This is a genomic window from Streptomyces sp. NPDC044033 (genome assembly GCF_056434425.1).
On record NZ_JBWKFF010000004.1, the window covers coordinates 58350 to 113961 of the forward strand.

The window sequence follows — 55612 nt, forward strand, 5'->3', positions numbered from 1 at the left end:
TCACCCCCCCAAATAACCCCCCCCCCTGACTACAAAGACCCCTCATATGTCAGCCGGCGACCCTCCCCCCCCCCCCCACCCCCCCCCCCCGACTACCCCCCCCCCCCCCCCCCCCCCCCCGCGGCAGCCTCCGCGCCGCGGACGCCTGACTGCGGGGACGCGCCTCTCTGAACGCGCCGGTCCCACCCGGGACTTCGTGAGATACGGCCAGGGGCTGCGGAAAGTCGCTGGATTTCCGTCCCCTCCGGCGATGAGACTCCCGGCGTGACGCTTCACGAGAATGAGATCCTGGCCGACGAGGCGCTGGTCCGGTCACTGCTGAAGGCGCAGCGCCCGGAGTGGGCCGAGCTGCCGCTGTCGCCCGCCGGGGCGGGTACGGACAACACCATGTACCGGCTGGGCGCCGACCTGCTCGTACGACTTCCACGGACCGCCGGCAACGCGCTGTCCATCCGGAAGGAGCAGGAATGGCTTCCTCGCCTGGCGCCCCTCCTTTCGTCTCCGATTCCCGAGCCGGTGCACGCCGGGACGCCCACCGGCGCCTTTCCGCTGGTCTGGTCGGTCTATCGCTGGATCGACGGCGACGAGGCAGGTCCGGACACCGTTGGGGACTGGGGTGCCTTCGGGGCCGATCTGGCGGCGGTCGTGCGGGAGCTCCACGGCGTCGGCCTCATGGGGGCGACGCGCGCGGACGGCCTCAGTTGGTACCGCGGGGGCTGCCTGGGGCCGTGCGACGAGTGGGTCGGCAGGTGTCTCGACGAGTGCCGGACCCTGATGGGCGCCGAGCTCGACGTCGACACTCTGGAACGGTTGTGGCGAGCCGCGCTCGCGCTGCCCGAGCCCTCCGGGCCCCACGTGTGGCTCCACGGCGACCTCAAGCCGACCAACCTCCTGGTCAGGGCGGGCAAGTTGCACGCCGTCATCGACTTCGGAGGGCTCTCCGTCGGCTTCCCCGACGCCGAGCACGCCACGCTCTGGGACCTGCCGCCGCAAGCGCGCCGGGCCTATTGGGACGCCCTGGACCTCGACGGCGCGACCTGGGCCCGCGCCCGCGCCTGGGCGATCGCGGTGGGCGTCAGCGGAGTCTCCTACTACTGGCACACCTTCCCCGCCTTCGTCGCCGAATGCCGGGCACGGCTTCAGTCGATCCTCGCTGACGCCGCCGCGCGTTGATCGGTCTCGTGGCTCGTACTTCGTGGCTCGTACGGTGAAGGCGGTGGACTGGCCGTGCGTCCTTGTTACGCGTCGGAACGAGGGCGCGCGGCAGCGGCCTCGGTCGTCATCGGGTGGGTGGCCAGGGCGGTGATGTCGATCTCGGCGTACGGGCGGACCGGCAGGCTCTCCAGCGCCTCTTCCAGGGCGTCCGCGTCGGCGGCGGTCCAGATGCCGATGTTGGCGCGGCGGCCGGGCAGGCGCCAGAAGTGGCGCAGTACGCCCTGGTCCATGAGCTCGCGCCCTCGGGCGCGCTCCCGCTGGATGAGGTCCTCGCGTTCGTCGGCGGGGAGTTCGTAGGCGCGGGTCGCGTCGATGCGTACGAGGAAGTCCATCGGCTGTCCGTTTCCATCGGTGCTGCGGGGGTCCTTCGGGCGCTGGGCCTGCTCGGCACCGGGCGCACCGCCGACCATACATCGATATTCGACGAATATCGATGAACTGTAGACTGGCCCCATGCCTCGACAGCTTCACCACCCCGACCCGCAGGAGATCCACCTCGCCCAGGCCCTCTCCGCCCTGGGCGATTCGGTACGGCTGCGGATCGTGGAAGTGCTCGCGGACCGCCAGGAGCACCCTCGGGAGGACTTCGAGCTCGGGGTGGGCCCTTCGACGGTGAGCCACCACATGAAGATCCTCCGGGAGGCGGGGTTCACCTGGCACCGCCTGGAGGGCACGCGGTGTTTCGTGTCCTTGCGCGAAGAGGCGTTCCAGCGGTTTCCGGGTGTCCTGGAGAACGTGCTGCGCGTGTCGGCGGCGCACGGCACGGAAGCCGAGGCAGCGGGGGAGTAGGCGGCGCCGGGGCGAGTGCCGGGCGCGCGGCCGCTGTCCCACCGCTCCCCGCTGTCCCGCCGCTCGGGGTGGACGGCAGTCGGAACGCGGCACGCGGACCGTGAACGCCGTGGCGTCGAAGGGCCGCAGGGCCAGGGCCAGGGCCCGTCCGCGGACGTACGCGACTGCCTGCGCCTCCTGCGCGACGAAACGTGGCGCCCACCGGGCAGCCGCCGGGATTCCGCCGCCGGGTTGCTCCTCGACGATCGGACCATCGTCGAGGAGGTCTCGGCGCTGATGATCGGGCGGTGCACCGACCGGGCGGGCCGGGGGTGGATCGAGAACGGCGTCGGGTGCCTCTGCTCCGAATACGCCGCCTGAGAAGCCCTATTCGGGCGGCGGCCCCGGCTGAGCCGGGCGGGAAGCGGCCCGCTCCAGAAGGAGCGCCTTCTCTCGGGCGTTGCGGGTCAGGGACGCCGCTCGCTCGAATTCCGTACGCGCCTCGTCGCCGCGGCCCAGGCGCTCCAGCAGGTCTCCGCGGACGCTCGGCAGGAGGTGGTACCCCTCCAGGGCCGGTTCGCCGGTCAGGGCGTCCACCAAGCGCAGCGCAGCCGCCGGGCCTTGGGACATCGATACGGCGACGGCCCGGTTCAGCTCCACCACCGGGGACGGGGTCAGGGCTATCAGCCGGCCGTAGAGCGCGGCGATCGTCGCCCAGTCGGTGTCCTCGTAGCGGACGGCCTGCGCGTGGCACGCGGCGATCGCGGCCTGGACGGCGTACGGGCCGTGGCCCGCGCGGTGCAGGGCCTCGATGCCGCGCCGGATGAGCATCCGGTTCCACTTGGCCCGGTCCTGGTCGGCGAGGAGCACCGGGGAGCCGTCCGGTCCGGTACGGGCCGTGACGCGTGACGTCTGGAACTCCAGGAGCGCGGCCAGGCCGTGGACCTCCGGCTCCCCGGGCATCAGCCCCGCGAGGACGCGGGCGAGGCGGAGCGCGTCCTCGCACAGCGCCGGGCGTACCAGGTCCTCACCGGCGGTCGCGGAGTAACCCTCGTTGAAAATGAGGTAGATGACCTCAAGCACCGAGGAGACGCGGGTGGTTCGCTCCGTGGCGCCCGGGACTTCGAAGGGGACCCCGGCCTTGGCGAGGGCGCGTTTCGCGCGGACGATGCGCTGGGCCACGGTCGGCTCCGGGGCCAGGAAGGCGCGGGCGATCTCCTGCGTCGTCAGCCCGCCCAGCAGCCGCAGGGTGAGGGCGATCCGGGCCTCGGTCGACAGCACGGGGTGGCACGCGGTGAAGATCAGCCGCAGCAGATCGTCGCCGATGTCCTCGGCGTCCGCGACGCCTCCGAGATCTTGCAAGTCGGGCGGCGGTACGTCCGTCAGCGCCCGCCCGACCTCGGCCAGCTTGCGCGCGTACGTCTCCTTGCGGCGTACGAGGTCGATTGCGCGGCGTTTGGCGGTGGTCATGAGCCAGGCGCCCGGATTCTCCGGTACGCCCGACTCCGGCCACTGCTCCAACGCGGTGACCAGGGCGTCCTGCGCGAGCTCCTCGGCGATGCCCACGTCCCGTACGATCCGGGCGACGCCCGCGATGATCCGCGCGGACTCGATCCTGAACACCGTCTCGACCGTTCCGGCGGTCTCGACTGCCCCGGCGGCCTGGACCGTCCCGGCGGCCTCGATCGCTCCGGTGGCCTCGGCTGGTTCGACTGGTTCGACTGGTTCGGCCGGCGCGGTCGCCTCGGTCGCCCCGGCCGTCCCCGTCGTTCCGCCGGCCCTGTTCCCGCTCTTGCCCTCGCTCGCCGCTGCCGTCACGGCCACTTATCAGAGCAGCCGAGCGGGGGCCGGGCAAGCGCGGCCGGGTCGGAGCCTGTGTCGTACCCCTGGTCGGATCGGCGCGCGTGCCAGGCTGCGCGCGCCCGGTCAGGGAGATGACACCGGCTCTCAGGTCTCGACGATCTCGCGGACCTCGGCGGTGATGGTCCAGTAGTCCTCGTGGGTCAGCAGGAACCGCTTGGCCCACTCCACAGCTTCGGCCTTGTTCTTGGCCTGGATGATGGAGTATCCGCCGATGACCTCCTTGCTCTCGGTGAAGGGGCCGTCCGTGCAACTCATCTTGCCGCCGGACCAGGTGACCCGGGAGCCCTCGGCGGTCGGGGTGAGCCCGGCCGTGTCCAGCATGACCCCGGCCTTGGTGATCTCCTCCAGCAGTGTGCCCATCCGCTCCATCATCTCGGGGCTGGGACCCTCGGCGGGGGCGTTCCGCTCGTCGACGCGGATCATGGTCAGGTAGCGCGGCATGGTGGCTCCTCGGTCGGGAGGGCGGGGTTTCTCCCCGCCTCTCATCCTTGCGTCGAACGGGAGACGGCCGGATCGACAGCTCCGCCGAATTTCTTCGGAATTCTCCGGAGAAATTCTCCGGGGCGCCCCAGGGCCGCGCCGGAGCCGCCGCCGAACCACCCCAAGGCCGGACCCTCGCGCCGGAACAGGTGGGGCGCGTCACGCCGTTCGGGCTGGGAACGGCCCCAGGCGGTCTCGCGCCGTGGCCGCGGCCTGCGCGGACCTCAGGTCGGCGTTCCCTCCGGCTCCCATGGTGCGTGCGGGTCGGAAACATTTGCTGGACCGATGGGTTCCCCGGATCGCAAGCTGGCCCCATGCCAAAGATCGCCGCCACCTCTCGTACGGCCGCCCACGCGCCCACCGCCCGTACGCCCTCCTGGTACGCGCGCCCCGCCGCCCGCGCCTGGACCTGCGAACCCGCGCCCACCGACGTACGGGCCTTCCACGCCTCGCTCTCCGGGTACGGCCCCACTCCGCTGACCGAACTCCCGGAGATCGCCGCCGAACTGGGCGTCGGGCGGTTCTTCGTCAAGGACGAGTCGTCCCGGCTGGGGCTGCCCGCGTTCAAGGCGCTGGGCGCGTCCTGGGCCGTGCACAGGGTCCTGTCCCGGCGGGCGGAGGGCGGCCTTCCGGACGGGGCTCAGGGCCAGGGCGGGGTTCGGGGCGCGGCTTGGGACGGCGCTCAGGGCAGCGCTCAGGGCGGGGTTCGGGACGCGGCTCCGATACGGCTGGTCACCGCCACCGACGGGAACCACGGCCGCGCGGTGGCCCGTACCGCCCGGCTGCTCGGGCACCGCGCCCACGTCTTCGTGGCGCACGGGGTGCACCCGGGCGCCGTCGCCGCCATCGCGGACGAGGGGGCGCGGGTCACCGAGGTGCCGGGCGTCTACGACGACGCCGTGCGCGCGGCGGAGGCCGCGGCCTCCGTGCCGGACTCGGTCCTCGTCCAGGACACCGCCTGGCCCGGCTACGAGGAGATCCCCGGCTGGATCGCCGAGGGGTACTCCACCCTGTTCGCCGAGGTCGACGCCCAGCTGACCGCCGCGGGCGCCGGTGCGCCCGGGGCCGTCGCCGTGCCCGTCGGCGTCGGCTCGCTCGCCCAGGCCGCCGTCACCCACTATCGCAGCCGGCGCGCCGCGGGGGGCGCGGCGCTGCTGTCGGTGGAGCCCGACACCGCGGCCGGGGTCCTGCGCAGCCTCCTGGCTCAGCGGCCGGTCACCGTGGTGACGGGCGAGACGACCATGGCCGGCCTGAACTGCGGCACCCCCTCCAGCCTCGCCTGGCCCTATCTGCGTGACGGCCTGGACGCGGCCATCACCGTGACCGACGCCGACAGCGCCGAAGCGGCCGGTGCGCTGGCCGCGCGGGGCGTCTCCTCCGGTCCCTGCGGCGCCGCCTCCCTGGCGGGCCTGCGCGCTGCCCTCACCGGTGTCGGCGCCACCGACCGCCGCACCGCCATGGGCCTCGGCCCCGCCTCCGTCGTCGTCGCCTTGAACACGGAGGGCGCCGCCGCCAATCCGCACGGCGGGTGAGCGGGCCCGCCCGCCGCGAACGGCCCGCCCGCCGCGAACGGCCCGCCCATCGCGAACGGGCCGCCTGCCCCGAACGGGCCGCCCATCGCGAACGGGCGTCGTCAGCCGCTCGCCGCCGGAACCGGCAGGGCCGTGATGATCGCCGACACCAGGATCACCGCGGCCAGGGTCACCACCTCCGCGCGGGCGGGGCGGGCCGGTCCGGAAGGGGCGTCCGGGTCGGGGGAGCGGCGCAGCCGGAGCCGGGCGGTCAGGGCCAGGGCGCCCACGAGCGCCACCAGGGCCAGCTTGACGAGCAGCGCACGGCCGTACGCCGTCGTCAGGGCCGCTTCGAGCGGCAGTCGGCGCAGGGTGCTGAGGACGCCCGTGACCGCGAGGGCGGCGAAGAGGGCGGCGGCCGGCCGGGCGTAGCGCCGCAGCAGCTCCGTGGCGGCGCCGGGCCGGCCCCGCCACAGGCGCAGCGTGCGCAGTACGTGCACCAGCCCGCCCGCCCACAGCGCGGCGGCGCTCAGGTGAATCAGCGTCAGCAGGGAGCCCAGGAGCGGGCTGTTGGCCTCGGGGTGGGCGCGCAGCGCCTCCCCGACGGCGACCAGCGCCAGCGGGGCGGGTGCGAGGCCGGGGCGGCGCAGCGCGACGCAGACGGCCGCGAAGAGGAAGCCGTTGGCTTCCAGCAGCGCCAGCCCGCCGGGGCGCGTCCCGTACGTGCTGACGAGGCCGCCGCCGGTCACCCCCGCGACCAGGGAACCGTCCCCGGCGAGCACGGCGATCTGGCCGGCCGCCGCCGCGACCCCGGCGACGGATGCCGCCAACCCCCAGCTGCGCGGGGTCAGTTGAGGCGCGTTCGGGACCGTACGGGCGAGCCGGTTCGCGGCCGCTTCGCCCAGTTGGAGGGAGAAGGCGGCCAGCAGCACGGTCCGCAGCATGGTGGTGGTTCCCGCGCCCGGCACCGTGATCTCGTTGGTGCCGGACAGGGCGGCCGTGGCGCCGAGCAGCGAGACGATCAGGAACACCGCCGAGGGGGCCGCCACCGCGGCGATGAGTCTCGCGCGCCGTCGGCGTGTGTCGGTGACCGAAGAGCCCGGAAGCATCATCGGGCGATCGTCTCCGGACCGTACAAATACGGCAAGACCGGCGCGCGCCGCACTGGTCCACCCGGGTTCGAAGCGTCCCCCGCCCGCAGCCACGGCCGAGCCGCGCCCGCAGCCACGGCCGTCCGTACTCGCAGCCACGGCCGTCCGTACTCGCAGCAAGGGCTGTCCGTGCCCGCACCCACCGACCGAGCGCGCCCCCCGCACCCACCGGCCGATCCCGCATCCCCCGCCCCGCCTCTCCCTCCCCGCATACCGTGGAGGCGGACCGACCGCGCCCGCGAAGAGAGACGTGAACGACGTGACCGTTGAGAACACCGATACCGCCGCCTGGCTCGCCGCCGCCGCGATAGACCCCGCCGTACGGGCGCTGCGCCCCGACTACCGGGCCCTGCTGATCACGGCCGAGGGGCTGGTCCCCGGCCCCGGCGACGCCGTCGGCGAACGGCTGCTCACGGCGGCCGAGGAGTCCGCGCGCAAGTGGCTCGCCGACGCGCCCGCCGAGGAGCACCCGCACCTCGCGGCCTGGCGCGAGGCGTTCCGCGCCTTCGGCGCGAAGCCGCAGCGGACCCGGCCCAGCGCGGAAGCGCTGCTGCGCCGGGCCGCCGACGGGCTGCCGCGCGTGGACCGGCTCACCGACATCTACAACGCGGTCTCGGTCGCGCACTTCGTGCCGCTGGGCGGCGAGGACCTGGACCACTACCAGGGTCCTGCGCGGCTCGTACGGGCCGACGGCGCCGAGGAGTTCGAGACGGCCGCCGGGGGCGAGAGCGCCGTCGAGCACCCCGCGCCCGGCGAGGTCGTCTGGCGCGATGACGCGGGCGTCACCTGCCGCCGCTGGAACTGGCGGCAGTGCGTCCGTACCCGCCTCACCCACGACACCACCCGCGCCTTCTTCCTCCTCGACGCGCTCGGCCCCATGGACGACGCGGCCCTGACCGCCGCGGGCGACGCGCTCAGCGAGGCGCTGACCGAGTCGAGCCCCGGTGTGCGCCTCGCGTCGCGGCTCGTCGCGGCCACGGACGCCGTAGCGCCGCAGCCGTAGTCGCCGTCGTAGCCGTAGACGCAGCCGCCGTCGTAGCCGCAGCCGCGTTGAGCGCCCGTAAAGCGGTCGCAACCCGGCGTGACGCGCCCCGCCACCGCGCCGAGTGGTCGGACGGAAACCCTCTCCGCCCGGCCGCCCTGCCTCACCCGGCCGCCCCCGCCTCACCCAGCCGCCCCTGCCCCCGCTCCCTCCCGGGCGAACTGGGCCGCGTAGAGCTCCGCGTACGCCCCGCCCGCCGCCAGCAGCGTGTCGTGCGAGCCCTGTTCCACGATCCGGCCCGACTCCATCACCAGGATCACGTCGGCGTCCCGGATCGTGGAGAGGCGGTGCGCGATCACGAAGCTCGTACGGCCGGTGCGCAGCCGCGTCATGGCGCGCTGGATGAGGAGTTCGGTGCGGGTGTCGACGGAGCTGGTGGCCTCGTCGAGGACGAGGATCGGGGCCTCGGCGAGCCACGCGCGGGCTATCGTCAGCAGCTGCTTCTCGCCCGCGCTGAGCCCCTCGCCGTCCTCGGCGAGCACGGTGTCGTAGCCGTCGGGGAGGGTGCGGATGAAGCGGTCCGCGTGAGTGGCCCGCGCCGCCGCCACGACCGTCTCCCGGGTCGCGTCCGCCGCGCCGTAGGCGATGTTCTCCGCGATCGTGCCGCCGAACAGCCAGGTGTCCTGGAGGACCATGCCCACCCGTCCGCGCAGTTCCTCGCGGGACATCCGGGCGATGTCGACGCCGTCCAGGGTGATGCGCCCGCCGGTCACCTCGTAGAACCGCATGAGCAGGTTGACGAGGGTGGACTTCCCGGCGCCCGTCGGGCCGACGACGGCGACGGTCTGCCCGGGTTCGACGGTGAGCGTCAGATCGTCGATGAGGGGCTTCTTCGGCTCGTACCGGAACGCGACGCGCTCGAAGGCGACCCGCCCGCGGACGTGCTCCGGGCGCAGCGGTTCGGCGGCGTCCGGGGACTGCTCCTCGGCGTCGAGGAGCGCGAAGACCCGTTCGGCGGAGGCGACGCCGGACTGGAGAAGGTTGGCCATGGCGGCGACCTGGGTGATGGGCTGCGCGAACTGCCGGGTGTACTGCACGAACGCCTGGATGTCGCCGATCGTCATCGCACCGGACGTCACCCGCAGCCCGCCGACGACCGCGACCAGCACGTAGTTGAGGTTGCCGATGAACATCATCGCGGGCTGGATCAGGCCGGAGACGAACTGGGCGCGGAAACTCGACGCGTACAGCGCCCCGTTGTGCTCGTCGAAGGTCCGTACCGCCTCCTCCTGCCGGCCGAAGACCTTCACCAGCGCGTGCCCGGTGTACATCTCCTCGATGTGCGCGTTGAGCCGCCCGGTCGTCGCCCACTGCCGTACGAACTGGGGCTGCGCCCGCTTCCCGATCACCGTGGCCACGACGGCCGACGCGGGCACGGTGACCAGCGCGACGAGGGCGAGCAGCGGCGAGATCCAGACCATGATCAGCAGTACGCCGACGATGGTCAGCAGCGAGGTCACGATCTGGCTCAGCGCCTGCTGCATGGCCTGGGAGATGTTGTCGATGTCATTGGTGGTGCGGGAGAGGATCTCGCCGCGCTGCTGCTTGTCGAAGTAGCTCAGCGGCAGCCGGGCCAGCTTGGCCTCGGACTCCGCGCGCAGCCGGTACGTCACCCGCTGCACGATCACCGTCGTCAGCCGCCCCTGGAGCAGCCCGAAGAGCGCGGCCGCCGCGAAGAGCCCGAGCGCGCCCAGCAGCACCCGTCCCACCGCGCCGAAGTCCGCGCCCCGGCCGCCGGAGGCCCCGGACAGGACGAGGTCGGTGGCGTGGCCGAGCAGTTTGGGGCCCAGTACGGACATGGTGACGCCGCCGAGGCCGAGCAGCAGCACTCCCAGCGCGGGCCCGCGCTCGGGGCGCAGCATGCCCAGCAGCCGTCGGCCGGAGCCGAGGAAGTCCATGGAGCGCTGGTCCGGGGGCGTGCGGTCCGTACTCATGCTGCCTCCTGCTCGGTGAGCTGGGAGAGCACGATCTCCCGGTATGTGTCGTTGCCGGCCATGAGTTCCGTGTGGGTGCCGGTGCCCACGACGCGGCCTTCGTCGAGGACGACGATGCGGTCGGCGTCGCGGATGGTGGAGACGCGCTGGGCGACGATGACGACCGTCGCCCGTTCCGTGTCCCGTGCCAGGGCGGCCCGTAGCCGGGCGTCCGTGGCGTAGTCCAGCGCGGAGAACGAGTCGTCGAAGAGATAGATCTCCGGCCGCCGGACCAGCGCACGGGCGATCGCCAGGCGCTGACGCTGACCGCCGGACACGTTGGAACCGCCCTGGGAGATGGGCGCGTTCAGCCCGTCCTCCATCCGCTCCACGAAGTCACGGGCCTGCGCCGTCTCCAGCGCCCGCCACAGTTCCTCATCGCTCGCGTCCGGCTTCCCGTACCGCAGATTCGAAGCCACCGTCCCCGAGAAGAGATACGGCTTCTGCGGCACCAGCCCCACCGCCTTCGCCATCTGCACGGGATCGAGGTCGCGTACGTCCACGCCGTCGATGAGCACCGTGCCGCCGGTCGCGTCGTACAGGCGGGGCACCAGGTTGAGCAGCGTCGATTTGCCGCTGCCGGTCGACCCGATGACCGCCGTGGTCTCGCCGGGGCGCGCCACGATGTCGACGTCCCGCAGTACCGGCTCCTCCGCGCCGGGGTACTCGAACTCCACGCCGCGCAGTTCGAGTTCGCCGACCGGCCGCAGCCGGGTGACGGGCGCGAGGGGCGGTGCGACGCTCGGTTCGGTGGTGAGGACCTCGTCGACGCGCTCGGCGCACACCTCCGCGCGCGGCACCTGGAAGAAGACGAAGGTGCTCATCATCACGGACATGAAGATCTGCATCGCGTAGTTGAGGAACGCGGTCAGCGCGCCCACCCGCATGTCCCCGCCATCGATGCGGTGCCCGCCGAACCACAGGATGGCCACGCTGGAGACGTTCATGACCAGGGTGACGAGCGGGAACATCCAGGCGATGATCCGCCCGACCCGCATCGACGCGTCCTTGAGGTCCGTGTTGGCCTCGTCGAACCGCTCCTGCTCATGCCGGTCCCGGACGAACGCGCGGATCACGCGAATGCCGGTGATCTGCTCGCGCAGCACCCGGTTGACCCGGTCGATGCGCCCCTGCATGGAGCGGAAGACCGGGCCCAGCGCGCGCGAGACGAGCACCAGGACCACGGCCAGCACCGGCACCATGACCAGCAGCAGCGCGGACAGCGGCACGTCCTCGCCGAGCGCCAGCACGATCGAGCCGACGCACATGAACGGCGCCGAGACCAGCAGCGTGAACACCATCAGGACCAGCATCTGGATCTGCTGGACGTCATTGGTCGAGCGGGTGATCAGGGACGGCGCGCCGAACCGCCCGACCTCCCGCACCGAGAAGGACTGCACCCGCCGGAAGACGGCGCCGCGCACGTCCCGCCCGAGAGCCATCGCGGTCCGCGCGCCGACGAACACCGCTCCGGCCGCGCACACGATCTGCGCCAGGGTGATGGCGAGCATCCGCCCGCCGGCGGAGAGGATGTAGCCGGTGTCGCCGGCCAGTACGCCGTCGTCGATGATGTCGGCGTTCAGGGCCGGCAGATAGAGGTTGGCGAGTGTCTGCACCAGTTGCAGCACGACGATGATCGCGATGGGGCCGCGGTACGGGCGCAGGTGCGCCCGCAGCAGCCCGGTGAGGTGGGGCGGGGTCATCTCGGGTCTTCTCCGCTCGTACGGATCGGGGGCGTGCAGGGGGTCTCCGGGGCGGCCACCGGCCGTACGGACGTCGGGCCGTACGGGCTGTCAGGCCGTACGGGCGTGAGCCGCTGTACGGGCATCGGGCCGTACGGGCGCGAGTCGCTGTACGGGCATGAGCAGCCGCTGTACGGGCGCCAGTTGACGTACGGCCGGTGGCCGCCGTACGGGCCTCAGCCGCCGTACGGGCGGATGGCCCGCGCCGCCAGCAGGGCCCGCGCCCACCAGCCGATCTGGTCGAGCATGGCCTTGGCGGCGGCGGACGCCGCCGCGCCGTCCTTGTGGCTGCCGTCCTCCTCGAACTGGCCCCAGGGCATGTGGAAGCTGACCGTGTCGCGCACGGTGACCGCGTGCACCTCGGCGAAGACCGGGCGCAGGTGTTCGACGGCGCGCAGGCCGCCGGAGAGGCCGCCGTAGGAGACGAAGCCGACGGGCTTGGCCTGCCACTCGGCGTTGTGCCAGTCGATGAGGTTCTTGAGGGGCGCCGGGTAGCTGTGGTTGTACTCGGGCGTCACGACGACGAAGGCGTCGGCGGCGGCCAGGCGCGGGGTGACGGCGGCCAGCGCGGCGGCGGCCTCGGGGCCGGGTTCGCCGCTGAGGTTCGCCGGCAGCGGGGTCTCGGCCAGGTCGATGACGTGCGTCTCGACGTCGTCGCGGCGCGCGGCCTGGGCGATGAACCAGTTGGCGACGGTGGGGCCGAAGCGGCCCTCACGGGTGGAGCCGATGATCACGGCGAGGCGGTAGGGGCGCTCGGGCGTGGTGGTCATGGCAGGTCCTTCCCTCGGTGTGCAAGGCGGCGGGGTCGCCGTAGGAAGGAGCCTCCAACTTAAACAATGGTTGAAGTCAAGCTACGCTGGCCACCATGACCCAAGTCCCCTGGCAGGCACGAGAACTGACCGTCGGCGAACTGTCCGAGCGCAGCGGCGTCCCCGCCTCCGCGCTCCGCTTCTACGAGCGCCAGGAGCTCATCAACAGCCGCCGCACCAGCGGGAATCAGCGCCGCTACACCCGCGACACGCTGCGCCGCGTCGCCTTCGTCCGGGTCTCCCAGCGGCTGGGCATCCCGCTCGCCACCATCCGCGGCGCCCTCGCCATGCTCCCCGAGAACCGCACGCCCACCCGCGAGGACTGGGCGCGGGTCTCCGAGTGCTGGCGGCAGGACCTGACCGAACGCATCGAGCAGATGACGAAGCTCCGCGACCACCTGACCGACTGCATCGGCTGCGGCTGCCTGACGATCGACCGGTGCATCCTCACCAACCCCGGCGACCGTCTCCAGGCGGAGGGCCCGGGGCCGCGCAGGCTCATCGGCTAAGACTCCAGCGGAGTTCACCATTCCTGCTGGTGAGAGGCTTCATTTCCAGCCTGGCGAGCTGACGGGGCTTGAGGAGCGTGTTCGGGGTGGTCGGCTGGATTGCGGCTGCGCCGCCGATAGTGACAGCGTCGGGCGATGCCCTGGTGGTGCCTGCGCCACGGGGACCACATCGACGCACGAGGGCCATCGACCAGCGGGCCGGAACGCCCCGCTGCCGGCAGGTGCCGGATCTGCCACGGTGAGGGGCACCGGACCGGCCGAGTCGATTCGGTGCCCCCTTTCGATCTCGGCCGCGACCATGACCGCCAGGAAGGCGTGGGCGAGCCTCGCCCAGGTGAGTGCCGACAGCCGCGGGCCTTTTCACACCATCGCCGCACGATCGACGCTCCCACGCCACGTCGGGGGCCTGGCCGAAGAGGTAGCCGATGCTCGGGACGCTCACTGTGTGCTGCGGTTTGGGCACGGTGAGCGCGTAATCGACGCCGACTTGCTCCAGCAGGCCACGAAAGCGCCACTCCTGCCCGTAGGCTGCATCGGCAGTCGCCCAGGCGATGGGCAGCGCAGAGGCCGGCCCCCGCAGCACCACCTGCTCGGCAAGCTCGCCCTTGGTGGCGAAGCCGCGCTCCTCAGGGATCTTCGCCGCCCGGCACCGCTGCCGGCCGTCCAGGTCTTGGGCAGGTACAGCTCCCGGTCCACCAGCGCCTGGCCTCGGGTGGTGGCGTAGGCGGCAGAAGTGCCGACCTGGCAGTTCGAACCGACCACTGATACGCAAGAAGGTCTCAGCAGGGACCACTGGCAATGCCGGTCCGAGCGGAGCCACCAGGCGCATGGCTTCCCACCGCACCCCGCCCGATGGTGTGCCGGACGGGCCCGCGCGCCATAATCGAGACATGGCCATGATGTCCTCCCCTGCCCCGGCGCCGACCGCCTCTGACGTACTACGCGCGCGCTACACCAACCGGCTCCCTATCCGGCTGGAGGACCTCGACGGCCCCGCCCACGGCCCCGTCGACCTGCCACTGCACGTGGTCTGGTCGGGGCGGCGCTCCTTCGATCTCGACCGTCCCAGAGCGCGGATGGGGTTGTACCGCACGGTCCTGGCCGAGGGACAACGCGACGACCTGGTCGCCTACCTCAATCCACACCTGCTGATCTGCCAGTGGCCCGTACTGCGGACCCTGATCAGCCGCCCGATTCGTGACGTGTGGGAAGCGGCCTTCCCCGAACTCACCGCCACGGCCGCGACCGCTGCATGAACCTGACCGACCTGCACCGTCGGCTGCTGGCCGACGTGCTTGCCATCGGCACGCCCTATCCTCTGGTCATCACCGGCGGCTACGCCGTCCAGGCCCACGGCCGGTAGACCGACTCAGCCAGGACCTCGACGTGGCCACCGAGACGCCCGTGCCTATGGACGAGATCATCCGCACTGTCAGCACCGGTCTGGCCGAGCGCGGCTGGGGCGTACAGCAGATCGAGACCGACCCGCTCTCCGGCCGGCTCATCATCACCGAGCCGTGCACCGGCGAGGAATGCGAGATCGATGTCCTCAAAGAGGCCTTCTGGGCCCCGCCCGCTGTCACCGAGTACGGATTGGTCCTCTCCCTCGACGACGTGATCGGCACCAAGGTCCGCGCCCTGGCCGATCGCGGCACCGTCCGCGACCTCATCGACGTCCACGCCGCCTCCCGCCACCGCACCACCACGGACCTCGAAGCCCTCGGCCGCCGCCACGCACGCCTGCCCTTCAGCCTCCAGGACCTGCGCGACCGGCTCATCGGCGCCGAATGGTGGGACGACGAGGACTTTGCCGCCTACGGCCTGACTCCCGGCCAGCTCACCGACCTGCGAACGTGGGCACTCGCCTGGGCCAGCGTCCTGGACACCCGCCTGCACGCCGCCGACGAACCCGACGACCGATAGTCAATACCCCGGCTTGCCGCCACCAAGCAGGCGGGCGGAGCAACGGGCGCGGTGACCTCTCCGACCTGGACATACAGTGTCGGCCGGGCAGCGGGCCGCCCAGAAGGCAGGCCAGTCGTCTGCGGTCACGCTCCAGGCCCTCCAGGCCCTCCAGGCCCTCCAGGCCCTCCAGGCCCTCCAGGCCCTCCAGGCCCTCCAGGCCCTCCAGGCCCTCGGCCTGTCCGCGGCGCTGCCCTCCGCGATAAGCCCCAGCCGGGCCATCGCGTCCGGGGAGCCGGCCTTGGCTGCCTGGCGGTACAAGCTCTCGATCTTGGGCAACTGCGTCACACCGCCTTGCGACGAGGCACTGCGCTCCAGCCGGTAACCGTCACGGTATGTCTCGCCGGCATCCGTTGACCCACTGTGCTGGGCGTGGTGGCGCGGTGTCCAGAGGGGGACGGTGCGGACGTTATCGGGCGGCGCTCCGGAGCCTGGGGAACCGCCGGCCGAGGCGATCGTGTGCGAGCCCGAGCCGTACGTCTGACGCCAACGGTGCGGCTGCGCCTGCGTCTTTGGCCTGAGTTTTCCCGACGCGGCAAGACTCGGCCCGGACCGTCATGTCCCGGCACCCCAGCGGTCCCGACTGGCTTCTCCGAACGCGCCGATTCTCACAGAGCGTCATTGGCCAGGGGGATTTACACGGCTTCTCACCGGCCGGCCCGCCGCCAAACGGCCGGCCAAGAGCCGGCGGAAGCGCCCCGGCGGGGCCGCGTGCCCCGCGGCCCCGCCGGGATCAGAAGACGTCCGGGCACCAAGGGCGGCGCGACGTGCGCAGCAGGGCGTCCGCCGTCGCCGCGGCGCCGGGGCGCTCCTCCGTCACGCGGCCCAGCGCGGCGAGCCGGGCCGCCGACTCGTCGCCCAGGTACAGGGCGCCCAACTCCCCGGCGTCCAGGGTCAGATCGGGCGAGCGCGTCGTCGGGGCGCAGGTCGCGCCGTCGGGGGAGGCGTCCAGGAGGAAGCGGCCGGAGGCGAGGCCCGCGGGGTCGGCGACGTCGAGGACCATGGCGGCCGACGCCCCGTACGTACGGGCCTGGAGCAGCCGCGGCACGTCCAGCGGCCGGAGCCACAGGTAGTCGGCGTGGGTGGTGACGCGGGCCGCGCGCGGGTCGCCGAGCAGCAGCGGGAGCAGGTCGTCGGGGGCGCGGTGGCCGCTGCGCACCGTGGTGATCCAGTCGACGGACAGCACGAAGTGCCACAGGGCGCGCTCGGCCGCCGGGGAGGCGGCGAGCAGACTGCGCACGACCGCCGTGTTGTCCGGCAGCTTGCCGTTCCAGCGCTCCTCGACCTTGTACGAGAGCAGGCCGTCGACCGTGCCGTCCGGGCCCCGGTAGAGGACGTAGAACGGTTCCTGCCACGGCTCGTCCGAGGAGGTGGAGGCCATGGCGCCGGTCTCCGTCCGCCACCAGCGCTCGGTGCGGTTGATCCATCCGGGCCGTACCGCGCGGAGCCGCTCGTGCAGCGCGGGGCCGTGTTCCCGTACGGCCTCGGGGTCCGCGAAGTCCACCCGGCCGCCGTCCGCGGGGCCCGCGTACCGCCGGTCGAGACCGGCGCGCGCGACGTCGACCTCCCACTCGGTGATCCAGGTGGCCGGGCCGAAGCCGTACCGCCCGTAGATCGGGTACTCGGCGGCTATCAGCGTCGCGATCGCGTCGCCGCGCTCCTTGGCGGCCCGCAGGTCGGTGTCCATCATGCGGCTGAGCAGCCCGCGGCGGCGGTGCGTCGGCGACACCGTCACATTGCTGACGGCGTTGGCCGGCACCGCCGCGCCGCCGACCGCCGTGAGCTGCTGCGCGAAGCTGCGGAACGTGCCCACGCAGCGGCCCGCGCCGCCCGCGGCGCCCGTTTCGAACGCCCCCTGGGTGCGGTCGGGATCGATGCCCGCCAGCCGGACCTCGGCCTCCTCCTTGGAGACCGTCGGGCGGCGCAGGAAGCCGACGTGCATGGCTTGGCACCAGTCCGGGACGTCGGACGCGCTGATCGTGCGGACCTCAAGACTCATGGGCCCAAGCTAGGCGGCGGCCGTCCGGGCCCGCACGCGATTTATCCGCGGTCCGGTGCGGCCGCGGTCCGGCGTGATCACGGTCCGGTGCGGCCACGCTCCGGCGTGATCACGGTCCGGTGCGGCCGCAGTCCGGTGTGATCACGCTCCGGCGCGGCCACGCTCCGGCGCGGCCGCGGTCCAGCGGTGTCAGAACGTGGCGCGGATCTCGCCCACCCGCTCGCCGCCGCCGTGCAGCGGGGCGTCGCCGATGCGGGCGACGACGGGGGAGTCGACGCCGAGGAGGGTGAGCGCGCGCGCCAGTACGGGGCCGAGCGCCCGTACCGACCCGTCGTCGATCTTGAAGGCGAGCGCCCGGCCGTCCGGCAGCGCCACGGCCTGTACGGCCTCCGCGCCCATCTTCGACAGGGCGCCCGGCACCTCGCGCATCAGCCAGGTGTCGGGGCGGCGGGTGCCGGCCACGTACTCGGGGTGGGTGCGCATCGCGTCCGCGACCCGCCGCTCCGCGCTGTCCGGCGCGGCCAGGACGAAGGAGCGGAAGGCGCGGGCCAGGCCGGTCAGCGTCAGGGACATCAGCGGCGCCCCGCAGCCGTCCGTGCCCACGTGCGCCACGCGCTCGCCGCTGGCCTCCTCGACGACCTGGAGGACCAACTGCTGCAAGGGGTGGCCGGGGGCCAGGTAGGAGTCCAGCGGCCAGCCGTTCGCGGCGCACGCGGCGAGCATGGCCGTGTGCTTGCCGGAGCAGTTCATGGCGACGCGGTCGCGGGCGTGGCCCGCCGCCAGGAACGCCTGCGCCTCGACCGGGTCCAGGGGCAGGTCCGGCGGGGTCTGGAGGTCCTGCTCGGTGAGGTCGAACTCGGCGAGCATCTTGCGCACCAGATCGAGGTGAAACGATTCGCCGGAATGGCTCGCGGCGGCCAGGGCCAGCCGCTCGCCGGACAGCTCCAGCCCGGCCCGCAGCACCGCCGCGGCCTGCATCGGCTTGTTGCTGGAGCGCGGGAAGACCGGTGCGGACACCGCGCCCAGCGCCAGCTCCACACTCCCGTCGGCGGCCAGCACGACCAGCGATCCGCGATGGCGGCCCTCGACGAAACCGGAGCGTACGACCTCGGCGAGGACCGGGGGTATGGCGGCGTCCGCCGCGGGGCTGGAAGAGGTCATCGGGGGCCTTCCGGGGTGTGCGCTGCCCCCGGTGGTCCCGTGGACTTCAGGAGAGCAGATCGTCTACTTGGGCTTCTCCCTCACGGTACCTGCGGGCGATCTCCCCGCCGCAATCGTCCGCCGTGTGCTGCAACTGCTGCCGGCGCCGCGAAACCTGCTGCTCATAGCGGACCAGGCGGCCCATCGCGGCGTGCAGCTCCTGGTCCGTACGGGCCTCCAGGTCGGACAGCTCGACCTCCGAGAGCATGTCCTCGGCCAGCCGCCGGAACTCCTCGCTGTGCGGCATGCCGAGCGTCACATGCCGGGCCGAGGAGCGGTGGGCGGACGGCACGTCCGCGAGGATCTCCGACAGCCGGTCGACCACCGGCGAACGGGGCGCCGCGCGCCGGGCCAGCTCGGCCCGCAGGATGTCGATGCGGCCCTGGAGCAGCCGCCGTACGTAGCTGAGGTCGGCCTCGTCCTGCTGGGCGTCGCGGCGCAGCGTGCGCAGCTCGGCGAGGCGCAGCTCGGCCAGCTCCCGCACCGGCCTGTCGGCCAGTCTCCCGGAGCGCTGGATCGGGGGTCTGGGCTGCAATGCTTCGCTCTGGAGCATGAGGCCGTCCTCGGTACGAGCCGCGATGGCGCGGCCGGTGGTGGAGCGGGCAGTGGATGCGGGGCCGGGTGTCTGCCCGGCGCCGGGTGTGATCATGCGTTTCCGTCCCCTCGGGCGGTGCGCGACCAGGTCACGTTGCCCACATAACGCACCGCCTGCACGCATCGTGCCACTCTGGGCGCCCCCGTCGCAGGGCCTCTGCACCCGAACGGCCCCGGACGGCCCTACGGACCGACCGAGGCATCATGGTCGGCATGCGTGCTGTGGTGCAGAGGGTGGACGGGGCGAGCGTCGTCGTGGACGGCGAGACGGTCGGCGAGATCGTGGGCCAGGGACTGTGCGTACTGGTCGGCGTCGGCCACGAGGACACGCCGGAGAAGGCCGAGCGGCTGGCCCGCAAGCTCTGGTCCGTACGCGTCCTGGAAGACGAGAAGTCCTGCTCGGACGTCGGGGCGCCGCTGCTGGTGATCTCCCAGTTCACCCTCCTCGGTGACGCCCGGAAGGGACGCCGGCCCACGTGGAACGCCGCCGCGCCCGGCGAGGTCGCCGAACCGCTGGTGGACGAGGTCGTGGCGCGGCTGCGCGCGCTGGGCGCGCGGGTGGAGACGGGCCGCTTCGGAGCGGACATGAAGGTCTCGCTCACGAACAACGGGCCGTTCACTGTGCTGATCGAGGTCTGAAGAACGGAAACGCGCAATTTCGCACCTCATCGCGAGGTGCGAAATGACGCGGCCCCGGTCGACCTACGGCTCTACGACCACTTCCTGCGCCGCCGCCGTCTCGTCCGCGATCAGCGCGGCATCGACGGGCACGTTCCGCTTCACCAGGGCGAGCGCGATCGGCCCCAGCTCGTGGTGGCGCGCGGACGAGGTGACGAACCCCAGCGGACGCCCTTCCGGACCGTCCGAGGCCAGCCGCACCGGCGCGCCGTGCGCGGGCAGCGTCACCTCGCTGCCGTCGAGGTGCAGGAAGACCAGCCGCCGCGGCGGCTTGCCCAGGTTGTGCACCCGCGCCACCGTCTCCTGGCCGCGGTAGCAGCCCTTCTGGAGGTGCACGGCGCCGCCGATCCAGCCCAGCTCGTGCGGGATGGTGCGGTGGTCGGTCTCCAGGCCGAGGCGGGGCCGGTGGCCCTCGACGCGCAGCGCCTCGTACGCGAGCGACCCGGCGGCCGGGCCGTGTTCGGCGGCGAACTCCTCCAGGCCGGGCCGGGGCAGGAACAGATCGCGGCCGTGCGGGGTCTCACGCACCGGCACGCCGTCCGGCACCGCGGTGATCGAGCCCGCCGGGAGGTACACCAGCGCGAAGTCGGCGGTGCGGTCGGCGACCTCGACCCGGTAGAAGAACTTCATGCTTTCCAGATAGGCGATCAGCGCCTCCTGGGTGCCGGGCTCCAGATGCATCCACGTCGTCTCGCCGTCGTCCACGAGGTAGAGGGCGTGTTCGATGTGGCCGTTGGCGGAGAGGATCAGCGCCTCCGTGGCCTGTCCGGCCGGGAGATCGCTGACGTGCTGGGTGAGGAGCAGGTGCAGCCAGGCCAGGCGTTCGGCTCCGGTGACGGTGACCACCGCGCGGTGCGAGAGGTCCACGAAACCGGAGCCGTCGGCGAGCGCGCGCTGCTCGCGGAACAGGTCGCCGTAGTGGGCGGCGACTTCTTCGTCGGGGCCCTCGCCAGGGACGGCTCCGGGCAGCGACAGCAAAGGGCTCTTCATACCGCCAAGCCTACGACTCGGCGGCGGCGGCCTTCCCGGCGCACCACTCGGCGCACTACTCGGCGGCGGCGGCTTTCCCGGCGCACTTCGCGCACTGCCCGAAGATCGCGAAGTGCTTCATGTCCGTATCGAACCCGAAGGTCGCGCGCAGCGTCTCGGTGAACGGCTCCGCGACCGAGAGATCGGCCTCGATCACGTCCGTGCAGTCCCGGCAGACCAGGTGGATGTGGTGGTGCCGGTCCGCGAGGTGGTACGTGGGCGCGCCGTGCCCGAGGTGGGCGTGGCTGACCAGGTTCAGCTCCTCCAGCAGCTCCAGCGTCCGGTAGACGGTGGAGATGTTGACGCCCCCGGCGGTGCGCCGCACCTCGGTGAGGATGCCGTCGGGTGTCGCGTGCTCCAGTCTGTCCACGGCCTCCAGCACGAGCTGGCGCTGGGGGGTCAGCCGGTACCCGCGCTTGCGGAGATCGCTCTGCCAGTCGGTGTCCACCACGCCGTCCAGTGTAGGCAGCCTCAGCCCGCGCGGACCCCCTTCAAGTAGTCGGCCAGCGCGGCGATGGCGGACGGGTTGCGGGGGCTCTCCACCAGGTCGACGTAGTCGAGGACGAAGACGCGGTGGTTCTTGACGGCCTTGACGTTCGCCAGCGGCGGGTAGGACATCAGGAACTTCTTCTTCTGCTCGGCGCTGGGCGTGCCGTAGTTGTTGACCAGGATGACCTCGGGGTCGCGGTCGACGACCGTCTCCCAGCTCACGGTCGCCCAGGTGTCCTTGAGGTCCGCCATCACGTTCTCGCCGCCGGCCTTGGTGATGATGTCCTGCGGCCCCGCGTACGCGCCCGCCGTGAACGGCTTGTCCTGGCCGGAGTCGTAGAGGAAGACGGACGGGCGGTGGCCGTCCTTCGGCAGCTTGGCCTGGGCGTCGGCGACCTGCTTCTTGAAGTCCGCGACGAGCTTGTCCGCCCGGTCCTCGACGTCGAAGACCTTCCCCAGCGTCGTCAGGTCCGCGTAGAGGGCCTCCAGCGGCGGCATCACGCCGCGCGACGTGCCCGAGGAGCCGTTGCGGCAGGACTCGGTCAGCACGTACGAGCCGATGCCGAGCTTCTTGAGGCCGGCGGGCGTGAAGCCGTCGCCCTCGCCGAAGCCGTAGTTCCAGCCCGCGAAGACCAGATCGGCCTTCGCGTCGAGGACCAGCTCCTTGTTGATCTCCTTCTTGGACAGCCACTTGACCTTCTTGTAGCCGTCCTTCCACGGGACGTCCTCGCGGCTGGTCTTGTAGTCGGGCGCCACGTACCCGGCCATGTGGTCCTCCAGGCCGAGCGCGAACATGATCTCGGCTATGCCCACGTCGTTGGTCACCACCCGCTGCGGCGCCTTGTCGTACGTCGTCTTCTGGCCGCAGTTCTCCACGGTCACCGGGTAGTGGCCCGAGCCCTTGGCCGCCTTGTCCCCCGGTTTTCCGGCCGACGTGCCGGAGTCGGAGGAGCCGACCTCGGCGCCGCAGCCGGTCAGGGCGAGGGCGAGGACCGCGACGGCGGCGGTTGCTGCGCGAGCGTGCATGGCGGGGGACGTCCTTCTGGTCATGGGGTGGGGAGGCGGTCGAAGAGCAGCTGCGGGGCGCCGGACTCCGGGTGCGGGACGCGGTGCGCCCGTACCCCGAAGACCTCGGCGAGCAGCTGGGGCGTCAGCACCTCGTGCGGCGGCCCCGAGGCCACGATCCGCCCGCGCGCGATGACGTACAGCACGTCGCAGTGGCCGGCGGCCAGGTTCAGGTCGTGCAGCGCGGCCAGCACCGTCAGCCCGCTGTCGCGCACCAGCGACAGGACCTCCAGCTGCTGGGCGATGTCGAGGTGGTTCGTCGGCTCGTCCAGGACCAGCACCTGCGGCTCCTGGGCCAGCGCGCGGGCGATCAGCACCCGCTGCTTCTCACCGCCCGACAGGGTCAGGAAGCCGCGGTCGGCCAGATGGCCCGCGCCGACCCGGGCGAGCGCCGCCACGCAGGCGGCGGCGTCGGCGGCGGTGGCGCGCGCGACGGCCTTCTGGTGCGGCAGCCGCCCCATGGCCACCACCTCGCCGGCCGTGAAGTCGAACTCGTTCACCGACTCCTGCGGCAGCGCCGCCAGGGCCCGCGCCCCTTCCCGTACGTCCATGGCGTGCAGCTCCGCGCCGTCGAGCCGAACGGCGCCGGCGGCCGGGCGCAGCGCCCGGTAGACGCAGCGCAGCAGGGTCGACTTGCCGCTGCCGTTGGGGCCGACGAGGCCGACGAGCTGTCCGCTGTCGGCCCGTAGCGTGATGTCCTCGACGATGCGGGCGCCCGCTATCGCGACCGAGAGGTCCTCGACGTCCACGCGCATCAGGCGCCTCCGAAGGTGTAGCCGCGGCGGCGCATCAGCAGCACGAAGCAGGGCACGCCCACGACGGCCGTGATGACGCCGATGGGAAGTTCCACGGGCGCGAGCAGTACCCGGGAGAGGATGTCCACCCACACCAGCAGCACGGCCCCGAGGAGCGGGGCCACCGCCAGCACCCGGCGGTGGTCGGCCCCCACCAGCATCCGGGTGATGTGCGGGACCATCAGCCCGACGAAGCCGATCGCGCCGCTGACGGCGACCACGGCCCCGGTGACGCCCGCCGCGGTCACGAACAGCTGCTTGCGCAGCCGCCCGGCGTCCACGCCGAGGGCGGCGGCCGTCTCGTCGCCCATGGCCAGGGCGTTCAGCCGGCGCGCGGACCAGGCGAGGTGCGCGAGCCCGGCCAGTACGGCGCCGGCCGCGATCGGCAAGGAGTCCCAGCTGGCCCCGCCCAGGCTGCCCAGCAGCCACATCATCGCGGACCGGGCGGCCTCGGCCCGGTCGGAGCTGAAGACCATCAGGGTGCTGATCGCCGAGAAGCCGTAGTACATGGCGGTGCCGGTCAGCACGAGGCGCAGCGGGGTGAGGCCCTGCGGGGTGCGGGCCGCCGCGTAGACGAGCGCCATCGCGGCGAGCGCCGAGACGAACGCCGCCACCGACAGCGCCCAGATGCCCAGCGCCCCCAGCGCACCGAAGATCAGCACGGCGTTGGCGCCGACCGCGGCCCCCGAGGAGATGCCCAGCACGAAGGGGTCGGCGAGGGCGTTGCGGACCATGGCCTGGACGGCGACCCCGATGGCGGAGAGCCCGGCGCCGACGACGGCGGCCAGCAGCGCGCGCGGGAAGCGCAGCTCCCACACGATCGTGTAGGCGGAGAGTTCGTCGGGCGTGATCGTCCCGCCGGTCAGCCCGGCCCGCAGATAGCGCAGCACCTCGCCCCAGGTGAGGTCGGAGTTGCCCAGCTCCACGCCGCAGACCAGCGACAGGAGCAGTCCCACCGCGAGCATGGTGATCAGCGGCGGCAGGGGCAGGCGGCGCGGTGGGGGCGGGCCGGGCGCGGTACGCGCCATGTCGGCCGGGGAGGTGGTCGCCACGGGGGAGTCGGTCGCCTTCGCCTCGGGCCGCTTCCGTGCGTACGGAGAGGCTGCCCCGAGCGGCGCTCGTCCGGGCGGCGTCCCCTCGCAGTCCGCGGCGAGTTGTCAGGAGCTGTGGCCACCGCGGGTGATCGGGCTCGCGCTGCCGTGTCGTCGTACGCGGCAGCGCCCACCGTTGCGGGTCAGCGCCGGATTCTCACCGGACTTTCCCCGCGGGGCCGTGATCTTGGGCTGGTACGGAGCCCTGACTTGTGCGAAGCCCGGGCCGGTACGGAGCCCTGGTCTACTTGAAGAAGGCGATGCCGTCGTCGGGCAGGTCCTTCAGGTCCTTCGCCCACTCACTCGGGTCGACGACCTTCTTCAGGTGCGCCGACATGTACGGGCGCAGCGGCACGTCCGGCGTGGACTTCTCGCCCACCCACATGAGGTCGCTGTTGACGTAGCCGTAGAGCCGCTTGCCGCCGCTGTACGGGCCGGCCGCGGCGGTCCGCGCGATGGCGTCGGTGACCAGGTCGATCTGCGGCTTCTGGTCGGCCAGCTCGCCGTACCAGATCTCCACCACGCCCTGGTCGCGGACCATGACGACCTCGACCTTGCGGTCCTTGTCGATGCGCCAGTAGCCGGACTCGGTCTCCAGCGGCGCGACCTTCTTGCCCTCGCTGTCGAGCGTCCAGCTGTGCGAGACGTACTCCAGGAAGTCGCGGCCGTCGTGGGTGAAGGTCACTTCCTGGCCGAAGTTGCACTTCTCGGTGCCGGGGAATTCGGCGACGCCGGCTCCCTCCCAGTTGCCGAGGAGGAAGGCGAGGGGCACGAGGTCCGGGTTCAGGTCGGACGGGATCTCGATCATTGGCTCAGACGATCTGTAGGCGGGGGGAAGGGGATCAGCGCTGGCCCTGGTACAGCTTCTTCACGGACAGGCCGGCGAAAGCGATGACGCCGACGGCGACCAGGACCAACAGGGTGGTGAAGAATGCCTCAAGCACGAGCGCGCTCCTAGGGCGGAGAGTGAGGGTGTACGGACCGTGCCCGAGTCTAGTCGCCGACGATCGCGGCGGCGCTGTGAGGTCCGCCGCGTCCCCGGGCCGGCTGTGGTAGGCCGGGCGTCCGCGGGGCCCGCGCCCTTCTAGAGTGGGGCCATGGCGAAGAAGCTCGTGATCAAGGTGACGGCGGGCGCGGACGCGCCCGAGCGGTGCTCGCAGGCGTTCACGGTGGCGGCGGTCGCCGTCGCGAGCGGCGTCGAGGTGTCGCTGTGGCTGACGGGCGAGTCGTCGTGGTTCGGCCTGCCGGGGCGGGCGGCCGAGTTCGAGCTGCCGCACGCCGCGCCGCTGCCCGACCTCATCGAGGGCATCACGGCGGGCGGCGGGACGATCACGGTGTGCACGCAGTGCGCGGCGCGCCGGGACATCGAGGAGAAGGACCTGATCGGGGGCGCCAGGATCGCGGGCGCGCAGGTCTTCGTCAGCGAGATCATGGGCGACGGCGTGCAGGCGCTCGTGTACTGACGGCTTATGACGCCGTAATAAACGCGGACCGGCGTCAGCGGTGGCCCTTGCCGTCCAGCTCGTCCCACCAGTGGTCGGACTGCTTGTCCCCGGTGGGCGCGGACGGGCCGGGCGGCTCGTCCCACCAGCGGTCGTCGGGGCCCTTGCGGTTCGCGACGATCGCGGCGACGGGCGGGATCACCATCGCGACCAGGCACATGCCGACCGCGGCGGGGACCGACCAGATGCGTACGACGCCCCACGCCAGGACGAACAGCGCGATGCACGTGCCCATCATGGCGAAGTACCGGTGCCGCCTTCGCGCGTACATGCCTCCACCGTACGACCGGGGGCCGGGCGGCGCGAAGGGCCGCACCCCGCCAAGGCGTCCAACCCCGGGGTGCGGCCCTCCGGCCGTGCGTGCGCCGTCTCGTAGGGCGGCTGCGCCTCAGGCCGCTGTCAGACCGCGATGGCGACCTCGGCGAGACCGCCGTGCTGGGCGACGACGGTGCGGTCGGCGGTGGCGCCCGGCACCAGCGCGCGCAGCGTCCAGGTGCCCTCGGCCGCGTAGAAGCGGAACTGTCCGGTCGCCGAGGTGGGCACCTCGGCGGTGAACTCGCCGGTGCTGTCCAGCAGTCGGACGTATCCGCTGACGGGCTCGCCGTCGCGGGTCACCGAGCCCTGGATGGTGGTCTCACCGGGCTTGATGGTGGCCGCGTCCGGGCCGCCGGCCTTTGCTCCACACATATGGGGTCCTTGAGAGTAGAGGGGGCTGGGGGAAAAGCGGGGAGAGCGCTGCTCAGTTGGCGCCGAGCTCGATCGGGACGCCGACGAGGGAGCCGTACTCGGTCCACGAGCCGTCGTAGTTCTTGACGTTCTGCTGGCCGAGCAGCTCGTGCAGCACGAACCAGCTGTGGGCGGAGCGCTCGCCGATGCGGCAGTACGCGATGGTGTCCTTGGCCAGGTCGACGCCGGCCGCCTCGTAGATCTCCTTCAGCTCGGCGTCGGAGCGGAAGGTGCCGTCGTCGTTGGCCGCCTTCGACCACGGGATGTTGCGGGCGCTCGGGATGTGGCCGGGGCGCTGGGACTGCTCCTGCGGGAGGTGGGCCGGGGCGAGCAGCTTGCCGCTGAACTCGTCGGGGGAGCGCACGTCGACCAGGTTGAGCTCGCCGATCGCGGCGACGGCGTCGTCGCGGAAGGCGCGGATGGAGGAGTCCTGCTCCTTGGCCTGGTACGCGGTCCGCGCGCGGGTCGGCACCTCGGCGACCAGGTCCCGGGAGTCGAGCTCCCACTTCTTGCGGCCGCCGTCGAGGAGCTTGACGTCCTGGTGGCCGTAGAGCTTGAAGTACCAGTAGGCGTAGGACGCGAACCAGTTGTTGTTGCCGCCGTAGAGGACGACCGTGTCGTCGTTGGCGATGCCCTTCGCGGACAGCAGCTCCTCGAAGCCGGCCCGGTCCACGAAGTCGCGGCGCACCGGGTCCTGGAGGTCCTTCTTCCAGTCGATCCGTACGGCGTTCTTGATGTGGTTCTTGTCGTACGCCGAGGTGTCCTCGTCGACCTCGACGATGACCGTCTTCGGGTCGTCGATGCGGGCCTGGACCCAGTCGGCGTCGACCAGGACGTCGCTGCGGCTCATATTTTCTCCTCCGGGGCAGTTGCGGCGGTGCGGGCGGTGCGGGTGCGCGAGGGAGCGCGCGGCGGCACGGATACGCGGCGGCACGGGTACGGCGCGGCGCTGAGCGTCGGGCCGTCAGAGCCGAGGAAAAACGGGAGGTCGGCGTCCCGTCAGGCGCTGCGACAGAGCATGGCGGCGACGCGGCACAGGTCGACTGCCCGCCGCTTCGTGAGATCCGCCTGTCGCTTCATGGGACCGATCGTAGGGACGGACGGGCGCGCATGTCACCGGGGTGTCGGATGCTGAGACACAATGGTCCGAAATATGGGACGCGTGGGCGATACATGTGGCGGGGAAGATGCCGTACGGCCCGTACGGACGTCTGTACGGGCCTCCCGCGCGCGGCTCTTCTGCCGTACGGACGCGGGCGTCTCGCTGCGTGGACGCGGCCCCGCGGGTCCGGCGGGGCCGCTGCCGGTGACCGGCCGGGCGGCGCCGAGCGGCGCCGGGCCGGCTCCGCTCAGCCCGCCAGCTCCACGTGGGAGCCGGTGACCGAGATGTCCATGCCGTCCTCGGTGGTGGTGATCTTGTCGAGCTTGAGCCCCCGGGGCAGCCCGTCGATCTGCCGGTCGAAGTCGATCTTCTTGCGGATCAGGCCCTCCAGGCCCGGGATCTCCTGGCCCGGCACGCTGTCCGCGTGCAGCCGGATGGTGTTCCCGCCGACCACCGTGACGGTCGACAGCACGCTGCGCTCCACGGTGTGCCCGAGCACCGGGACGCCCGCGCTGACCTTCACCTGGCTCTTGCCGTCCTTGTCGCGACCGCCGTAGGAGACGTGTACGCCGGTGTCGGCGGCCTTGGTGAGGTCCGCGTAGGAGATGTGGGCGGAGCCCGTGGCGGTGTCGGCGGTGGCGGACGAGAAGCTGCTGTTGATCTTCACGTCGTGCAGCGACGCGTCGAGCTTCGTGACCCGGATCGAGTGGCCGCCCGCGCTGGCCGAGACGCCGTCGAGGTTGATGTCGACCTCGTCCAGCTTGGAGTCCGCGACCTGGGTCAGGAACGGGAAGCCCTTGATCGACACATCCGGCGTGGCGCTCAGGTTCTGGCTGCTCTTGATCTTCTTGGCCGCCTCGTTCTCGGCGAAGTAGACCGCGGCGCGGTCGGCCGCCACGAACAAGATGCCCAGCACCACCACGACGATCAGCAGTATTCGCAGTCCGCGCATTGCTCTCCGTGCCCCCACGCTCTAGGTCAGGCCCCCCGCCTGTGCAGTGAGCCTAACCGGAGTGGATCGCGGGTGTGTCCGACGACAGGGCCTACGTCAGTGCGCGGCCGATCACATAGACCACCGGGGCCGCCGCCGCGAGCGGCAGCGCGACGCCCGCGGTCATGTGCACGAACCGCGACGGGTAGTCGTAGCTCGCCACCCGCAGGCCGACCAGCGCGCAGACCCCCGCCGCCGCGCCCAGCAGGGCGCCGGACGGGCCGATGCCGGTCAGCTGCCCGGCCGCGACGCCCGCGCCCGCCGCGGCGACCAGGGCGACGACGGGCGACACCGCCGACGGCAGCGGCAGCGCGCGGGCCAGCACGGCGACCGCGACGGCGACCGCGCCGACCACGACGGCGTCGGAGTCCGCCGCCAGGTGCCCGCCCGCGAGCACCGCCAGGCCCGAGGCCGCCGCGGCGGCCGTGAGCCCGTACAGCCGCTCGTCCGGTGTGCTGCGGCTGCGCAGTTGCAGGACCAGGACCAGGAGGATCCAGACGCCGACCGTGCCGATCAGCACGGTCGGCGCCTGGTCCGCGTCGGTGGCCAGCAGCCCGATGTCGGCGACCAGACCGCCCGCGAACGCGAGCGCGATGCCCTGCCGCGCGGGCCACATGCCGTTGAGCCGGAACCAGCCCGCCGCGGTGACGGCCTGGAGCAGCACCACGGGGACCGCGAGCACCGGCCGCGGCAGCGGCGCCGCCACGGCGAGCAGCAGGGCCAGCACCGCGGTGATCGCGGCGGGCTGCATCCCCGGCGCGGTGATCTGCGACCGGCCCTCGGCGCGGGCCCGCTGCGCGGCGGTCAGCGGAGGCTGCGCCGCCTGCGACGCCTCGGGCGTCTGAGGTACTGGAGGCGTCTGCTGCGGCCGCTGTACGTCCGGGCCTGCGTCCATCGGGGCGTGGCCCGCCGGAGCGGCGGCGTACGGGCCGCCCGGGGCCGCGTACGCACCGGCGGCGGCGTACGTCGCCGAGGGCTGTTCACCGTGCCACGCGGCCTGGCCGGCCGGCGCTTCTTGGTACTGGCCGAGCCCGAGCCCGGTCCCGTACGTGCCGTGCGTCTCGTACTGGCCCTGCCCCCGGCCCTGGCCCTGCCCCTGCTCTGGCGGCAAGGGGCCCGGTCCGCCGTTCTGCGGCGGCGGGCCGCCCGTCTCCGCGGCGGGAGCCTGCGGGGCGGACAGGGTCTGATAGGTCCGGGTGTCCCAGGTCGGGCCCGCCCAGGTCTGGGTGTGCTGCTCCTGTTCCTGGTAACCGTCCTGGTGCGCGGGGTAGTACGGCTGCCGCTGGGCGTGCTGAGGCTGCTGGAACTGCTGGGCTTCCCCAGGCGCGGGCCACGCCTCCGGCTGTTGCTGCCCGTACGGCTGCTCCTGCTGTCCGTAAGGCTCCTGCGGTGCGTACGGCTGCTGCCCGTACGGTTCCTGCTGCCCGTACGGTTCCTGCGGTGCATACGGCTCCTGCTGCCCGTACGACTGCTGCCCGTACGGCTGCTCCTGCTGCCCGTACGGTTCCTGCCGCGCATACGGGTCGTGCTGCCCGTGCGGCTGCTGCTCGTACCGCGGGGGCGGGTGCTGGGGCGGATACGGCTCGTGGGGCCGGTCCGGGTCGTACGGATCGTGCGGCTGGTTGCTCATGGTGCGGGGATCACCCTCCTGCGAAGGGCGGGAGCACCTCGACCGTGCCGCCCTCGGCCAATTGGACCGTTGTGTGGTCGCGCGTGCCGACGGGGTCCCCGTCCACCAGGAACGAGCAGCGCAGCAGCACCCGTGCGAACTCCGGCCGCCCGGTGTGCCGCCGCCGGGCCGCGTCCAGGGCCTCCGCGAGCGTCACAGCCGCGTACGGCTCCTCCGCGGCGCCGGCGGCGGCCTTCGCCGCGGCCCAGTACCGGATGGTTCCGGCCGGTGCCGTCTGTGTCGTCGCCACGGCGACCCCTTTCCGTCAAGTGCCGCTCCCCATGATGACGGGTAGCGGCGGCGGCTCGGTCAGGGCATGGAAAATGACGGGTCGGAACGGCTTCGCCTCGCATATGGTTCCGATGTGTTGGTACGACTACTGAGGGCGTATCTGAGGCCCTACTCCAAACCGATCGCGTTGATCGTGCTGCTGCAACTCGTGCAGACGCTCGCCACGCTGTATCTCCCGACCCTCAATGCCGACATCATCGACGACGGTGTCGTGAAGGGTGACACGGGCTACATCCTGTCCACCGGCGGCTGGATGATCGCCGTCACCGTGCTCCAGATCATCTGCGCTATCGGGGCCGTCTACTTCGGCGCCCGTACGGCCATGGCGGTCGGCCGCGATCTGCGCGGTGCCATCTTCGACCGGGTGCAGTCCTTCTCGGCGCGCGAGGTCGGCGACTTCGGCGCTCCGTCCCTGATCACCCGTACCACCAATGACGTCCAGCAGGTTCAGATGCTGACCCTGATGACATTCACGCTGATGGTCTCCGCGCCGATCATGTGCGTCGGCGGCATCGCCATGGCGCTCAACCAGGACGTGCCGCTGTCCGCGCTGCTGCTGGTCATCGTGCCCGTACTCGGCATCGTCGTGACCCTCATCGTGCGCCGGATGCGGCCGATCTTCCGGGGTGTGCAGGAGCGCATCGACACCGTCAACCGGGTGCTGCGCGAGCAGATCACCGGCATCCGTGTCATCCGCGCCTTCGTCCGGGACGGCCACGAGCGCAAGCGGTTCACGGGCGCCAACGCCGAGCTGATGGACGTGTCCGTACGGGCCGGGCGGCTGATGTCGCTGATGTTCCCGACCGTGATGCTGGTGGTGAACCTGTCCTCCATCGCCGTCCTGTGGTTCGGCGGGCACCGCATCGACAGCGGCGGCATGCAGGTGGGCGCGCTGACCGCGTTCCTCACCTATCTGATGCAGATCCTGATGTCCGTGATGATGGCCACCTTCATGTTCATGATGGTGCCGCGCGCGGAGGTGTGTGCCGAGCGCATCCAGGAGGTCCTCTCCACCGACTCCAGCGTCGTGCCGCCCGTCGAGCCGGTCACGGAACTGCGCCGTGACGGCCATCTGGAGCTGCGGGGCGTGGAGTTCCGCTTCCCCGGCGCGGAGGAGCCGGTGCTGCGGGACGTCGACATCGTGGCGCGGCCCGGCGAGACCACGGCGGTCATCGGGTCGACGGGCAGCGGCAAATCGACGCTGCTCAACCTGGTGCCGCGGCTCATCGACGCCACGGACGGCGCGGTGCTGGTCGACGGCGTGGACGTACGGGATCTGGATCCCGTGACGATGGCCGAGGTGATCGGGCTGGTGCCGCAGAAGCCGTATCTCTTCTCGGGGACGGTGGCTTCGAATCTGCGGTACGGGAAGCCGGACGCGAGTGATGAGGAGTTGTGGCGGGCGTTGGAGACGGCGCAGGCCCGTGACTTCGTGGAGCGGATGGAGGACGGGCTGAACGCGCCCATCTCCCAGGGCGGTTCCAATGTCTCCGGCGGTCAGCGTCAGCGTCTGGCGATCGCCCGTGCGCTGGTCCGGCGGCCGGAGATCTATCTCTTCGACGACTCGTTCTCCGCGCTGGACTACGCCACGGACGCCCGGCTGCGGGCCGCCCTGGCGAGGGACACGGAACGGGCGACGGTCGTCATCGTCGCCCAGCGCGTCTCCACGATCCGCGACGCCGACCGCATCGTCGTCCTCGACGAAGGCCGCGTCGTGGGCACCGGCACCCACACGGAACTCATGGCCGGCAACGACACATACCGGGAGATCGTGCTCTCCCAGCTCACCGAGCAGGAGGCAGCGTGAGTACCCCGGAAAGGCCGGAGAAACCGGAAGGGCCGGTAGAACCGGAAGAACCGAAGGAGACAGAGCAGGAGGGCGAGCCCCGGCGGGGCCCGGCGCCCGCGGCGGGCCCGGCGCGCTTCATGGGCGGGCAGCCCACGGAGCGCTCCATGGACTTCCGCGGCTCCAGCCGCCGGCTGCTGAGCTCCCTGCGGCCCGAGCGCGCGATCATCTCGGTCGCCCTGCTGCTCGGCCTGGTGAGCGTGGCGCTGTCCGTACTGGGCCCGAAGATCCTCGGGCACGCCACCGACCTGATCTTCGCGGGCGTGATCGGCCGGCAGATGCCGGACGGCACGACCAAGGCGGAGGCGGTCGAGCGGGTCCGGCAGCAGGGCAACGGCACCGTCGCCTCCATGCTGAACTCGATGGACTTCACGCCCGGCCACGGCATCGACTTCGGCGCCGTCGGGACGGTGCTGATGTGGGTGCTGCTGATCTACCTCGGCGCGGCCGTCTTCGGTTTCGTCCAGGCCCGGATCGCCACCACCGTCGTCCAGCGGGCCGTCTTCCGGCTGCGCGAGGAGGTCGAGGCGAAGCTCTCCAGGCTGCCGCTGAGCTACTTCGACAAGCAGGCGCGCGGCGAGGTCCTCTCCCGCGCCACGAACGACATCGACAACATCCAGACGACCCTCCAGCAGACGCTCAGCCAGATCGCCGCCTCGCTGCTGACCATCGTCGGCGTACTCGCGATGATGTTCTGGATCTCGCCGCTGCTGGCGCTGGTCGCGCTGGTCACCGTGCCGGTCTCGATCTTCGTCGCGACCCGGATCGGCAAGCGCGCGCAGCCGCAGTTCGTCGCGCAGTGGAAGTCGACGGGCAAGCTCAACGCCCATATCGAGGAGATGTACACCGGCCACTCGCTGGTGAAGGTCTTCGGCCGGCACAAGGAGTCCGCCCAGACGTTCCGCGAGGAGAACGAGGCGCTGTACGCGGCCAGCTTCAAGGCGCAGTTCATCTCGGGGATCATCCAGCCCGCGATGATGTTCATCGGCAACCTCAACTATGTGCTGGTGGCCGTGGTCGGCGGGCTGCGCGTCGCCAGCGGCGCGCTGTCGATCGGCGACGTCCAGGCGTTCGTGCAGTACTCGCGCCAGTTCAGCCAGCCGCTGACGCAGGTCGCCTCGATGGCCAACCTGGTGCAGTCCGGCGTCGCCTCCGCCGAGCGGGTCTTCGAACTGCTCGACGCCGAGGAGCAGTCCCCGGACGCCGCCGAACCGCTGCGCCCGGAGCACGTCCGCGGGCAGGTCGCCTTCGAGGACGTCTCCTTCCGGTACGAGAAGGACCGGCCGCTCATCGACGGCCTGTCGCTGACGGTCCGGCCCGGCCAGACCGTGGCCATCGTCGGTCCGACGGGCGCCGGCAAGACGACCATGGTCAACCTGCTGATGCGGTTCTACGAGGTGAACGGCGGGCGCATCACGCTGGACGGCGTCGACATCGCGAAGATGTCCCGCGAGGAGCTGCGCTCCAACATCGGCATGGTGCTCCAGGACACCTGGCTGTTCGGCGGCACCATCGCGGAGAACATCGCGTACGGGGCCGAGTCCGCCTCGATGGACAAGATCGTGGAGGCGGCGAAGGCCACGCACGTCGACCGGTTCGTACGGACGCTGCCGGACGGCTACGACACGGTGATCGACGAGGAGGGCTCGAACGTCAGCGTCGGTGAGAAGCAGCTCATCACCATCGCGCGGGCGTTCCTGGCCGAGCCCGCGATCCTCGTGCTCGACGAGGCGACCAGCTCCGTCGACACCCGCACCGAGGTGCTGATCCAGCACGCCATGGCGCAGCTGCGGTCGGGCCGTACGAGCTTCGTGATCGCCCACCGGCTGTCCACCATCCGCGACGCCGACCTCATCCTCGTCATGGAGTCCGGCAACATCGTGGAGCAGGGCACCCACGAATCGCTCCTGGAGGCGGACGGCGCGTACGCCCGCCTGTATACGGCCCAGTTCGCGGAACCGGCCGTCGAGGCGAGCTGAGCGCTCGCAGGGTCCGTACGAGCGGGGGAGGCCGGGCAGTCCGGCCTCCCCCGCTTCCGTACGCCTGAAGAGGCGGCGGCGGGGGGTTTGTGCCCGAGAGGCGGACGCATCACGACGGTTTGCATTCGTGTATTGCGGAACTGGTCTGAACCTATTGACGCAAGCTCGCCATGATCGGTAGATTCGCAGCGTCATGAACGCTACGGCGGACGGGAATCCGCTTGGAGCGGCTCGATCGCATCTGATGAATTCAGCACACTCGGATCACGGGGGTTTCAGTGTCGCAGATTCCAAGCACGATCTTGAAAAGAACTACTTTCGCCGTTCGCCTCTGTAGCGACTGACGCCGCGCTGCCGGACGGCGTTCGCGCCTGCCGGACGGGCGCCCGCACTTGCCGGACGGCGTCCGCGCCTGCCAGTCGGGCGCCCGCACCTGCCAGTCGGGCACCGCGTCTGCTGCGCCGGCCTGCGCCGGGCCTCCTGTCGAACCGCCGGATACCGGCTTCCGGCAGGCAACTCCGCCATCCCCGGGCGATTCGCCCGTAGGGCCTGAATTGGCGTTCCCGCACTTTCCCATCAGCGTCGATGCCCGGAGAGTGCTCAACCCGCGGACGGCCGCCGAGAGAAATCTTCGCGCCACCGCCATCCATGTGCCGGCCGATAATTCCCGGGCATAGCCATGTGTTGAATTCGGCCTGCCCTTTCGGTGTCCGCCGCGCCATTTTTGCGCGCCATTCCCGCATGTCATCGGTAAATCCCTGAACGTTACATCGGCCCCATCGAGTTCACGTTAAACGAAAGGGTCCTCATGACAGTGAACACTGACCTCACGCTGGCCCAGAAGTTCGAAATGGATGGATTTGTCAGTACCGGTCGTCTGCTCTCCGAGTCAGAGGTCGACATCTACCGGGAGATCTACGACCGCTTCCTGACCGGAGAGATCGAGAGCGGCGACAAGCGCTCCGACCTCGGCTCGCACGTACCGCGCCGGGACGGGGTGCGGGAGAACATCACCCAGATCATGTGGCCGTGCGCCCTCCACAAGCCGCTGCTGGACATGCCCCTGCACGCCCGGGCCCTGGCCGTCGCCAAGGCGCTGATCGGCGACGACGCCGTCCTCGACTTCGACATGCTGATCCACAAGGCCCCGCGCGCCCACGTGCCGACACCGTGGCACCAGGACGCGGCCTACTGGATCGACCTGCCCGACAAGCGGGCCGTGTCGATCTGGGTGGCGCTGGACGACGCCGAGCTCGACAACGGCTGCATGTGGTACGTCCAGGGGTCCCACCGGCAGCCGCTGCGCACGCACTACCCGACCAGCGACGGCAAGAACATCCAGTGCGACTGCTCCGAGGACGAGCCCGGCGCGACCGCCGTGCCGGTCACGGCGGGCGAGTCGATCGCCCACTCGGGCACCACGCTGCACTACTCCCGCGGCAACGCCACGGACTCCGTCCGCCGCGCCTACATCCTCAACTTCCGGCCCGCCGAGATGCTCCGGCTCGAACGGGAGCGGGGCTACGACGTGGGCCTGACGGACAATGTGCGGCTGGTGCGCAACTCCGACGCCGGTGAGCAAGACGGCGGTGGCCGGCGGTGACCCACCCCGATCCGCACCTGGCCGGAATCATCGTGGTGAACGAGAGATACTTCCCCGACGACGAGCAGGTCCCCGCGCATGTCGGCGCGACGTCCTTCGCCCGCTCCGTACTGCGCTGCCTGCAACGGGCCGGCCTCTCCGCCGGGGCGATCCTCTACCAGCGGGACGAGAAGCTGGCCGAACCCCAGGTGCGCCTGGAACGCCGGTCCGGCGTCCTGTGCGCGATCCTCCGGTTCCATTTCGACATGCGCGAGAGCGCGGTGGGCAACGCCATCGCCGAGGCCGCGCACCGCTTGCTGGCCGAGCAGAACATCGACGGCCCGTCGATGCTCTACTACCAGACGGACGCGCTGCTGGGGTTCCACCCCGAGGAACTCCCGTGCTGTGTGACCCACCACGGCCCGTTCGTCTACGACTTCATCGGGACCTTCCCCGCGGTGGCGACCGGATGGGCCTTCGGCGACGCCGACAAGGCGCTGCATCTGCTGAAGTACCAGGAGCTGGGCCTGGACAAGATGCGGTCCAGCGACCGGATGTTCGTGCTTCAGCACTCGCATCTGCAACGCAGACACCTGGTCAGCCGGGGCGTCGACGAGCGGCGCATCCTCGCGGTCCGCCCGCCCATCCCGCTGCTGGACGCGACCGAGTTCCTTGAGGACGAGGCGCTGCGCGACTTCGTCGACGACGCCGAGCTCCTCGTGTTCACCGCGGTGGCGCGACTGGACTACTTCAAGAACATCGAACTCCTCGTCGACGCCGGTGTGCGGGCGCGCAGCCGCGGCGTTCCGGTGCGGATCCTGGTCGTCGGCGACGACCGCGACGACGACGCCGTGCGGGAGCGGCTGCGGGCTCGCGTACCGGCGGAGCACCTCGCGGACTTCATGGCCGTCGGCAGGATCTCCAAGCCCCAACTCCACGCGCTGTTCCACCGGGTGAAGGCGAACGGTGTGTTCGTCTGCCCCTCGCGCTACGAAACGCTGGGCATCACCCCGCTGGAGGCCGCGCTCTCCGGCGTCTGCACCCTGATGACCGATTCGGACACGGTCGAGGCGCGCAGGTTCTTTCCGGCCGCCCAGCGGTTCGCACCCAGCAGAGACGGCCTGGCCGATGCGATCGAGCGGATGTACACCAGCCACCTGGGGATCGAGCAGCTGGGCAAGGAACTCCAGGGCAGCATCTCGGCCGAGATATCCGAGGAGAACTTCGAGCGGGACGCGCTCAGCGCCTGGGGCCACTTCTCCCGCGCGGCGCTGCGGCTCACCGCCCGGCCCGTGGCGGACCCGGTGTCCTGAGGGCCGCCGCGGACGCGGAGGGTCCGGCCCGGCGCGGCGGCCCCCGGCGGTCGGCGGCCGGTCAGCTCGGCTCGTACCAGTCGGTCATGGCCCGGTACTCCGCGGCCGGCCCGTCGTCCCGCGAGGTCCAGATGCCGGTGGCGTTCTCCTGCTCCCAGTCCCGGTGCCGGGCGTTCACCGCGTCGACGAAGTCCGCGGCCAGCCGGGCCGCTTCGTGGAGGTCCTGATCGGTGTGCTGCCCGCTCGCGCCGACGATCTGACCGCGTACCTCCGCCGAGTGGCCGTAACGGAAGGCGCCGGCGCCGAGCAGATGAGGATCGATATGGACGGCCTCGCCGTTGTTGCGGCCCAGCCTGCGGTGGGCGCCGGCCTTGGCCGCCGCGTTCGGCAGGAAGGAGTGGCCGCCGTCGCCGACGCAGACCACCCCGAGGACCGCTTCCTCATTGGGCGTCCAGGGGCCCGCGGTGGCGTCCATCAGGACGAAGCCCATCGCGGCCCGGGGGTAGACGCCGCGCGGCGCGCGCGCGTCGTCGGCGGTGTGCTGGGCCCCGATGCCCGCGGCCCGGAGCAGCCCCACTTCCAGCAGTACGGCGTCGAGCCCGGCGTCGTCGAGCGCGTAGCTGTAGGGGTTCCGGCGGTGTGCCACCTGGACCTTCAGACCTTCGGGCGAGACGGCTGCGGCACCGGTCATACCAACCTCCATGGGCGGATTCGGAGTTGAGGACGCACCGATGCGATCACGGGCGGACGAAGACCGCCTATGACCGAGATCACGTCTCCCGCTGAACCCGCCGCCCATGCGCTTACGGGGCGCGGCACCGCCGTGCCCCGAACTCCACCGAACACCAAGGGAATCCGACATGACACGTATGACTCAGGGCGTTCCGGCGAAGGTCGCGGAGCGGCTCGCCGACCACGCGGCCCTCTCCGTCGACCAGGGCGCCCGAGAGATCAGCGCCACGTCCTGGGAGCTGAGCGAGCCGCACGTGGCCGAGGCGGTGAAGCGCCTGGAGCGGCTCGCGGCGGACGACGCGAAGGTGGCGGCGGCGCACGCGCGGCTGCGGAACGAGCCGACGAGCCCGGCCGCGCACGCCGAGCTGACCGGCGCGCTCACCGCGCTGCTCGACCCCCGCCCCCAGGACAGCGCCGAGCTCGGCGCCTGGCTGGACGAGACCGAGCAGCGGACCGATATGGGGTACCACGTCGGCGCCGCGTACACCTCCGACGCGGCACCCGCCGATCTTCCCGCGGTCCGCGCGTGGGCGGCTGCCCGCACGGGCGGCCGCCCGGCCCCCGGCGGGCACGAACTGCTGGTGGTGGTGCCGTTCAGGGACGGCGACGAGGGCCGCCGCATGCGCAATCTGCTCTCGTGCCTGCTGGCCCTGGGCGACCAGTCGCTGAGCGCCGACCGGTACGCGGTGACCGTGGTCGAGGCCGACGACCGGCCGCGCTGGCGGGAGACGATCGCCCCGCACGCCAACCACTATGTGCACGCCCCCACCAGCGGGCTGTTCAACAAGTCTTGGACGATGAACGTGGGCGTGACCAACACCCCGGGCGAGCCGGGCTATGTGTGCATGCTCGACGCGGACGTACTGCTCGACCGCGACTTCCTGGAGCGCAACCTGGAGCGCATCGCGGCCGGCGATCACGCCGCCCACCTGCCGTACCACCGGGGCGGTCTGCTCGCCCTCGACGACCCCTCCAGCGACCGGGCGCTCCTGCGCCGTCTCGGCCAGGGCCACGCGACCCCCGACCGGCGGGAGCTGCGCGGCCAGCTGCTGCTGGCCGCCCCGGGAGCCAGCGTCTGGGCGGACGCCGGGCTCTACCACCGCATCGGGGGCTTCGACGAGCGGTTCGCCGGCTGGGGAGGCGAGGACGACGACTTCGTGGAGCGGCTGAGCCGGCACGGCGACTTCGTCCGCTTCGACGACACGGTGATGCACCTGAACCACCCCCGGCCCGCGATGCGCGTCGAGGGGCGCGCCTTCAACGCCCATGTGGAGATGGGGACCTGGGACGGCTCGGAGGGCTACGGGCTGATCGACGCCTACGCCGCCGTCTGACGCCCCGGCCGTCCTGCACACCCCAGGGGCCCCTTCGGGGGCCCTCCCTAGCTGATCTGTTTTGGAGTGCGAACAATGCGCATCATGTCGACCGGCCATGCGGGACTGATGGTGGAGACGGAAGCGGGCAGCGTCCTGTGCGACCCCTGGTTCAACGCCGCCTACTACGGGTCGTGGTTCCCCTTCCCCGACAACTCGGGGCTGGACCCGTCCGTCCTCGGCCAGGCCGATTACCTCTACGTATCCCATCTGCACCGGGACCACTTCGACCCGGAGTGGCTGCGTCGGCACATGTCGAAGCGGGCGACGGTGCTGCTGCCCGACTACCCCGTGCCCGATCTGCGCGACGCGCTGGAGGACCTCGGCTTCCGGTCCTTCGTCCAGACCCGGGACAACGAGGTGACGGAGCTGGACAGCGGCCTGCGCGTCCTGATCAGTACGGTCACGAGCCCGGCCGACGGGGAGATCGGGGACTCCTCCATCGCGCTGGACGACGGCACGGTGCGGATCTTCAACCAGAACGACGCCCGGCCCGTGGAGAACGGACCGATCGAGGCGTTCGGCCCGCTCTCCGGGCACTTCCTCCAGTACTCCGGCGCGATCTGGTTCCCGATGGTCTACGAGTTCCCGGAACGGATGAAGTCCACGCTGGGCCGGCGCAAACGCAGAAACGGGATGGAGCGGGCGCTCCGCTACATCAACCAGTACGACGCCGCGCATGTCTTCCCGTTCGCCGGTCCGCCGTGCTTCCTGGACGACGACCTGTTCCACATGAACGACTTCGAGAACACCGATGACAACACCTTTCCCGACCAGATGGCCTTCCTGGAGTTCCTGTCGGAGCAGGGCTACCGCAAGGGGCACCTCTTCCTGCCGGGCACCGTGGTCGAGCTCGGGGGCGACGGGCACTGCGCCATCGAGCAGCTGCCGCAGGACGTCATCGACGACATCTACCTGGACCGGAAGGGGTATCTGGAGCGCTACCAGGCGCGTTCGCGTCCCAAGCTGACCGCCGAGCGCGCCTCCTGGCCCAAGGACTCCAGCGATCTGTTCGGCCAACTCACCGAATGGGTCGACCCGTTGCTCTCCCGCGCCGACCACATCTGCGCGGGCGTCAACGGCCGGGTGCTCTTCGAGATCCTCCCGGACGGCGGGGGCGAGGAAGGGGAGTCGGAGCACATCGTCTTCGACTTCCTGGAACGGCGGGTGAAGCGCTGGGCGGGGGAGGAGTGCCGCTACACCTTCCGCGTCGCGCGCCCCCTCGTCGAGGACCTGGTGCGCGGCCGGGAGCAGGACTGGGTGAACCACCTGTTCCTCTCCTGCCGGTTCGCCGCGAACCGCAGGGGCACGTACAACGAATACGTCTTCAGCTTCCTCCAGGCGATGTCCCCCCAGCGGCTGGAGTACATGGAGCGGTACTACGCGGAGCGGGACGGGGTGGGCAGCCTCGCCCGCGCCGGGGACTACGTGGTGCAGCGGCAGTGCCCGCACCTCGGCGCCGACCTGGAGCGCTTCGGCGTCGTGGAGGACGGCGTCCTCACCTGCCAACTGCACGGCTGGGAATTCGACTTGGCCACCGGAACCTGCCTGACCAGCGATGACCGCAAGCTCTTCAGTGAGTACGATCCTGCTCGGGCCGAGAGCGATCTGCCCTCGATACCCGTACTCGACCAGCCCACAGCCGATGACAGGAGCAATGTGTGATCTCCAGGGAACGGCTGGCGATATCGGGGCTGTTCGCCGTCCACGGCGCGGTGACGGGCAGTCTGGCGTCCCGCATACCGGCGCTCGCCGGAGAGCTGGACGTCTCGCCGGGCCCGCTGGGCCTGGCCCTGCTGATGCAGGCGGTGGGCGGACTGCTGACGATGCCCTTCGCGGGCCGTCTCGTGTACCGGCTCGGCGGCCGTCTCGGCGCCCGGCTGCTGGTCACGCTCTGGTGCGCCGCGCTGGCGCTGCCCGCGCTCGCGCCCGGACTCCTCACGCTGGGCGCGGCCTTCCTGCTCTTCGGCATGGCCGCGGGCGTCTCGGACGTGGCGATCAACGCGCAGGGGGCGCGGGTCGAGGAGCGGCTGGGCAAGTCGATCATGTCCAGTCTGCACGGGCTGTGGAGCCTGGGGAGCTTCCTCGGCGCGGGCATCGGCGCGCTGATGGCGGGCCTCCAGGTGGACTACCGGACGCACCTGCTGGTCGTCGCCGCCGTCCTGGCGCTGCTCGCACCGCTGCTGGGCAGCGGACTGCCGGCCGACAGCGCGGCGCGGGGAGCCGCCAAGGCGCCCGCGCCGCCGAAGTTCTCGCTGCCCACGGGCGTGGTGCTGCTGCTGGGGCTGCTGGCCTTCTGCGCCGCCTTCGCCGAGGGCTCGGCCGTCAACTGGTCGGCCATCTACCTGGACAAGGTCACCGGCGCCGACGAGGCGGTCGCCGCCGCCGCGTACACGATGTTCGCCTGCACCATGTCGGTGATGCGGTTGAGCGGGGACCTGGTCGTGGGCAGGTTCGGTCCCGTCCGCACGGTCCGGGTCGGCGGGGCCGTCTCCGCCTGCGGCGGGGCGCTGATCGTCTTCGCCGACAGCCCCGTCATGGCCTATCCGGGCTTCGCGATGCTGGGCCTGGGGATCGCCGTGGTCGTGCCGCTCGCGTTCTCGGCCGCCAGCCGGACCGGGCAGAACCCCGGGCAGGCGATCGCGGGCGTGGCCACGGTGTCGTACGGATCGAGCCTGGCGGCCCCCGCGATCGTCGGCGGCATCGCGGACGCCGTGAACCTCCAGGCCGCGTTCGTGCTCATCACCCTCCTCGTCGCGTGCATCTCCGCGGGCGCGGGGCTGATGCGCACCGCCGCGGTGGGCCGGCCCCCGCAGCGGGACCGGGACCTTGACCGGGACCTCGGCCTGGACCTGGACGTACAAGCCGGGGAGAAGACGTGAACGGCGCCTCGGCCCCACCGGGCGGGCCGGGGCGGTTCGCGGTCCGGGGCCTCGCGTCGGCCGTGGTCCGGGCGGGCGCCCCGCCGCTCCTCACGCGTGCTCCGTGACCCACCCCGCGATGCGGCCCAGCAGCTCCGTGCTCGCCGCGTTCTCCGCGTGGCCGAAGCCCGGTTCGATCCACAGCTCCGTGCTGGCCGGATCGGCCGCCGCCGCCAGCATGCGGGGATGGTCCAGCGGGAAGTACGGGTCCAGGTCCCCGTGCACGATCAGCAGCGGCGTCGGTGCGATCATCGGGGCCGCCGCCACGGGAGAGAGCGGCACCGGGTTCCAGTCCTCGGAGTGGACGCGGGTGCGCAGCCCGTACCGTGACACGAGCCGGCCCGCGGGCCGCGTCACCACCCAGTGCAGCCGCCGCATCGGCGCGGTGCCGCGGTAGAACCAGCGGGCGGGGGCGCTCACCGCCACCGCTATGTCCGTACGCGCATCCGTGCGCCCCTCGCGCTCCGGTTCGTAGAGGGCGGCGTGGCGCAGCACCACCGAGCCGCCCATCGAGAAGCCCACGGTCGCCACGCGCCGGTACCCCAGCCCCCGCGCCCAGCGGACCGCGGCGGCCAGGTCCAGTACCTCCCGGTCGCCGACCGTGGACCGGCCGCCCGAGCCGCCGTGTCCCCGGAACGAGAATGTGATCACGGACGCGACCTGTGCGAACGCCGCCGCGGCGCGCCGCAGCGCGGGCCGCTCCAGCGCGCCCGTGAAACCGTGCGCGAGCACGACCGCGAGCCCCTTCGCCGGGCCCGCCCCGGGCTCGTACACGGCTTGGAGCCGGACTCCGTCGGTTGTCAACAGCGCGACGTGCCGAACACTCGAAGTGATCGATGGAACACAAGACTGTGCAAAATCGCCCGGGGCCTCCGAAGTCATGTGGGCTATTCTGCTGGGCAGGAGGATCCGGGCAACGTAGCCCCCGGGTCCTTTTGTGCTTTCGACCATGCGAAGCGTGGATGAACGCACGGGACCGCACCACCGTAAAGAGCAGTGCCGCATACTCCCCCGGCCGAGGCCGGCAGGTACCCCCTCGCAGGGACCTAGGAGGAACCGACGTAATGGGCAAACGAAGCGTGCAGGACCGTCCGGATACCAGGGCAGGTGGCAGCCGGTGAGCTCGCTACTGCTCCTGACCAACGCCCTCCAGCCGTCGACGGAGGTGCTCCCCGCGCTGGGCCTGCTGCTGCACAGCGTCCGGGTCGCCCCCGCCGAGGGGCCGGCCCTCGTGGACACCCCCGGCGCCGACGCCATACTCATCGACGGCCGACGCGACCTCCCGCATGCGCGCAGCCTCTGCCAGCTGCTGCGCTCCACCGGGCCGGGCTGTCCGCTGATCCTCGTGGTGACCGAGGGCGGGCTCGCCGCCGTCACCGCCGACTGGGGCGTCGACGACGTCCTCCTCGACACCGCCGGGCCGGCCGAGGTCGAGGCGCGGCTGCGCCTCGCGACGGGCCGCCGGCAGATCACCGGCGACGACAGTCCGATGGAGATCCGCAACGGCGATCTCTCGGTCGACGAGGCCACGTACAGCGCGAAGCTCAAGGGCCGGGTCCTGGACCTGACCTTCAAGGAGTTCGAGCTGATCAAGTACCTCGCCCAGCACCCGGGCCGGGTCTTCACCCGCGCCCAGCTGCTCCAGGAGGTGTGGGGCTACGACTACTTCGGCGGCACCCGCACCGTGGACGTGCACGTACGACGGCTGCGGGCCAAGCTCGGCCCCGAGCACGAGTCCCTGATCGGGACCGTGCGCAACGTCGGCTACCGCTTCGTCGTCCCGGAGAAGGCCGAGCGCGCCGCCGCCGAGGAGGCCGCCAAGGCGAAGGCCGACGGCCGGGCGCGTACGGACGCGGAGCCGCGGGCCGAGCGGCCCGAGCCGGTGAGCCAGGCCAGGCGGTGAGAGTCCGCGTCATCTCCCCGGTCGGATCGGCGTGCGCGCCGGACGCCCGGCCGGGGATATGGCACCGGCCCTGAACCGGGCGGTGACCGGGCGTCGGCGCCCGTGCCGGACAGGGCCGGGCGGGGGCCTCGGGGCGGGCCCCGTACCCCGGTCGCCGGGCGGCGTGTTCAGCCATTCAGCCGCGTAGACTGCCGCGCGTGGCCAAGGTGACGCGGGACGACGTGGCACGGCTGGCGGGGACTTCGACCGCGGTCGTCAGCTATGTCATCAACAACGGACCGAGGCCGGTCGCCCCGGCCACTCGGGAGCGGGTACTCGCGGCGATCAAGGAACTCGGCTACCGGCCGGACCGGGTCGCGCAGGCGATGGCCTCGCGGCGTACGGACCTCATAGGGCTGATCGTGCCCGACGCCCGCCAGCCGTTCTTCGCGGAGATGGCGCACGCCGTCGAGCAGGCCGCGGCCGAGCGCGGGAAGATGGTGCTCGTCGGCAACTCCGACTACCTCGACGAGCGCGAAGTGCACTACCTGCGCGCGTTCCTGGGGATGCGGGTGTCCGGGCTGATCCTCATCAGCCAGGGCCCGAGCGAGCACGCCGCGGCGGAGATCGACGCCTGGGAGGCGCGGGTGGTGCTGATGCACCGCCGCCCGGACGCCATCGACGACGTGGCCGTCGTCACCGACGACGTCGGCGGGGCGCAGCTCGCCACCCGGCACCTGCTGGAGCACGGCCATCCGTACGTGGCGTGCCTCGGCGGCACCGAGAAGACCCCGACGATCGGTGACCCGGTGACGGACCACGTCGAGGGGTGGCGGCGGGCCATGCGCGAGGCCGGCCAGCCGCTGGAGGGGCGGCTCTTCCAGGCCCCGTACAACCGCTATGACGCCTACATCGTCGCGCTGGAGCTGCTGGCCGGCCCGGACCGGCCGCCCGCCATCGTGTGCGCCACCGACGACCAGGCCATCGGGGTGCTGCGCGCCGCCCGCGAGCTGCGCATCGACGTGCCGGGGGAGCTGGCCGTGGCCGGGTTCGACGATGTGAAGGAAGCCGCGCTGACGGACCCGCCGCTGACGACGGTCTCCTCGGACCGTACGGCCATGGCGCGGGCGGCCGTGGACCTGGTCCTGGACGAGGGGCTGCGGGTGGCCGGGTCGCGGCGGGAGCGGCTCAAGCAGTTCCCGTCGGCGCTCGTGGTGCGCCGCTCCTGCGGGTGCGGGGGCCGACCGGAGGCCCGGTAGCGGTCCCGCGCCCGACCCTGGTTCCAGATCTTTATTTCGGGCATACCTACTTCTGTCGGGCTTCTCAGTAAGCCCTCAGACAGTTCTCATGATTCGAGAGCAAAGTCATACCCATGACCGAAAGCCACCGCCCCAGCGGTTCCCAGGACCCCTATCAGCAGCAGCCTTCCGGTTACCCCGAGACCCCGGCGCACACGCCGGAGCAGCCCGAGCAGCCCCCGCGGCCCCCGTACTACGGGCCGTCCCCGCAGTACGGGCAGCACGGGCAGCCGGTCACCACGGCGACCGGTGTGACCGTGTGGCCCGCCGGCGGCAGTGGCGGCAGCGGTGAAGGCGGCGGCCACGGGGGTCCCGGCGGCGCCGCGTTCCACGGTGATGGCTCTCCGGCCGCGGGCGCCGCGCCCGCCCCCGTCCGGCGCGGCGCCCGCAAAACCGTCGGCCTGCTCTCCGCCGTGGCCCTGGCCGCGGCGGTGGTCGGCGGCGGCACGGCCGCGCTGGTCGGCGAATTGACGAACACCTCGTCGAGCAGCAGCGCCGCGATGCCCGTGGCCAACGCGGCCACCAAGAGCAGCGGCGTCGCCGCCGTCGCCAAGGCCGTCTCCCCGAGCATCGTGGAGGTCCAGGCCACCACGGCCTCCGGGCAGTCCACCGGCTCCGGGGTGGTGGTCACGGCGAGCGGCGAGATCGTCACCAACAACCACGTCGTCTCCGGCGCGGACACCGTCAAGGTCAAAACCAGCGACGGCGCCACCCGGACGGCCGATGTCGTCGGCACCGATCCCGACAAGGACCTCGCGCTCCTCAAGACGCGGGACACCAAGAACCTCAAGCCCGCCTCGCTCGGCGACTCCAGCAAGGTCCAGGTCGGCGACGACGTCGTCGCCATCGGCTCGCCGGAGGGCCTGACCGGCACGGTCACCAGCGGCATCGTCTCCGCCCTCAACCGCGACGTCACCGTCGCCAAGGAACCGGGCAAGGGGCAGGAGCAGCAGGGGCCCGGCGGCGGGGGCGAGCGGCAGTGGCCGTTCGAGTTCGGCGGCAACCAGTACAACGGCGACACCGGCTCCTCCAAGACGACCTACAAGGCCATACAGACCGACGCCTCGCTCAACCCCGGCAACTCCGGCGGCGCCCTCATCAACATGAACGGCCAGATCGTCGGCATCAACTCGGCCATGTACCCCACCGGTTCGTCCGCGAGCGAATCCGGCTCCGCCGGCCTCGGCTTCTCGATACCCATCAACACCGTCAAGGCGGACCTCGCCAAACTGCGCAGCGGCGGGAACGGCTGACCGCGACATCGTGCGACGCTTGCGAACGCCCAGTGAGCCCGCCCTTGTCACACCGTGAGGTAACCCGATGAGCCCCGCCGAACACGGCGACCAGCCCGCCCGCATCCTGATCGTCGACGACGAGCCGGCCGTCCGCGAAGCGCTCCGCCGCAGCCTCGCCTTCGAGGGGTACGGCACCGAGCTGGCCGTGGACGGCCTCGACGCGGTCGAGAAGGTCGCCGGCTACGACCCCGAGCTGATCGTCCTCGACGTCCTCATGCCCCGCATGGACGGCCTGACCGCGGCCCGGCGGCTGCGCGCGAACAAGATCACCGTGCCGATCCTGATGCTGACCGCCCGCGACACCGTCGGCGACCGGGTCACCGGCCTCGACGCCGGCGCCGACGACTACCTGGTCAAACCCTTCGAGCTGGACGAACTGCTGGCCCGCATCCGGGCCCTGCTGCGCCGCAGCTCGTACGCCGCCGCGTCCGACGCCGGCCACGGCGAGGACGACGACGTGCTCTCCTTCGGCGACCTGCGGATGAACCCGACCACCCGCGAAGTGGTACGCGGCTCCCGGCACGTGGAGCTGACCCGCACGGAGTTCACCCTGCTGGAGATGTTCCTCGCCCACCCCCGCCAGGTCCTCACCCGGGAGCAGATCCTCAAGGCGGTCTGGGGCTTCGACTTCGAACCGTCCTCCAACTCCCTCGACGTCTACGTGATGTACCTGCGCCGCAAGACGGAGGCCGGCGGGGAGGCGCGGCTCGTGCACACCGTGCGCGGTGTGGGGTACGTGCTCCGGTCCGACGGCGGCGCCGAATGACGACACCGGCGGCGCGCCGGTTCAACCGGCTGCCCTTGCGCTCCCGGCTGGCCATCCTGACGGCGGCGGCCGTCGCGGTCGCGGTGGCGGCCTCCGCGTTCGGCTGCTGGTTCCTGACGCGGACCCAGTTGCGGGACGAACTGGACAGCTCGCTGCAGAGCGCCACCGTCGAGGGCGGCTACATCCAGGAAGCCGCGATCAGATGCCGCTCCGAACAGTCCACGGGCAATGACAAAGGGCCCCCGGTCGTGGCCGCTATGCAGGTGGTCCAGCCCGACGGAACCCGCTGCATCGGGCAGTGGTCACAGGCTGTGAAGGTGGCGACCGCGGACATCGCGGTCGCGCAGGGGCTGGAGCGGAGCGCACTGCACGACGGCACCACCGACAAGGGCGAGCCCGTCCGGGTGCTCACGCGGAACTTGGTCGTCGCCGACAGGCAGTACACCGTCTCCATCTCCCGGCCGCTCAGCGAGATCGACGGCGCGCTCAACCGGCTGGCCCTGCTCCTCGTCGCCGTCGCCGGGGTCGGCGTCGTCGGCGCGGCGACCGCCGGGCTGTGGGTCGCGCGCTCCGGGCTGCGCCCCGTGGACCGGCTGACCGGCGCCGTCGAGCACATCGCCCGCACCGAGGACCTGGCCGTACGCATCCCCGTCGAGGGCGAGGACGAGATCGCCCGGCTCTCCCGCTCCTTCAACTCGATGACCGCCGCCCTCGCCTCCTCGCGCGACCGCCAGCAGCAGCTGATCGCCGACGCGGGGCACGAACTGCGCACCCCGCTCACCTCGCTGCGCACCAATATCGACCTGCTGGCCCGCAGCGAGGACACCGGCCGGGCGATCCCGCCCGAGGACCGCAAGGAGCTGCTGGCCAGCGTGAAGGCGCAGATGACGGAGTTGTCCGAGCTGATCGGCGACCTCCAGGAGCTGTCCCGCCCGGACGCCGCGCCGGGCAGCGGACCGTTGCAGGTGGTGGCGTTGCACGAGGCGGCCGAACGGGCGGTGCGGCGGGCCCGGCTGCGCGGCACGGGGATCACCGTCAACGCGGAGCTTGAGACCTGGTACGTACGGGCCGAACCCGCCGCGCTGGAGCGGGCGCTGGTGAACCTGCTGGACAACGCGGTGAAGTTCAGCCCGGTGGGCGGTGTCGTGGACGTCGCGCTGCACAAGGGCGAGCTGACCGTACGGGACCGGGGGCCGGGCATCCCCGCCGACGACCTCCCGCACGTCTTCGAGCGGTTCTGGCGCTCGCCGTCCGCCCGCAGCCTGCCCGGCAGCGGGCTGGGCCTGTCGATCGTGGCCCGTACCGTCCAGCAGGCGGGCGGCGAGGTGGCGCTGCGCGGGGCGGAGGGCGGCGGGACGGTGGCGTCGCTGCGCATTCCGGGGGCGCCCACGGAGCCGCCCGCTCTGTAGCGGGCGGGGTCTCGCGCGGTTACTTCTTCGCGTCGCCGAACGGCAGGTCCGAGCCCACCAGGTCCGCGCGGATGCCGTCCCGTTCGACCTTGATGTTCCGCAGGTGCAGGTCCTTCGCCTCCTTGGGGAGCTGGAAGGCGAGGGACAGCCGGTCCGAGAGCTCCGGCGGCTTGAGGCTCATCACCCCGGAGATCAGCTTCGGGTCGATGCCGACCTTCTCCAGCAGCCACGGGTGGTCCACGACCACGTCCACCAGGTTGACCTTCATCAGCTTGTCGACGAAGCGCGGCGCCCCGGTCAGCTGGTGCAGCCGGTCCTGGTTGTGCAGCGCGGCCTTGACCGTGCCGTGCGGCACGCCGAGCCGGTCGACGATGGCGGGCACCGACAGCATCGCCTTCGCGCGCGCCGCGTCCCGGCTGATCCGGTCGGCCAGCTCCCGGTGCAGGCGGAGCCCCTCGTGCTTGCCGGGCCGGTAGGCGGCCACGCCGGGCATGTCGAGGACCATGCCGTCGATGTCGGTGGAGACGCCGCGGTCGCCCTCGCGGCGGACGTGCGCCTCGGCCTCGACGTGCAGTTCCTGCCCGGCGACGGTCAGCTTGCCGTCGGCGCGGACGGAGTTGTCGCCGCGGTCGCTGAACTTCACCTGCGACGCGCCGAGCTCGCGGTTCATGTCCTCGAAGGTCAGGAGCACGTCGCCGTCCATGTTCCCGATGACCGCGCCGCGCACGGACGTCGGCAGGTCGCCGATGATCCGTACGTCCTTGGCGGCCGCCCGTACCTTCGCGAGCGAGACGCGGTCGGCGGCGACGTCCGGGATCGTGACGTCCACTTCTTTCAGGCGCTTGTCGAAGACCTGGGTGAGGAACGGGAAGCCCTGGATGTCCACTTCGGGCGCGGTCGCGAGGTGCAGCTCCTGCTGGAGCTTGTGCTGCGCCTGCTTCTCCGCGTACATCACCGCGCAGCGGTCGGCGAGCAGGGCGAAGGCGGCGCAGAAGAGGGCGGTGAACACCAGCTTCACGGTGATGGGGACAGCCGCGAACCGCTTGCGGCCGCGGCCGCCGCGCCGGTGCACCGGCGGCGACCACTCGTCTTCGGAGCCGTCGGAGTGCTGCTCGTCGTCGTAGCGCAGGCCGAGGCGGAGCGGGTCGTCCTCGGGTCCGGCGAGTGCGCCGAGTTCGTCGTAAGGGTTGGTGTACGGGCGGGGGGTCGGATCGTCGTGCGGTGAGCGGGGGGAGCGCGCGACGGGGTCATGGGGAGGGTTGGGTATGCGTGTGGGGGAGCGCATCGGGCCATCCCACCATGCTTGATCCCCTCGAACGCAAGTCCTGTCGGCGGTACGTACGGAATCAACGCCATTTCTGACCGGCTGGCCGGCCGCCACAGTGGGCGCCCGGCTACGGGCCGTCAGCGGCCGGGCGCGCGGCCTCCCGCGCGCCCTCACGCTCCGGTGACCTGGTCAGATCCCCAGGATCGCCGCTTCCTTCTCCGGGGAGACGCCCTTGACCGGGCGGTCCGAGCGCTGCGGCGCGGCGCCGGGCAGGGACTGGAGCCAGGTCCAGGTGTCGGCCACCGTCTCGCCCACCGGGCGGCAGCGCAGCCCGGCGGCGATCGCCTTGACCGCGCCTCCGGTGTGGATGGTGTCGTGGAGCTCGCCCGGCGGCAGCCAGACGGGCAGTTCGATCCACGGCTCGACGCCCGCGGCGAGGATCGTCTCCGGATCGGTCCAGCGCAGTTCGGCCCCGCCGCCGGTGACGCGCGCGCAGGCGTCGAGGAGTTCGCCCATCGTGGCGTGGCCCGGCGGGCTCACCAGGTTGTACGGGCCGCCGAGCCCCCGCTCGACCGCGTCCAGGGTCCAGCGGGCGAGGTCGCGGGGATCGATGAACTGCACACCCGAGTCCCGCGGCCCGGGGGCCAGGACGGGGCCGCCGCGCGCCATCCGGTCCAGCCACCACGGCAGCCGGCCGACGTTCTCCCAGGGGCCGAGGATCAGCCCGGCCCGTACCAGCAGCGCCCGGTCGCCGAAGGCCGCGAGGGCGGCCAGCTCCCCGCCCCGCTTCGCCTCCGGGTACTCGACGTCGCCGGCGTCGGGCGAGCCGTCCACCAGCGCGCCGCTCTCGTCCAGCCCCGGCGCGCAGGGGTGCCGGTAGACGGACCGGCTGGAGATGTAGGCGTAGCGCGCGACGCGGTCGGCGAGCAGCAGGGCCGCGTCCCGTACGGCCGAGGGCGCGCCCGCCCAGGTGTCGACGACGGCGTCCCACTCACCCTCGGCGAGCCCGGCCAGGCCGCCCTCGGCGGTCCGGTCGCCGAGCACGGCGGTGACGCCCGGCGGCGGGGCGTGGCGGCCGCGGTGGAACACGGTCACCTGCCACCCCCGCGCCAGCGCCTCCTCCGTGACGGCCCGGCCCACGAATTCCGTTCCACCCAGTATCAGCAGCCTCATGGAGGCGACTCTGCCCGACGGCGGTGTGGTACGGAAGTGGCCCATGCTCTCAGCGCAATCGCGAGGAGAACGGCGTCACGTGACGACGGTGATGCGGTCCGCCGGCGGCGGGGTCAGCGGTGCGGACGGTGTGGAGTGTGCTTTGAGGTAGGCCACGAAGAGATCGAGGTCGGACGCGCCGACGAGTCTGTTCTTCCCCTCCTTGAAGGCGGGGAAGCCGTCGCCGCCTCCGGTGAGGAACTCGTTCATCGCCACCCGGTAGGTCCGGGACGGGTCGATCGCCGCGCCGCCCAGCTTGACGGAGCCGGTCACGACGCGGTCCGCGCCCGACTTGGTGAGGTCGAGGGTGTAGGTGAGGCCCTTCGAGATCTGGAGGATCTTCGGCTGCGCCGCGTTGGCACCGCTGACCTGCTGTTGCAGGGCGGCGACGACCTGGGCGCCGGTGAGGTCCACGGTGGTCATCATGTTGGTGAAGGGCTGGACCGTGAACGCCTCGCCGTAGGTGACGACGCCGTCGCCCTCGCCGCCCGACGCCTTGTGGGCGAGGTCGGAGCGGATGCCGCCGGGGTTCATGAAGGCGATCTGAGCGCCGCCCTTGCCGTCCGGGGCCAGCCCTTCGAGCTGGGCGTCGGCGATGACGTCGCCGAGCGGTTTCTCGTACGCGGCCGAGCCCCGCCCGTCGATGTCCGCGGAGATGTAGCCGACGGGCTGGTCGGCGACGGGCGCGGCCAGCTTGTTCCAGCGGGCCAGCAGCGAGGTCATGTCCGGGGCCTTCGGCTGCGTGCGGTCCACGACGTGGTTGACGGCCTTCGGGCCGCGCACGCTGGTGCGGACGATGTCGCCGCCGCGCCGGTCGTAGGTGAGCGTCGTGTCCGTGTACAGCCGGCCGAAGGAGGCGGCGGAGGTCACGGTGCGCGGGGTGCCGGAGGGGTCCGGGATGGTGCAGGCGTACGCCTGGTGGGTGTGGCCGGTGACGAGCGCGTCGACCCGTGGCGTGACGTGCTTGGCGATGTCGGCGATGGGCCCGGAGATGCCGTCGCCGGGGCCGGGGCTGTCGCAGTCGTAGTTGTAGGAGGACGAGGCCGGCAGGCCGCCCTCGTGGATGAGGGCGACGATCGACTTCACGCCCTGGCGGTTCAGCTCCTTGGCGTACTTGTTGATCGTCTCGACCTCGTCGTGGAACGTGAGCCCCTTGACGCCCTCCGCCGTGACGACGTCCGGCGTGCCTTCCAGCGTGACGCCGATGAAGCCGATCCGGACGCCCTTGTGCTTCCAGACGGTGTACGGCTTGAGGATGGGGCGGCCGGTCTTCTCGTCGGTGACGTTGGCGGCGAGATAGGGGAAGTCGGCGCCCTTGAAGGTCTTGCCCTTCTCGAAGCAGCCGTCCTTGGGGTGGCAGCCGCCGCGCTGCATGCGCGTCAGCTCGGCCCGGCCCTCGTCGAATTCGTGGTTGCCGACGGAGGTCACGTCGAGGCCGAGCCGGTTCATCGCCTCGATGGTCGGCTCGTCGTGGAAGAGCCCCGACAGCAGCGGGCTCGCCCCGATCATGTCGCCGGCGGCGGCGGTCACGGAGTAGGGGTGCCCCTGGCGGGCCGTACGCAGGGAGTGGGCGAGGTACTCCACGCCGCCCGCGGGCACCGGCTTCGCGGTGCCGTCGGGCTGCCGCTCGGTGACGGTGCCGGAGGCGCCCTGCGGGGGTTCGAGGTTGCCGTGCAGGTCGTTGAAGGAGAGCAGCTGCACGTCGACGGTGTGCTGGGGCCGGTGCCGCGCGGCGGGCGCGCTGTCGGCGCCGGCCGGGGCGGCGGCGGAGAGCACGCCGGCGGTGGCGGCGAGCGCCGCCGCGGCGGCCATGAGTCTTCGGGCCGGGCGCTTCCGTTGCGGTGTGGCGGCCATGGGTCCCCCTCGTGGGCGGCGGGGCGAGTGCGTCCAAGTGGGCGGCAGCTTACGGTCCGCGCGCGTAGCCCGACAGGAGGAACGGGTTACGGGACCGTTGCCGCCCGTCGACGCAGAGGGGGCGCGCGGCGTCGCCGCCGTAGGCTCGTTCCATGAGCGACATGGTGAACGAGACGACCGGCGAGCGCCGGATCGAGGTGCTGGAAGAGCTCGCGCCGCAGACGGCACAGGCCGTGCTCGACCTGGTGGAGGAGGCGGCCCGTGCGGACGGGCAGTCCGCCGTCTCCGAGCAGGGGCGGCTGCACCTGCGCGGCCGGCGGGCCGGGGTGCGGCATCTGCTGCTGTGGGCCGGGGGCGGGGAGCTCGTCGGATACGGGCAGCTGGAGGACGCGGACCCGGTGGAGGCCCCTTCGGCGGAGCTGGTGGTGCGCCCCGGGCGCCGGGGGAGGGGCCACGGCCGGGCCCTGGGGAGCGCGCTGCTGCGGGAGTCCGGCAAGCGGCTGCGGGTGTGGGCGCACGGCGGCCACCCGGCGGCCCGGCACCTGGCGCAGGTGCTCGGGCTCGCCCTCTTCCGCGAACTGCGGCAGCTGCGGCGGCCGCTCGGCGACCTGGAGATCGGCGAGCCGGCCCTGCCGGCCGGGGTGTCCGTACGGGCCTTCCGGCCCGGCGAGGACGACGCGGCGTGGCTGGCGGTGAACGCGGCGGCCTTCGCGCACCACCCCGAGCAGGGCTCGCTGACGCAGCGGGACCTGGACGACCGCAAGGCGGCCGACTGGTTCGATCCGAAGGGGTTCTTCCTCGCGGAGCGGGACGGGCAGATCGTCGGGTTCCACTGGACGAAGGTGCACGCGGCCGAGGGGCTCGGCGAGGTGTACGTGCTCGGGGTGCGGCCGGGCGCGCAGGGCGGCGGGCTCGGCAAGGCGCTGACCGCGGTCGGGCTGCGGCACCTGGCTGCCGAGGGGCTGCCGACGGCGATGCTCTACGTCGACGCGGACAACGTGCCCGCGGTCACGGTCTATGAGGGGCTCGGGTTCGTGACGCACGAGACTGACCTGATGTACCGGACGGAGACCTGAGCGCGGGCGGTATCCGGCGGGGGCGGGGCGGGGCCTGTACGGGCGGCCGCGCCCTCGTACGGGTACCCGTCCCGGCCGTACGGGCTTGTACGGGTGCCCGCCCCCGTACGGCTTAGCGGCCCCGCAGGCCGGCCCGCGCCCGTACGGCTCTGCGGCCCCGCGCCCGTTTGACACCGGGCAGTGCCACACATCACCCTTTCACTAGGCAAATAGTGGAAGGGTGATGTGCGTGGTCGAGTTCCGCATCGACCGGCGGAGCGGAGTCGCCACCTATCTGCAGATCGTCCAGCAGACCAAACAGGCGCTCCGGCTGGGGCTGCTCGCCCCCGGCGACAAGCTGCCCACCGCCAAAGAGGTCGTCGCGGCCACCGCCATCAACCCCAACACCGTTCTCAAGGCGTACCGGGAGCTGGACCGCGAGGGGCTGGTGGAGGCGCGCCCCGGCCTGGGGACCTTCGTGCGCCGGTCGCTCGCCCGGGCGGGGGCCGCCGCCGACTCGCCGCTCCGCGCCGAGCTGGCCGACTGGATGGGCCGCGCCCGCGCCGCCGGGCTCGACCGGGAGGACGCGGCCGCGCTGGCCATGTCCGTACTGGAAGCGGAATTCGACGATGGCAGCCCGTCGCCCGCACCGAACGCTGTGACCGAAGGAACCGGATGACCGACCTGACCTACCAGCCGGACCGGACCGCCGTGGAGGCGGTCGGGCTGGGCGTGAAGCACTGGCGCGGCCGGGCCCTGCGCGACTGCTCCTTCCGGCTTCCCACCGGCCGCGTCTGCGCGCTCGTCGGCCCCAACGGCGCGGGCAAGTCCACGCTGCTGGCGCTGGCCGCGGGGCTGCGGCGGCCGACCGAGGGCAGGATCGAGATCTTCGGCCGCGAACCCGCCGACCCCGGCCTGCGGCCCCGCGTCGGCTACCTCGCCCAGGACAAGCCGCTCTACCCGTACCTCACCGTCCGCGAGACGCTGCGGGTGGGCCGCGAGCTGAACCCGGGACGCTGGGACCAGGCCACGGCGGAACGCATCCTGGGCGAGGGGCACGTGCCGTTCGGCCGGCGGGTGGCCGCCCTCTCCGGCGGCCAGCGGACCCGCGTCGCACTCGCCCTCGTCTTCGCCAAACGCCCCGAGATCCTGCTGCTGGACGAGCCGATGAGCGACCTCGACCCGCTCGTGCGGCACGAGATGACGGCCGCCCTGATGACCGAGGCCGCGGAGCACGCCACCACCGTCGTGATGTCCTCGCACGTCCTCGCCTCCCTCGACGGGGTCTGCGACTACCTGCTGCTGATAGCCGGCGGCCGGGTGCGGCTCGCGGGCGAGGTGGAGGACCTGCTCGCCACCCACTCCCTGGTCGTCGGCCGCAGCGACGGCGTGGCGCGCCCGGCGGAACTGGCGCCGCACACCGTCATCGAGTCGCGCACCACGGGCCGCCAGCTCACCGCGCTCGTCCGGTCCGAGGGCCCGGTCGCCGGCCCCTGGGAGGCCGTCGAACCGTCCCTGGAGGAACTGCTCCTCGGCTATCTGCGCTCGCCCGCCGCCCCGTGCCTGTTCACCCCCAGTGCCGA

The 55612-nt window shown here is 72.0% G+C and carries 53 protein-coding genes and 2 pseudogenes (1 of these 55 running past the window's edge); 26 read left to right on the forward strand and 29 right to left on the reverse strand.

Features of this window, described 5'->3' with window-relative positions; all coding sequences use genetic code 11:
* Nucleotides 1-264: 264 nt before the first annotated feature.
* A complete protein-coding gene (locus tag AC07AB_RS09650) occupies nucleotides 265-1173 on the forward strand; it encodes an aminoglycoside phosphotransferase family protein (protein ID WP_478562818.1) in 909 nt (302 codons plus the stop codon).
* Between the two features lie 65 nt (nucleotides 1174-1238).
* On the opposite strand, the gene AC07AB_RS09655 is transcribed toward AC07AB_RS09650, so the two are convergent.
* The gene (locus AC07AB_RS09655; protein ID WP_478562821.1) at nucleotides 1239-1625 is read right to left on the reverse strand and encodes a muconolactone Delta-isomerase family protein; all 387 of its coding nucleotides are present in this window, start codon (nucleotides 1623-1625) and stop codon (nucleotides 1239-1241) included.
* Between the two features lie 43 nt (nucleotides 1626-1668).
* Between AC07AB_RS09655 and AC07AB_RS09660 the strand changes: the two genes are divergently transcribed.
* A complete protein-coding gene (locus AC07AB_RS09660) occupies nucleotides 1669-2004 on the forward strand; it encodes an ArsR/SmtB family transcription factor (protein ID WP_478562824.1) in 336 nt (111 codons plus the stop codon).
* A 15-nt stretch (nucleotides 2005-2019) separates the two neighbouring features.
* A complete protein-coding gene (locus AC07AB_RS09665) occupies nucleotides 2020-2364 on the forward strand; it encodes a hypothetical protein (RefSeq protein ID WP_478562826.1) in 345 nt (114 codons plus the stop codon).
* A 6-nt stretch (nucleotides 2365-2370) separates the two neighbouring features.
* Here the strand turns inward: AC07AB_RS09665 and AC07AB_RS09670 are convergent, their stop codons facing one another.
* Both AC07AB_RS09670 and AC07AB_RS09675 read right to left on the reverse strand, forming a co-directional pair.
* The gene (locus AC07AB_RS09670; RefSeq protein ID WP_478563558.1) at nucleotides 2371-3669 is read right to left on the reverse strand and encodes an RNA polymerase sigma factor; all 1299 of its coding nucleotides are present in this window, start codon (nucleotides 3667-3669) and stop codon (nucleotides 2371-2373) included.
* Between the two features lie 261 nt (nucleotides 3670-3930).
* Nucleotides 3931-4287 (reverse strand): YciI family protein, encoded by a 357-nt coding sequence (locus AC07AB_RS09675; RefSeq protein ID WP_478562829.1) that lies wholly within the window; start codon nucleotides 4285-4287, stop codon nucleotides 3931-3933.
* Nucleotides 4288-4640: 353 nt separating this feature from the next.
* Between AC07AB_RS09675 and AC07AB_RS09680 the strand changes: the two genes are divergently transcribed.
* On the forward strand, nucleotides 4641-5858 hold the full coding sequence (locus tag AC07AB_RS09680) for a diaminopropionate ammonia-lyase (RefSeq protein WP_478562832.1): 1218 nt from the start codon (nucleotides 4641-4643) through the stop codon (nucleotides 5856-5858).
* A 101-nt stretch (nucleotides 5859-5959) separates the two neighbouring features.
* Here the strand turns inward: AC07AB_RS09680 and AC07AB_RS09685 are convergent, their stop codons facing one another.
* A complete protein-coding gene (locus tag AC07AB_RS09685; protein WP_478562835.1) occupies nucleotides 5960-6949 on the reverse strand; it encodes a CopD family protein in 990 nt (329 codons plus the stop codon).
* 298 nt (nucleotides 6950-7247) lie between these two features.
* Between AC07AB_RS09685 and AC07AB_RS09690 the strand changes: the two genes are divergently transcribed.
* Nucleotides 7248-7991: a B3/B4 domain-containing protein gene (locus AC07AB_RS09690; protein ID WP_478562838.1), complete on the forward strand. Its 744-nt coding sequence runs from the start codon at nucleotides 7248-7250 to the stop codon at nucleotides 7989-7991.
* 161 nt (nucleotides 7992-8152) lie between these two features.
* Here the strand turns inward: AC07AB_RS09690 and AC07AB_RS09695 are convergent, their stop codons facing one another.
* The 3 genes from AC07AB_RS09695 to AC07AB_RS09705 all read right to left on the reverse strand — a co-directional run bounded on the left by AC07AB_RS09695 (nucleotide 8153) and on the right by AC07AB_RS09705 (nucleotide 12515).
* The gene (locus AC07AB_RS09695) at nucleotides 8153-9964 is read right to left on the reverse strand and encodes an ABC transporter ATP-binding protein (RefSeq protein WP_478562841.1); all 1812 of its coding nucleotides are present in this window, start codon (nucleotides 9962-9964) and stop codon (nucleotides 8153-8155) included.
* A complete protein-coding gene (locus tag AC07AB_RS09700; protein ID WP_478562844.1) occupies nucleotides 9961-11706 on the reverse strand; it encodes an ABC transporter ATP-binding protein in 1746 nt (581 codons plus the stop codon). Before AC07AB_RS09700 ends, AC07AB_RS09695 begins: the two co-directional genes overlap by 4 nt.
* A 215-nt stretch (nucleotides 11707-11921) precedes the next feature.
* Entirely contained in the window at nucleotides 11922-12515 is a 594-nt protein-coding gene (locus tag AC07AB_RS09705) for an NADPH-dependent FMN reductase (protein WP_478562847.1), read from the reverse strand.
* A 95-nt stretch (nucleotides 12516-12610) separates the two neighbouring features.
* On the opposite strand from AC07AB_RS09705, the gene soxR reads away from it, so the two are divergent.
* Complete coding sequence (gene soxR, locus AC07AB_RS09710; RefSeq protein WP_478562849.1) at nucleotides 12611-13063, forward strand: redox-sensitive transcriptional activator SoxR; 453 nt, start codon at nucleotides 12611-12613, stop codon at nucleotides 13061-13063.
* A gap of 352 nt (nucleotides 13064-13415) precedes the next feature.
* Here the strand turns inward: soxR and AC07AB_RS09715 are convergent.
* A pseudogene (locus tag AC07AB_RS09715) lies at nucleotides 13416-13813 on the reverse strand (transposase); the annotation flags it as partial.
* Nucleotides 13814-13953: 140 nt separating this feature from the next.
* Between AC07AB_RS09715 and AC07AB_RS09720 the strand changes: the two are divergent.
* The 3 genes and pseudogenes from AC07AB_RS09720 to AC07AB_RS09730 all read left to right on the forward strand — a co-directional run bounded on the left by AC07AB_RS09720 (nucleotide 13954) and on the right by AC07AB_RS09730 (nucleotide 15350).
* Nucleotides 13954-14319: a hypothetical protein gene (locus AC07AB_RS09720; RefSeq protein ID WP_478562852.1), complete on the forward strand. Its 366-nt coding sequence runs from the start codon at nucleotides 13954-13956 to the stop codon at nucleotides 14317-14319.
* Nucleotides 14316-14986: pseudogene (locus AC07AB_RS09725) on the forward strand (nucleotidyl transferase AbiEii/AbiGii toxin family protein). Before AC07AB_RS09720 ends, AC07AB_RS09725 begins: the two are co-directional and overlap by 4 nt.
* Nucleotides 14987-15062: 76 nt before the next feature.
* Entirely contained in the window at nucleotides 15063-15350 is a 288-nt protein-coding gene (locus AC07AB_RS09730) for a hypothetical protein (protein ID WP_478562855.1), read from the forward strand.
* A gap of 408 nt (nucleotides 15351-15758) precedes the next feature.
* Here the strand turns inward: AC07AB_RS09730 and AC07AB_RS09735 are convergent, their stop codons facing one another.
* The 3 genes from AC07AB_RS09735 to AC07AB_RS09745 form a co-directional block, all read right to left on the reverse strand.
* The gene (locus AC07AB_RS09735; protein ID WP_478562858.1) at nucleotides 15759-17024 is read right to left on the reverse strand and encodes a GNAT family N-acetyltransferase; all 1266 of its coding nucleotides are present in this window, start codon (nucleotides 17022-17024) and stop codon (nucleotides 15759-15761) included.
* A 189-nt stretch (nucleotides 17025-17213) separates the two neighbouring features.
* Nucleotides 17214-18185, reverse strand: coding sequence for an asparaginase (locus tag AC07AB_RS09740; RefSeq protein WP_478562861.1), 972 nt, complete (start codon nucleotides 18183-18185; stop codon nucleotides 17214-17216).
* 46 nt (nucleotides 18186-18231) lie between these two features.
* Nucleotides 18232-18777, reverse strand: a complete 546-nt coding sequence (locus AC07AB_RS09745) for an RsiG family protein (RefSeq protein ID WP_478563561.1) — start codon at nucleotides 18775-18777, stop codon at nucleotides 18232-18234.
* Nucleotides 18778-19031: 254 nt separating this feature from the next.
* On the opposite strand from AC07AB_RS09745, the gene dtd reads away from it, so the two are divergent.
* Entirely contained in the window at nucleotides 19032-19457 is a 426-nt protein-coding gene (gene dtd / locus AC07AB_RS09750) for a D-aminoacyl-tRNA deacylase (protein ID WP_478562864.1), read from the forward strand.
* A gap of 63 nt (nucleotides 19458-19520) precedes the next feature.
* On the opposite strand, the gene ygfZ is transcribed toward dtd, so the two are convergent.
* From ygfZ to AC07AB_RS09780, 6 genes are all read right to left on the reverse strand, one after another.
* Nucleotides 19521-20486, reverse strand: a complete 966-nt coding sequence (gene ygfZ, locus AC07AB_RS09755) for a CAF17-like 4Fe-4S cluster assembly/insertion protein YgfZ (RefSeq protein WP_478562866.1) — start codon at nucleotides 20484-20486, stop codon at nucleotides 19521-19523.
* Nucleotides 20487-20541: 55 nt separating this feature from the next.
* Complete coding sequence (locus AC07AB_RS09760; protein ID WP_478562869.1) at nucleotides 20542-20976, reverse strand: Fur family transcriptional regulator; 435 nt, start codon at nucleotides 20974-20976, stop codon at nucleotides 20542-20544.
* A gap of 20 nt (nucleotides 20977-20996) precedes the next feature.
* Nucleotides 20997-22064: an ABC transporter substrate-binding protein gene (locus AC07AB_RS09765; protein WP_478562872.1), complete on the reverse strand. Its 1068-nt coding sequence runs from the start codon at nucleotides 22062-22064 to the stop codon at nucleotides 20997-20999.
* Nucleotides 22061-22834: an ABC transporter ATP-binding protein gene (locus AC07AB_RS09770; RefSeq protein WP_478562874.1), complete on the reverse strand. Its 774-nt coding sequence runs from the start codon at nucleotides 22832-22834 to the stop codon at nucleotides 22061-22063. The genes AC07AB_RS09765 and AC07AB_RS09770 overlap by 4 nt, the downstream gene beginning before the upstream one ends.
* Nucleotides 22834-23901, reverse strand: coding sequence for a FecCD family ABC transporter permease (locus AC07AB_RS09775; protein ID WP_478563564.1), 1068 nt, complete (start codon nucleotides 23899-23901; stop codon nucleotides 22834-22836). The genes AC07AB_RS09770 and AC07AB_RS09775 overlap by 1 nt, the downstream gene beginning before the upstream one ends.
* A gap of 307 nt (nucleotides 23902-24208) precedes the next feature.
* Complete coding sequence (locus AC07AB_RS09780; protein ID WP_478562877.1) at nucleotides 24209-24772, reverse strand: heme-binding beta-barrel domain-containing protein; 564 nt, start codon at nucleotides 24770-24772, stop codon at nucleotides 24209-24211.
* 289 nt (nucleotides 24773-25061) lie between these two features.
* Between AC07AB_RS09780 and AC07AB_RS09785 the strand changes: the two genes are divergently transcribed.
* The gene (locus AC07AB_RS09785; RefSeq protein ID WP_478562880.1) at nucleotides 25062-25427 is read left to right on the forward strand and encodes a DsrE family protein; all 366 of its coding nucleotides are present in this window, start codon (nucleotides 25062-25064) and stop codon (nucleotides 25425-25427) included.
* A 34-nt stretch (nucleotides 25428-25461) separates the two neighbouring features.
* Here AC07AB_RS09785 and AC07AB_RS09790 read toward each other — a convergent pair whose 3' ends face one another.
* The 7 genes from AC07AB_RS09790 to AC07AB_RS09820 all read right to left on the reverse strand — a co-directional run bounded on the left by AC07AB_RS09790 (nucleotide 25462) and on the right by AC07AB_RS09820 (nucleotide 30204).
* A complete protein-coding gene (locus AC07AB_RS09790) occupies nucleotides 25462-25737 on the reverse strand; it encodes a DUF3099 domain-containing protein (RefSeq protein ID WP_478562883.1) in 276 nt (91 codons plus the stop codon).
* Between the two features lie 128 nt (nucleotides 25738-25865).
* Nucleotides 25866-26153, reverse strand: coding sequence for a DUF1416 domain-containing protein (locus AC07AB_RS09795; protein WP_478562886.1), 288 nt, complete (start codon nucleotides 26151-26153; stop codon nucleotides 25866-25868).
* 52 nt (nucleotides 26154-26205) lie between these two features.
* Entirely contained in the window at nucleotides 26206-27042 is an 837-nt protein-coding gene (locus AC07AB_RS09800; protein ID WP_478562889.1) for a sulfurtransferase, read from the reverse strand.
* Nucleotides 27043-27191: 149 nt separating this feature from the next.
* Nucleotides 27192-27272 (reverse strand): putative leader peptide, encoded by an 81-nt coding sequence (locus tag AC07AB_RS09805; RefSeq protein WP_478563567.1) that lies wholly within the window; start codon nucleotides 27270-27272, stop codon nucleotides 27192-27194.
* Nucleotides 27273-27541: 269 nt separating this feature from the next.
* A complete protein-coding gene (locus tag AC07AB_RS09810) occupies nucleotides 27542-28246 on the reverse strand; it encodes an LmeA family phospholipid-binding protein (protein ID WP_478562892.1) in 705 nt (234 codons plus the stop codon).
* 91 nt (nucleotides 28247-28337) lie between these two features.
* Entirely contained in the window at nucleotides 28338-29915 is a 1578-nt protein-coding gene (locus tag AC07AB_RS09815; RefSeq protein WP_478562895.1) for a hypothetical protein, read from the reverse strand.
* A gap of 10 nt (nucleotides 29916-29925) precedes the next feature.
* Complete coding sequence (locus AC07AB_RS09820) at nucleotides 29926-30204, reverse strand: MoaD/ThiS family protein (RefSeq protein WP_478562898.1); 279 nt, start codon at nucleotides 30202-30204, stop codon at nucleotides 29926-29928.
* A 114-nt stretch (nucleotides 30205-30318) separates the two neighbouring features.
* On the opposite strand from AC07AB_RS09820, the gene AC07AB_RS09825 reads away from it, so the two are divergent.
* From AC07AB_RS09825 to AC07AB_RS09840, 4 genes are all read left to right on the forward strand, one after another.
* Nucleotides 30319-32052 (forward strand): ABC transporter ATP-binding protein, encoded by a 1734-nt coding sequence (locus tag AC07AB_RS09825; RefSeq protein WP_478562901.1) that lies wholly within the window; start codon nucleotides 30319-30321, stop codon nucleotides 32050-32052.
* Between the two features lie 119 nt (nucleotides 32053-32171).
* On the forward strand, nucleotides 32172-34070 hold the full coding sequence (locus tag AC07AB_RS09830) for an ABC transporter ATP-binding protein (protein ID WP_478563570.1): 1899 nt from the start codon (nucleotides 32172-32174) through the stop codon (nucleotides 34068-34070).
* Nucleotides 34071-34878: 808 nt separating this feature from the next.
* Nucleotides 34879-35673 carry a phytanoyl-CoA dioxygenase family protein gene (locus AC07AB_RS09835; protein ID WP_478562904.1) on the forward strand — a complete coding sequence of 265 codons (795 nt, stop codon included), beginning with the start codon at nucleotides 34879-34881 and terminating at the stop codon, nucleotides 35671-35673.
* On the forward strand, nucleotides 35670-36965 hold the full coding sequence (locus tag AC07AB_RS09840) for a glycosyltransferase (RefSeq protein ID WP_478562907.1): 1296 nt from the start codon (nucleotides 35670-35672) through the stop codon (nucleotides 36963-36965). Before AC07AB_RS09835 ends, AC07AB_RS09840 begins: the two co-directional genes overlap by 4 nt.
* Before the next feature lie 61 nt (nucleotides 36966-37026).
* Here the strand turns inward: AC07AB_RS09840 and AC07AB_RS09845 are convergent, their stop codons facing one another.
* Nucleotides 37027-37656, reverse strand: coding sequence for a hypothetical protein (locus AC07AB_RS09845; RefSeq protein WP_478562910.1), 630 nt, complete (start codon nucleotides 37654-37656; stop codon nucleotides 37027-37029).
* A 169-nt stretch (nucleotides 37657-37825) separates the two neighbouring features.
* On the opposite strand from AC07AB_RS09845, the gene AC07AB_RS09850 reads away from it, so the two are divergent.
* From AC07AB_RS09850 to AC07AB_RS09860, 3 genes are all read left to right on the forward strand, one after another.
* Nucleotides 37826-39031 (forward strand): galactosyltransferase-related protein, encoded by a 1206-nt coding sequence (locus AC07AB_RS09850; protein WP_478562913.1) that lies wholly within the window; start codon nucleotides 37826-37828, stop codon nucleotides 39029-39031.
* Between the two features lie 84 nt (nucleotides 39032-39115).
* A complete protein-coding gene (locus tag AC07AB_RS09855) occupies nucleotides 39116-40735 on the forward strand; it encodes a Rieske 2Fe-2S domain-containing protein (protein WP_478562916.1) in 1620 nt (539 codons plus the stop codon).
* Nucleotides 40732-41952, forward strand: coding sequence for an MFS transporter (locus AC07AB_RS09860; protein ID WP_478562919.1), 1221 nt, complete (start codon nucleotides 40732-40734; stop codon nucleotides 41950-41952). The genes AC07AB_RS09855 and AC07AB_RS09860 overlap by 4 nt, the downstream gene beginning before the upstream one ends.
* A 90-nt stretch (nucleotides 41953-42042) precedes the next feature.
* Here the strand turns inward: AC07AB_RS09860 and AC07AB_RS09865 are convergent, their stop codons facing one another.
* Nucleotides 42043-42873, reverse strand: a complete 831-nt coding sequence (locus tag AC07AB_RS09865; protein ID WP_478562922.1) for an alpha/beta hydrolase family protein — start codon at nucleotides 42871-42873, stop codon at nucleotides 42043-42045.
* Between the two features lie 235 nt (nucleotides 42874-43108).
* Between AC07AB_RS09865 and AC07AB_RS09870 the strand changes: the two genes are divergently transcribed.
* The 5 genes from AC07AB_RS09870 (at nucleotide 43109) to AC07AB_RS09890 (ending at nucleotide 48641) form a co-directional block, all read left to right on the forward strand.
* Nucleotides 43109-43894, forward strand: a complete 786-nt coding sequence (locus tag AC07AB_RS09870; protein WP_478562925.1) for a response regulator transcription factor — start codon at nucleotides 43109-43111, stop codon at nucleotides 43892-43894.
* A 197-nt stretch (nucleotides 43895-44091) separates the two neighbouring features.
* Nucleotides 44092-45132, forward strand: coding sequence for a LacI family DNA-binding transcriptional regulator (locus tag AC07AB_RS09875; RefSeq protein WP_478562928.1), 1041 nt, complete (start codon nucleotides 44092-44094; stop codon nucleotides 45130-45132).
* A gap of 113 nt (nucleotides 45133-45245) precedes the next feature.
* Entirely contained in the window at nucleotides 45246-46424 is a 1179-nt protein-coding gene (locus AC07AB_RS09880) for a S1C family serine protease (RefSeq protein WP_478562931.1), read from the forward strand.
* Between the two features lie 67 nt (nucleotides 46425-46491).
* Complete coding sequence (locus AC07AB_RS09885) at nucleotides 46492-47232, forward strand: response regulator transcription factor (protein WP_478562933.1); 741 nt, start codon at nucleotides 46492-46494, stop codon at nucleotides 47230-47232.
* Nucleotides 47229-48641, forward strand: coding sequence for a sensor histidine kinase (locus AC07AB_RS09890; protein ID WP_478562935.1), 1413 nt, complete (start codon nucleotides 47229-47231; stop codon nucleotides 48639-48641). The genes AC07AB_RS09885 and AC07AB_RS09890 overlap by 4 nt, the downstream gene beginning before the upstream one ends.
* Before the next feature lie 19 nt (nucleotides 48642-48660).
* Here the strand turns inward: AC07AB_RS09890 and AC07AB_RS09895 are convergent, their stop codons facing one another.
* The 3 genes from AC07AB_RS09895 to AC07AB_RS09905 all read right to left on the reverse strand — a co-directional run bounded on the left by AC07AB_RS09895 (nucleotide 48661) and on the right by AC07AB_RS09905 (nucleotide 52974).
* The gene (locus AC07AB_RS09895; protein ID WP_478562937.1) at nucleotides 48661-49926 is read right to left on the reverse strand and encodes an LmeA family phospholipid-binding protein; all 1266 of its coding nucleotides are present in this window, start codon (nucleotides 49924-49926) and stop codon (nucleotides 48661-48663) included.
* Nucleotides 49927-50097: 171 nt separating this feature from the next.
* Nucleotides 50098-51081, reverse strand: coding sequence for an NAD-dependent epimerase/dehydratase family protein (locus AC07AB_RS09900; RefSeq protein ID WP_478562939.1), 984 nt, complete (start codon nucleotides 51079-51081; stop codon nucleotides 50098-50100).
* A 75-nt stretch (nucleotides 51082-51156) separates the two neighbouring features.
* Nucleotides 51157-52974, reverse strand: a complete 1818-nt coding sequence (locus AC07AB_RS09905) for a bifunctional metallophosphatase/5'-nucleotidase (protein WP_478562942.1) — start codon at nucleotides 52972-52974, stop codon at nucleotides 51157-51159.
* A gap of 152 nt (nucleotides 52975-53126) precedes the next feature.
* Here AC07AB_RS09905 and mshD point away from each other — a divergent pair, with 152 nt between their 5' ends.
* The 3 genes from mshD to AC07AB_RS09920 all read left to right on the forward strand — a co-directional run.
* A complete protein-coding gene (gene mshD / locus AC07AB_RS09910; protein ID WP_478562944.1) occupies nucleotides 53127-54050 on the forward strand; it encodes a mycothiol synthase in 924 nt (307 codons plus the stop codon).
* Between the two features lie 229 nt (nucleotides 54051-54279).
* A complete protein-coding gene (locus AC07AB_RS09915; protein WP_478562947.1) occupies nucleotides 54280-54708 on the forward strand; it encodes a GntR family transcriptional regulator in 429 nt (142 codons plus the stop codon).
* On the forward strand, nucleotides 54705-55612 hold the 5' portion of the coding sequence (locus AC07AB_RS09920) for an ABC transporter ATP-binding protein (RefSeq protein WP_478562950.1). It continues 25 nt past the right edge of the window; 908 of the gene's 933 nt are visible here — the first part of the coding sequence; it begins with the start codon at nucleotides 54705-54707; its stop codon lies beyond the right edge, outside the window. Before AC07AB_RS09915 ends, AC07AB_RS09920 begins: the two co-directional genes overlap by 4 nt.

Bases quoted from the DNA above. Each gene is read 5' to 3' on its own strand.
- AC07AB_RS09655 (WP_478562821.1), bottom strand. From the start codon at position 1,625: ATGGTCGGCGGTGCGCCCGGTGCCGAGCAGGCCCAGCGCCCGAAGGAC.
- AC07AB_RS09660 (WP_478562824.1), top strand. From the start codon at position 1,669: ATGCCTCGACAGCTTCACCACCCCGACCCGCAGGAGATCCACCTCGCC.
- AC07AB_RS09675 (WP_478562829.1), bottom strand. From the start codon at position 4,287: ATGCCGCGCTACCTGACCATGATCCGCGTCGACGAGCGGAACGCCCCC.
- AC07AB_RS09680 (WP_478562832.1), top strand. From the start codon at position 4,641: ATGCCAAAGATCGCCGCCACCTCTCGTACGGCCGCCCACGCGCCCACC.
- AC07AB_RS09685 (WP_478562835.1), bottom strand. From the start codon at position 6,949: ATGATGCTTCCGGGCTCTTCGGTCACCGACACACGCCGACGGCGCGCG.
- AC07AB_RS09695 (WP_478562841.1), bottom strand. From the start codon at position 9,964: ATGAGTACGGACCGCACGCCCCCGGACCAGCGCTCCATGGACTTCCTC.
- AC07AB_RS09700 (WP_478562844.1), bottom strand. From the start codon at position 11,706: ATGACCCCGCCCCACCTCACCGGGCTGCTGCGGGCGCACCTGCGCCCG.
- AC07AB_RS09705 (WP_478562847.1), bottom strand. From the start codon at position 12,515: ATGACCACCACGCCCGAGCGCCCCTACCGCCTCGCCGTGATCATCGGC.
- soxR (WP_478562849.1), top strand. From the start codon at position 12,611: ATGACCCAAGTCCCCTGGCAGGCACGAGAACTGACCGTCGGCGAACTG.
- AC07AB_RS09720 (WP_478562852.1), top strand. From the start codon at position 13,954: ATGGCCATGATGTCCTCCCCTGCCCCGGCGCCGACCGCCTCTGACGTA.
- AC07AB_RS09735 (WP_478562858.1), bottom strand. From the start codon at position 17,024: ATGAGTCTTGAGGTCCGCACGATCAGCGCGTCCGACGTCCCGGACTGG.
- AC07AB_RS09740 (WP_478562861.1), bottom strand. From the start codon at position 18,185: ATGACCTCTTCCAGCCCCGCGGCGGACGCCGCCATACCCCCGGTCCTC.
- AC07AB_RS09745 (WP_478563561.1), bottom strand. From the start codon at position 18,777: ATGCTCCAGAGCGAAGCATTGCAGCCCAGACCCCCGATCCAGCGCTCC.
- dtd (WP_478562864.1), top strand. From the start codon at position 19,032: ATGCGTGCTGTGGTGCAGAGGGTGGACGGGGCGAGCGTCGTCGTGGAC.
- ygfZ (WP_478562866.1), bottom strand. From the start codon at position 20,486: ATGAAGAGCCCTTTGCTGTCGCTGCCCGGAGCCGTCCCTGGCGAGGGC.
- AC07AB_RS09765 (WP_478562872.1), bottom strand. From the start codon at position 22,064: ATGACCAGAAGGACGTCCCCCGCCATGCACGCTCGCGCAGCAACCGCC.
- AC07AB_RS09770 (WP_478562874.1), bottom strand. From the start codon at position 22,834: ATGCGCGTGGACGTCGAGGACCTCTCGGTCGCGATAGCGGGCGCCCGC.
- AC07AB_RS09775 (WP_478563564.1), bottom strand. From the start codon at position 23,901: ATGGCGCGTACCGCGCCCGGCCCGCCCCCACCGCGCCGCCTGCCCCTG.
- AC07AB_RS09780 (WP_478562877.1), bottom strand. From the start codon at position 24,772: ATGATCGAGATCCCGTCCGACCTGAACCCGGACCTCGTGCCCCTCGCC.
- AC07AB_RS09785 (WP_478562880.1), top strand. From the start codon at position 25,062: ATGGCGAAGAAGCTCGTGATCAAGGTGACGGCGGGCGCGGACGCGCCC.
- AC07AB_RS09790 (WP_478562883.1), bottom strand. From the start codon at position 25,737: ATGTACGCGCGAAGGCGGCACCGGTACTTCGCCATGATGGGCACGTGC.
- AC07AB_RS09795 (WP_478562886.1), bottom strand. From the start codon at position 26,153: ATGTGTGGAGCAAAGGCCGGCGGCCCGGACGCGGCCACCATCAAGCCC.
- AC07AB_RS09800 (WP_478562889.1), bottom strand. From the start codon at position 27,042: ATGAGCCGCAGCGACGTCCTGGTCGACGCCGACTGGGTCCAGGCCCGC.
- AC07AB_RS09805 (WP_478563567.1), bottom strand. From the start codon at position 27,272: ATGAAGCGACAGGCGGATCTCACGAAGCGGCGGGCAGTCGACCTGTGC.
- AC07AB_RS09810 (WP_478562892.1), bottom strand. From the start codon at position 28,246: ATGCGCGGACTGCGAATACTGCTGATCGTCGTGGTGGTGCTGGGCATC.
- AC07AB_RS09815 (WP_478562895.1), bottom strand. From the start codon at position 29,915: ATGAGCAACCAGCCGCACGATCCGTACGACCCGGACCGGCCCCACGAG.
- AC07AB_RS09830 (WP_478563570.1), top strand. From the start codon at position 32,172: ATGGGCGGGCAGCCCACGGAGCGCTCCATGGACTTCCGCGGCTCCAGC.
- AC07AB_RS09835 (WP_478562904.1), top strand. From the start codon at position 34,879: ATGACAGTGAACACTGACCTCACGCTGGCCCAGAAGTTCGAAATGGAT.
- AC07AB_RS09845 (WP_478562910.1), bottom strand. From the start codon at position 37,656: ATGACCGGTGCCGCAGCCGTCTCGCCCGAAGGTCTGAAGGTCCAGGTG.
- AC07AB_RS09850 (WP_478562913.1), top strand. From the start codon at position 37,826: ATGACACGTATGACTCAGGGCGTTCCGGCGAAGGTCGCGGAGCGGCTC.
- AC07AB_RS09855 (WP_478562916.1), top strand. From the start codon at position 39,116: ATGTCGACCGGCCATGCGGGACTGATGGTGGAGACGGAAGCGGGCAGC.
- AC07AB_RS09865 (WP_478562922.1), bottom strand. From the start codon at position 42,873: ATGACTTCGGAGGCCCCGGGCGATTTTGCACAGTCTTGTGTTCCATCG.
- AC07AB_RS09880 (WP_478562931.1), top strand. From the start codon at position 45,246: ATGACCGAAAGCCACCGCCCCAGCGGTTCCCAGGACCCCTATCAGCAG.
- AC07AB_RS09885 (WP_478562933.1), top strand. From the start codon at position 46,492: ATGAGCCCCGCCGAACACGGCGACCAGCCCGCCCGCATCCTGATCGTC.
- AC07AB_RS09890 (WP_478562935.1), top strand. From the start codon at position 47,229: ATGACGACACCGGCGGCGCGCCGGTTCAACCGGCTGCCCTTGCGCTCC.
- AC07AB_RS09895 (WP_478562937.1), bottom strand. From the start codon at position 49,926: ATGCGCTCCCCCACACGCATACCCAACCCTCCCCATGACCCCGTCGCG.
- AC07AB_RS09900 (WP_478562939.1), bottom strand. From the start codon at position 51,081: ATGAGGCTGCTGATACTGGGTGGAACGGAATTCGTGGGCCGGGCCGTC.
- AC07AB_RS09905 (WP_478562942.1), bottom strand. From the start codon at position 52,974: ATGGCCGCCACACCGCAACGGAAGCGCCCGGCCCGAAGACTCATGGCC.
- mshD (WP_478562944.1), top strand. From the start codon at position 53,127: ATGAGCGACATGGTGAACGAGACGACCGGCGAGCGCCGGATCGAGGTG.